The organism is Ferrovibrio sp. (assembly GCF_002796975.1).
In the GTDB taxonomy this organism is placed as follows: domain Bacteria; phylum Pseudomonadota; class Alphaproteobacteria; order Ferrovibrionales; family Ferrovibrionaceae; genus Ferrovibrio.
This window is the reverse complement of the sequence record NZ_PEKV01000014.1, coordinates 55446-111545: the sequence shown is the minus strand read 5'-3', so window position 1 is coordinate 111545 and position 56100 is coordinate 55446. Positions and strand designations below refer to the sequence as shown.

The following is a 56100-nucleotide window of genomic DNA, read 5'->3' as shown; positions in this document are numbered from 1 at the left end:
AAGAAGAAACCCTCGCCATAGTTCGGGCTGTAGATCTGGAAATACTCGCCCTCTGAATCGCGGTCGTAGAGGATATTGTGGCTGCGCAGAGCCTCCAGCAGGTCCGGCTCCAGGCCGAACCGCGCCTCGATATCGTCGTAGTAGTTCGGCGAGATATTGAGCGGCCGGAAGCCGTTCTGTTTCATCGCAGCCACCGTCCTGAAGATGTCGTCGCTGGCAAAGGCGAGATGCTGCACGGCCGAGCCGAAACTTTCGGCAATGAAGCGACCCGCCAGCGTCCGGTTGTTCTCGGCGCCGTTAAGCGTCAGCCGCAGTGAGCCCTCCGCATTCTCGATCACCTGGCTGCGCACCAGCCCACCGGGATCGACGATATCTACCATCGGCGTCTTCTGCGTGGCGAAGATGGATGTGTAGAACAGAATCCAGGTCAGCATTTCCTCGTAGTTCATGCTCTGCGCCACATGATCCACGCGGGTGAGGCCGGCGTCTATCGTCGCGCCCTCATCATTCACCGGCTCGAAATCGATCTCCCACAGCCGCGCAAGGTCGCTGCGGCTGTCGATGAAATGCATCACGCCGCCGCCGACACCGCGGATCGCCGGGATTTTCAGCTCGCCGGGCCCGACCGCCTGCTCAAAGGGATCGGCGCCCATGGCACGGGCGCGCGCCACCGTCGCCGCAGCATCTTCGACGCGCAGCCCGATATCGCAGACGCTGGTGCCATGCAGCAGATAGGCGGCATGGGCGAAACCGTCGCGTTCGGTGTTGATCAGCAGGTTGATATCGCCCTGGCGCCAGAGCGTGACATCCTTCGACTTGTGCTTTGCGGTTTTGGCGAAGCCGAAGGCGCGGAACATGGCGCCGAGTTCAACAGCCTCCTGTTCGTTGGCGGCGAATTCGAGGAACTCCACACCACTTGAACGGATGCGGTCCGGGATTTCGGGCACCGCGATCTTCGTGCCGGGTTCCTCGCGCGTCACCCGGTCCATCAGGTTGACCAGCGAACGTTTGCCATCGACTGCGATGGCCTTAGGCGAGCCGCCGCGGAACTGGTCGTTGAAGATTTCCAGCGACAACGGACCGTCATAGCCGGTCGCCGCCACGGCGCGCATGAACGGCACCACCGGCAGATCGCCCTGGCCCGGCATGTTGCGGTAATGCCGGCTCCAGTGCAGCAGGTCCATTTCAATCATCGGTGCATCGGCCAGTTGCACGATGAAGATCTTGTCCTTCGGAATCGCACGGATCGAGGCCGGATCGATCCTGCGCGCCAGCGTGTGGAAGGAATCGAGGATCAACCCGATATTGGGATGATCGGCGCGGCGCACGATCTCCCAGGCGTCGCGATGATCGTGGATATGCTTGCCCCAGGCGAGCGCTTCATAGCCAACGCGCAAACCGCGTTTGGCGGCCCGTTCGCCCAGTTCGCGGAAATCGTCGGCGGCGCGGTCGATGCCGCCGAGCGAGAGCGGCGAGACATTCGAGCAGACCAGCATCAGGTCGGTGCCGAGTTCCTGCATGATGTCGAACTTGCGTTCGGCGCGATCGAAGGTGCGGGCGCGCTGCGGCTCGGGCATGCCCTCGAAGTCGCGGAACGGCTGAAACAGCGTGATCTGCAGCCCGGCGTCGCGCACCATGCGGCCGACCTCGCGCGGGCTGCCATCGAAAGCGAGGAAGTCGTTTTCAAAAATCTCCACGCCGTCGAAACTGGCGGCCGCGATCGCCTGCAGCTTTTCCACCAGCGTGCCGCTCAGGGTGACAGTGGCGATGGAGGTTTTCATGGCGTTTCACCCTCTTCTACGATTTTGGGCGGACTAGTTCGTACAAAACGCGGCAAGGCGAATGCAGTTCGATGGCGGCCGGCGCCGCCTCAGCCCGGGTTTTTCAGGACATTGCGCAACACCATGTCGACCACCTGTGACCGCAATGTGGCGAGCGCCTTTTTCGAGGCGAGATCGACGCGGAAGATCTGCGAAAAGGTGGCGCGGTTCGACACATTGAAGAAGGCCAGCGCGCTGATCTGCCAGTGCAGGTCGATGGCATTCAGACCTTTACGGAAAAGGCCGTCCTGCAGGCCGCGCTGATAGACGCGCTCCAGTTCGCCGATGGCCGAAACGTTGAGATCCTGGATCGTCCTGGAGCGCGCCAGATATTCGCCATGGTGGATATTCTCGATCATCACCAGACGAATGAAAGCCTCGTTGGAATGATGGTGATCGAAGGTGAATTCGACCAGCTTACGCAAGGCATCGGTCGGACGCAGATGTTCGAGATCGAGCTGCGCTTCGGTGGTGCGCACCTTGCGATAGGCTTCTTCCAGCACGGCGAGATAGAGGCCGTCCTTGTCGCCGAAATAATAGTAGATCATCCGCTTGCTGGAGCCGGTCTTAGCGGCGATCTCGTCGACGCGCGCGCCCGACAGGCCATTCTGCGCGAATTCGCGCGTCGCCACGTCGATGATGTCCTGCTTGGTCGCCTCCGGTGCGCGCGCCTTGGCGCCGGCATGGCGCGGCGCGGCAGCCTCTGCCTTTTTCGGCAGCGTCTTCCCGGCGGACTTTTTCTTGGCGATGGTCATGGGCTGGATTTTTCCGGTCGGCGCGGGCTCGCTGCGCCAGGCGGCAGGGGATGGCGTCTGCTGCATACTGCCCTCGCTCGATTGCATTTCAAATAGCTAACGCACCCAGAACTAAAGAGATTCCTGCCGCCCGCGATGCTCCCGGAACAGCCGCGGCAGGTTTCCGGCGTTTCCGGATTTGACTATACTAACTATTTCGTACAAAGTGCTAGCCAGAAAGTGTCGAGGCAAAAAGTCCCGGGGAGGACGCCGAAGGGCCATGGTGCAGGCTGCGCACGAACTCTGCGTCGACAAGCTGCGCGCTATGCTGGCCGCGCGGCCGGATCTGGCGAGCCCGGCCGGCGGCAACCGGCCATTGCTGGTCGGCCTGATCGGCCGCGGCATCCAGCTGTCGCGCACGCCGGCCATGCATGAGCGCGAAGCAGCCCGCTTCGGCCTCGGCTACGCCTATATGCTGGTGGATTTCGACCAGCTCGGCCTTCCTGACGACGCGCTGCCCGGCATGCTTTCGGCCGGCGCCGCGCTGGGCTTCCAGGGCTTCAACGTCACGCATCCCTTCAAACAGCAGGTGATCCCGCTGCTAGACAGCATCGCGCCCGAAGCCGCCGCCATCGGCGCGGTGAATACCGTGGTTTATGGCACCGGCGGCAGCACGACCGGCCACAACACCGACTGCTGGGGCTTTGCCGAGAGCTTCCGACAGGGGCTGGGGATTGGCCCCGGGGGCGTGCCGCTGCGCCAGGTGGTGCAGTTCGGCGCCGGCGGCGCCGGCGCGGCCGTGGCCCATGCGCTGCTGCAGCTGGGCGCCGAGACGTTGTCCATCGTCGATACCGATCCAACCCGCGCCGCGGCACTCGCCGCGCATATGGGCAGGGAATGGGGGAGCGGCGAGCGCGTACAGGCGACCACGAAGATCGCCGACGCACTGGCCTGGACCGACGGCATCGTGAACACGACGCCGGTCGGCATGGCGAAATATCCCGGCATGCCATTCCCGGCCGAGGCTTTGCGGCGCCAGCACTGGGTGGCGGAAATCATCTATTTTCCCGAGGAAACCGAGCTGCTGCGCGTGGCGCGTGCGCTTGGCTGTCGAAATCTGGCCGGCACCGGCATGGCGATCGGCCAGGCGGTGCGCGCCTTCGAACTGTTCACCGGCCGCAAGTCGGATATGGCGGCCATGGCCGGACATTTCGCCGCGGCGGCTTGAGAAGGCCTGCGTAGCGAGAGGATTACAGTAACCGTCAGACGGATTTCAGACGTTCAAAAAACAGGAGGAAATACCATGACCATCAACACCACACGTCGCCGCTTCCTGGCCGGCACCGGCATGGCCGCTGCGGCCACTGCTTTCAGCATGCCGACCTTTGCCCAGGGCAAGCCGAAGCTGCGCTTCTCGGCCGTCTTCTCGGAGCAGGATATCCGCGCCGAGATGATGAAGAAGTTCGCCGAGGGTATCGGCAACGACTTCGCCTTCGAAGGCTATTACGGCGGCAACCTGTTCAAGCAGGGCACCGAACTGGTGGCGATCCAGCGCGGCAACCTCGAAATGGGCAATATCGCGCCGCAGGATATCTCGAAGCAGATTCCGGCCTGGTCGATCCTGACCGCCGCCTACCTGTTCCGCGATGCCGACCATCTGACCAAGTTCTTCGCCAGCCCGGCCGGCGCGGAAATGAAGAAGATGGCCGACGACAAGCTCGGCGTTCATATCCTTGGGCCGACCTATTTCGGCGCGCGCCAGATCGGCCTGAAGCCCAACAAGAAGATCAACACGCCGGCCGACATGGCCGGCATCAAGCTGCGCATGCCGCCGGGCGAGGCCTGGCAGTTCCTGGGCGAGTCGATCGGCGCCAATCCGACCGCGATGGCCTATGCCGAAGTTTACACCGGTCTGCAGACGGGTGCGATCGACGGTCAGGACAATCCGCTGCCCAACGTCGAGAACATGAAGTTCTACGAGGTGATGTCGCAGATCGTGCTGACCTCGCATCTGGTCGGCTTCGACCTGCTCACGGTGTCGAGCAAGACCTGGAAGGCGATGAAGGCCGATCAGCAGAAGCGCTTCCAGGCTGCGGCCGACTCCGCGATTGCCTTCTCGCAGAAGAAGCACCAGGCGCGCGAGAAGGAACTGGTCGACTTCTTCAAGGGCAAGGGCCTAAACATCTACGAACCGGACCAGGCTGCCTTCCGCAAATATGCCCAGGCCAAGTATCTGGCTTCGGATCTGGCCAAGGACTGGCCGAAGGGCATGGTCGAGAAGATCAACGCGCTCTGATCGTTGCCGGCGGGGGCCTGAAAAGCCCCCGCCACAATTCTCCGGATTTGGTGTAGACCGTTTCAGTACAGAGTTGAGGGGGGAGGAAGCCATGCAGCAGGCACTGCGTAACTGGGCCGGGTGGTTTTATCGCCGCGGCGAGAACATCCTGGCCGCCATGCTGGGCGCCATGTTCGCCGTCTTCATCATCCAGATCGTCTTCCGCTATCTGCTGAATTTTCCCATTGGCTGGACCGGCGAGGTCAGCACCATCCTCTGGGTTTGGCTGGTGCTGTGGGGCGCCGCCTTCGTGATCCGCGAAGAGGAAGAGATCCGCTTCGACCTGATCTATGGCGCGGTCAGGCCCAGGGTGCGGCGCCGGATGATGGCGGTCGCCTGCGTCTCCACCGTGGTCCTCTATGCCGTGTCGTTTCCCGCCACCATCGACTATGTGACCTTCATGAAGGTGGAGAAAGCCGCCTATCTGAAGATCCGCATGGACTGGCTCTATTCCATCTACATCCTTTTCGTCGCGGCCGTGCTGGTCCGCTATCTCTGGCTCTCCTGGCAGGCGCTGCGCGGCAAGACCGCCGGAGACATCGATCCGACCAAAGCGGCGTCCGGCGTATGAATCTTGCAAGCCCATTTTCCATCGCCATCGTCGTCATGACGGCACTGGCCTTCCTCGGCCTGCCGATCGGCCACGCCATGATCGCCGGCAGTGTGCTCTATCTGTGGATCGCCGGCCTCGATCTCGGTACTGCAGCGGAGCAGTTGCTGAACGGCATGTACACCAACTACGTGATCCTCGCCGTGCCGCTGTTCATCCTCGCTGCCGAGCTGATGAATATCGGTTCGATGACCGAACGCCTGCTGAATTTCTGCAATGCCATCGTCGGCCGTTTCCGCGGCGGCCTGGCGCAGGTCAACGTCGCGCAGAGCATCATCTTCGCCGGCATGTCGGGTTCGGCCATCGCCGATGCCGCCGGTACCGGCAAGATGATGCAGAATATGATGACCGCCGACGGCAAATACCGCGCGAGTTACGCCGCAGCCCTCACCGCCGTCACCAGCGTGATCGGCCCGATCATCCCCCCGTCCATCCCGATGATTCTCTACGCGCTCGTTTCGGATGCGTCGATCGGCTATCTGTTTCTCGGCGGCGTGATCCCCGGCCTGCTGATGGCCGGTGCGCAGATGCTGATCGTCGCCTGGGGTGCGCGACGCGAGAATTTCCCGGTCGAGAAGCCGACGCCACTGCGCGATCTGCCACGCATCACCTGGCAGGCTTTCCCCAGCCTGATGATGCCGGTGGTGCTGCTGGGCGGCATCTATAGCGGTGTCACGACGCCGACCGAGGCGGCGGCTGTCGCCGCTGCCTATGCCCTGATCATCTCGGTGGGGCTGTATCGCAGCGTCAGCTTCCGCGACTTCTACCGCTCGGTGCTGGCCAGCGCGCGCACCTCGGCCTCGATTGGCATGCTGATCGCCGGTGCGCTGGTCTTCAACTATGTCGTCACCGTGGAGAATATCCCCGAGGGCATCAAGCTGCTGCTCGCCGGCTGGGAGCTGTCGCCGATCGGCTTCCTGATCCTGGTCAATATCCTGCTGCTGCTGCTCGGCTGCCTGCTGGAAGGCACCACCATCCTGCTGGTGATCGTGCCGGTGCTGATCCCGACCGCGCAGGCGCTCGGCATCGACATGGTGCATTTCGGCGTCATGGTGGTGGTCAACATCATGCTCGGCCTGATCACGCCGCCCTATGGTTTGCTGCTGTTCGTGATGACCCGCATCGCCGAAGTGCCGGTCCGCGACATCGTCAGGGACACCCTGCCGTTCCTGTGGGCGATGATCGCCTCGCTGGCGCTGATCACCTTCTTCCCGGAAATCGTGCTGTGGCTGCCCCGGCAGCTCGGCTACGGAGGATAACGACATGACGAGCCAGAAGAAGCCGATCCTGATCCTCAACGGGCCCAACCTGAACATGCTGGGCATCCGCGAACCGCATATCTACGGCTCGACCACGCTGGACGAAATCCGGCAGAGCTGCGAGGCCTTCGCCGCCGGGAATGGCGCGACCGTCGACTTCCGCCAGTCCAACCATGAGGGTGTGCTGGTCGACGCGATCCAGCAGGCGCGCGAAACGGCCGCTGCGATTATCTTCAATCCGGCCGGCTACTCGTTTACCTCCGTCGCGCTCTACGATGCGCTGAAGACCTTCGAGGGACCGATCCTCGAGGTGCATATCTCGAATATCCATGCCCGCGACGAGATGCACCGGCACTCAAAACTGTCGGCCGCCGTCACCGGCGTGATCTGCGGCCTCGGCCCGCATGGCTATATCCTGGCCATCCAGGCGGTGCTGCAGAAACTCGGGCGCGGCTAGACGGCGCGATACAGATCGTCAAGATCGAAGCGCATCATCGAACCGGGCAGATCGAGCGCTTTCTCGACCGCTTCACCGTCGATCCATTCAAAACCCGCAACCAGCGCCGCCAGTGCCTGCGCGCGGCTGCTCAGGCCATGGACATAGCAGCGCAGCCGTACTTTCGCCGCTTCGGCGGCAAAGGCATTCAGCGTTGCAATCCGCCGCGTGTCATCGGCAGGACTGCCAGCCAGATTGAGCCCGACCCCATCGGTACCCATACCGGCCAACGCGCCGAAATTCCTGAATTCGGGGGCCACCCGGAACACGAAACGGCGGCAGACCGGGCGGATCGCCGTGGTCACATCCAGCAGCCGGCTCTGCGGTACGCCTTCGGGCAATCCCTCCAGTTCGAGGATCAGAAGCTGCCGCATGGCATCCGGCACCGTGCGGTAGACCTCGAGATATTCCTGCCGGCTCTTCCGCGTCGCCAGGGTTTCGAAATGCACCGGCCATGACATCAGCACACGCTGGCCCTGCGCAATCGCTGGGCCGAAGGCGGCCAGCGCACTGCGAGCGACATGACTGTCGAATTCCACCGGTGTCAGGATCGAATCATACTCGATCCGCAACATCCCGTCGGACTGTACCCGGCCGTAGATTGAAGCTTCGGGCAGAGCCAGGTAGTTGGCGATCGCCTTGTGCCGCGCGTTCCACATCGGGCGGTAACGGATGCTGATCGAGGCCAGCGCCTCGGCTGCATCCATGGTGGGAAAGACAAGCTCTGCCTCGTCCGCCTTGTCCGGTTCCGCCGCAGGCGCATCGTCTGCCTCGCCCTGCTGCAGCAGGCGGTCCAGAAGATCGGCCTTGCTCGACGCGCTGAACAGCAGTGAGCCATCGGATTCGACCACTGCCGTGCTGACTTCGCAGGCGTCGGCCGAGAATCTATCGCCCAGCAGCTTGCGGCCAATCTCTTCCGAAATCTCGTGGCAGCGCAACTGCGCCTGTTCGGGGGTGAGACTGCCGAACACGATGATGAAGGCCAGCTCGTCGTAGCGCGAATAGATATCGTCGGACCCGCAGGATCGCTGGATGGCGCGCAGGGCGATATCCTGCGCGCGAGCGGCGACGCGCGGCCAGTCGTCGCCGATCATCGCGCGGATTCTCTGCAGGCCGACCATGTTGAGCCGGCCGGACAAGATGGTGCGCTTTTCTGCCGACAGCCGTGTGAGACTGTCAAGCAGGCGCTCAATCTCCGGGATCATGTCGCGCGCAGCCTGTTGCGGTGCGGCCTCTTTCTTCCGTCTGGCCCGGCGCGGCGCGGCTTCGGCGCCGAGCAGCTGCTTAATCTTTTCCCGGATCGCCATGGACGGGCTCCCCAAGAGCAGGCTCACCAAGAACCTTGCGGACTAGCCCGAGCAGTTCGGCGATACGAAAGGGTTTTGCAATGGCTTCGTCGGCACCGAACTGTCTGGCGTAATCCAGCACGTCGAACTGGCGGGTGCGCCCGCCGCCAGACATGGCGATGATTCTCACGTGTTCGCTGGTTTTCCTGAAACGCTTGATCGCTTCGAGCCCATCGACATTGGGCATGATCAGATCGGTGATCACAACCTCGAAGGGCAACTTCTCGGCAGCCTCCAGCGCAGCCTGCCCGTCGCCCACCGACGTCACGCCATGTCCGGCCTTGTGCAGCGCAACTACCAAACTCTCCCGGAGAGCTGGCTCGTCGTCCACGATCAGTATCCGCGCCATACCGCCTCAAACGTGACTTGAGGGCGAGGGTAACAAGAATCTCTGGATGTGCAACCCAGAATCGTTATGCTCCCGATGAACTAAACCCTGCATGCGGGGCGACAATATCGGCGATGACTGCTGCCTACACTTCTGAAGCGTCCATCCATGCCATCAATCAGCGTGTTTTCGAGACTTCGCTTGATTTGATCCTTGTCGTCGAACGCGACGGGACGATGCGCCGCGTCAGCCCCAGCGTGCAACATCTCCTCGGCTACCGACCCGAAGAGCTCGTCGGCCTCAACGCCACCGATTTCATACATCCTGACGATCTGGACAGGACACGCGACGAAATGCGCCGGGCGCGGCACACGGGCGTCATGCGCCATTTCGACTGCCGCTACCTGCATAGGGACGGGCGCGTCGTGCATCTGTCCTGGGCCGGCGTATGGTCGGAACTGGAGGGCCAGCATTTCTTCATCGGCCGCGATATGAGCGAACGTATCGCCGCCGAGCAGCAGTTGCGGCACCTTCAGAGGATGGAAGCGATTGGCCAGCTCACCGGCGGCCTGGCACACGATTTCAACAACCTGCTGGCCGTCATCATCGCACGCATCGATCTGGTGATCGACGAGCCGGCGCTGCCGCCCGAAGTGAAGGAGCATATCGAAGCAGCGCTGCATGCCGCCCAGCGCGGCGGCGAACTGACACGTCAGCTCCTGGCATTCTCGCGACAGCAGCCGCAGAATCCCCAGCTGGTCGATGTCAACCCGCTGGTGTCCAGGGCAGTGTCGCTGCTGGAGCATACCATGGATCAACACGTTCAGGTGCAGTTCACGCCTGCCGACCGGCTGTGGCGCACCATGGTGGACCCGGCAAACCTGGAATCGGCGGTCATGAACCTCGCCGTCAATGCCAGGGATGCGATGCCGGCCGGAGGCCGGCTACTCATCGAAACCGCGAATGCGACGCTGGACCAGGTCTATGCCCGCAACAACCCCGGCGCTGCGGCTGGTGATTATGTCTCGATCACCGTGACGGATACCGGGACCGGCATGTCGCAGGATGTGGTCAACCGTGTCTTCGAGCCTTTCTTCACCACCAAGGGAGTCGGCAAGGGCACCGGGCTCGGACTCAGCATGGTGTTCGGCTTCGTGAAACAGTCAGAGGGCCATATCAAGATTTACAGCGAGATGGGACACGGAACCAGCATACGCCTCTACTTCCCCCGCAACCGGTACGAAGAAAGCGAAGACGCCGAACCGGGCACGGTTCCGGCGGTGACCGGCCCGGCTGAGAGCCGTGATTTGGTCCTCCTTGTGGTGGAGGACAACGATATGATCCGGCAAGGCGTGCTGCTGCAACTCACCAAGCTGGGGTATCGCACGCTGGAAGCCAGCAATGCCGCAGACGCCCTCGATATTCTTCGCTCGGATCACGCCATCAGCTTGATGTTCAGCGATGTGGTGATGCCGGGCGGCATGAACGGCTATGAACTCGCCGAACAGGCGCTGGGTCTACGGCCTGACCTGAAGGTACTGCTCACCTCCGGCTTTCCTGGAGCGATTTTGCCGCGGAATGAGGCATCGCGTACAAGTGTTCCCCTGCTCAGCAAGCCTTATCGCATGGTCGATCTCGCAGCGAAGCTGAAGGAGACCTTGGCCATAGGCGACCCGCCATAATTTGACCGCACTCGACTGGCTGATTACGCTGCAATCCAGCCGTTTTCGCCGCCCGAGTCGAGTGCCGCCATGACGGAAGCCGCAGCGCCGCCCATCGACCGCACCACCGTCTGCATCAGCGGCGGCGGGCCGGCCGGCATGATGCTGGGCCTGCTGCTGGCGCGCGCCGGCATCCATGTCACCGTGCTGGAGAAGCACAAGGATTTCTTCCGCGACTTCCGCGGCGACACCATCCATACCTCGACGCTGGAACTGATGCGCGAGCTGGGTCTGCTGGATGAGTTCCTCGAACTGCCGCATCACAAGGTCACCAGCATCGGCGGCAGCTTCGGCGGCGAAAGCATTGCCTTCGGCGATTTCCGCACCCTGCCGACGCAGTGCAAGTTCGTGGCTTTCATGCCGCAATGGGACTTCCTCGATTTCCTCAAAAGGCAGGCCGGGCGCTATCCCGAATTCAATCTTTTAATGGAAGCCGAGGCCATCACGCTTTTACGTGATCTCGGTCGGGTCAGCGGCGTGCGCTGGCGCGGGCCTGACGACGCCGAACACGAGATCGAGGCGCATCTGGTGGTAGCCTGCGATGGCCGCGATTCAACGTTGCGGCACCAGAGCGGCCTGCCGGTGATCGATATCGGCGCACCCATCGATGTGCTGTGGTTCCGGCTGGAGCGTGTCGCCGAGGATCCACAGGATCTGCTCGGCCGTATCGAGACCGGCCAGGCGCTGGTGATGATCGACCGCGGCGATTACTGGCAATGCGCCTATCTGATCCGCAAGGACGGTTTCGATGCCCTGAAAGAGCGCGGCCTGCCGGCATTGCGCGCCGATCTGGCGCGTGTGGCACCGTTTGCCGCCGGCAGGCTCGCGACCGCCATCGACAGCTGGGACAGGCTGAAACTGCTGTCGGTGCAGATCAACCGGCTGCATCGCTGGCATGCGCCGGGGCTGCTGTGTATCGGCGATGCGGCGCATGCGATGTCGCCGGTCGGCGGCGTCGGCATCAACCTCGCCATCCAGGATGCGGTGGCGGCGGCGAATATCTTGTATTCCTGCCTGCGCGAGGCGCAGGAAGAAGGCTCGGCCGTCAATGACAGCCTGCTGGCGGACGTGCAGAGACGGCGCGACTGGCCGACGAAGTTCATCCAGGCCTTCCAGGTGCGGGTGCAGGATTTCCTTGAGCGACGCGTCTTCAACGCGATCGGCCCGGTGAAACCGCCGCTGCTGCTGCGCCTCATCAACCGCATCCCGGTTCTGCGCAGCCTGGGGCCACGGCTGGTGGCGCTGGGGCCGCGGCGCGAACATATCGAGACGCCGGACGTGCATGGCCGCCTGTCCTAGGGCCACGGAACAGGTATACTGCCTCTGCGTTTTCCCATGATGGTTTTCCGCCTGAAATATCTCGCAGCGCTGCTCGCCGTTCTGCTGGTGCTGGCCACGGGTGCGATGGTTGCGCTGCTGGCCTGGCCGCGCGCCGCCGTGCAGACGCTGGCCAGCCACCTGCTGGATCGCCGCGTCCAGATCGCCGAACTGTCGGTCGGTCTGGGCGATCCGGTCACCTTGACCCTGCGCGGACTGCAGATTGCCAATATGCCGGGCGGCAGCAGTGCCGACATGATCGCCATCGAAGCGATCGATGCCACGCTGGATCGCCCGTCGCTGCTGCGCGGCAGGCTGGTCTATGAAAGCCTGCAGGTGACGCGGCCCCGCATCGCACTGGAACGCGACCAGGCCGGCCGCGGCAACTGGGAATTCGGCAGCAGCGACGTCAGTGCTGCACCATCCTCCAGCCGCCTGGTGCTGGTGCCGAAAACCCGCGAGCAGTTTCCCAGCCTGCTGAATGTCCGCCTGACTGGCGGCGAATTGCGTTTCCGCACCTCGTCCGGCAAATGGCTGCGCCTGCCGCTGGACGATCTAACCATCCAGGCCACCGATGAGGATGCGCCGGTCAGCCTGGTGCTGGACGGCGGCTATAACGACACTGATGCACAGCTGACCGCCAGAACGGCCTCCTTCAATGCCTTCCGCGATGCCTCGAAACCTTTCAATGCCGGTTTCAGCATCGCCACGCCGGGCGCGAAGCTGGATTTCAAGGGCCTGCTGCACCGACCGCTCGATTTCGACGGCGTCGAAGGCCGGCTGGCGCTGGAGGCGCGACGGCTGGACGACCTGATCGGCATTTTCGATTCACCTGCCGGCATCGTCGCACCGCTGAAACTGGCCGGCGGCCTCACCCGCAACGGCGATGCCTGGCGGCTGGAGGATGCGCGCGGCGATCTCGGCGGCAATGCCTTTACCGGGCGGATCGCGCTCGATGAAGGCAATCGCGGCGAGGCCGACGACCTGCAGTTCCGCCTCGACTTCGACCGGCTGGACCTGCCGACCGTTTTACCGCAAGGCAGCAGCGACTGGCGCAAGGCCAACCTGCGACCCAGTACGGCGAAGGATGCGGCGCATCTCGATCTGCAGATCAGTGCCGATGCGCTGCTCTATGGCGATCGCAGCCTGAAGCAGGTGGCGGTGGCCGTTGAAGTGGCCAGCGGGCTGATCCGCCTGCACGGCGCCACCGCCAATCTGGGCACGCCGCAACAGGCCGGCCATCTGCGCCTGAACGGCGAGCTGCGCGCTACCGACAATGACAGCGCCAGCCTGAACGCAAACCTGCAGCTGGATCGCGCCGAGGCCGGCACGCTGCTGCAGGCGCTGGGCCTGCGCAACGGCGCAGCACAGATTGCCGGCGCGGTGGAAGCACGCGCTGCACTCCGCATGAATGGCGCGCAGCTGGGCGACGCGCTCAAGACCCTGCAGGGCCATGGCGTGATCGCCATGCAGCAGGGTCGCATCGCGCGCAGCCTGGTGGAGGCAGCCTCGGCTGATCTGCGCGCATTGTTCCGCGACCGCGGCGACAGCACCGCGCTGCGCTGCCTGCTGGCCGCGGCGGAGATCAGCAACGGCATGATGGTGTTGGGACCGCTGATCCTGCGCAGCGACGGCGGCACCATCCGCGGCGGCGGCGGCATCGACCTGACGCGACAGCATCTCGATCTGGTGCTGCGCTCCGATCCGAAAACCACCGGTTTCCTGGCGCTCGACATCCCGCTGCATCTGCAGGGACCGCTCGGCGATATTTCGGCCAAGCCGGATCGTCAGGCCATGCTGCCGCGCCAGACACTGCCCGACCTGCCGCCGGCGCAGGCCGTGCTGGTCCGCGCAAATCCCTGCGCCCAATAGCGAAAAGCCGCGGAAAACCGCAGACAGGAACCGGCGCTTTCGTGGCGACGTTTAGACGGGCAACATTTTGAGGCCCCCGTTATGCCGAGTTCACCGACACAGAACCAACCGAAACCGAAGCCCGGCCTGACTCTCTGGTTCAACCGTTTCGCCAGCCGCGCCGCGCATTTCACCGGCACGCCCTGGGTCTTTGTCACCGCCGTGCTCAGCATTGTGCTCTGGGCAGCAACAGGCCCGCTGCTCGGTTTTTCCGAAGTCTGGCAGCTGACCGTGAATACCGGCACGACGATCATCACCTTCCTGATGGTGTTCCTGATCCAGAACACGCAGAACCGCGATGCCGTCGCCATGCATATCAAGCTGGACGAGCTGATCCGCGCCACGCGCAATGCCGAGAATTCGCTGCTCGACCTGGAGGAACTGACTGAGGACGAGCTGGATCAGTTCCGCAACACCTACGAGAAGCTGGCCGAGAAGGCGCGCCAGACCCAGCAGAAGAAGAAAACGGCGGCCTGACGCATGCTGCAGCCTCTCACCCCTGAAGCCGCCGCGCGCGAAGCCGGCCTGCGGTATGTCAGCGATTCCGGCCCCGGCATCTGCCGCCAGCGCAGCGGCACGGGCTTCAGCTATCGCGATGCAGACGGCACGCTGCTGCGCGATGCAACCACCCTGCAGCGCCTGCGCAGTCTGGCGATTCCGCCGGCCTGGCAGCAGGTCTGGATCTGCCCGCGCAACGACGGCCACATCCAGGCGACGGGGCGCGATGCGCGCGGTCGCAAGCAATATATCTATCACCCGGAATTCCGCGCTTTGCGCGAAAATGGCAAATACGCGGCCCTGCCGGGCTTTGCGCGGCTGCTGCCCGCCATCCGCGCACAGGTGGCGGCAGACATGGCGCGTAGCGGTCTGCCGCGCGAAAAGGTGCTGGGCGCCATCGTCTATCTGCTGGAACGCACGCTGATCCGCATCGGCAATGCCGATTATGCCGAGCAGAATGGCAGCCATGGCCTGACCACGCTGACACGCAAACATGTGAAGGTGGAAAGCGGCCGGCTGCGGTTTCGTTTCACCGGCAAGAGCGGCAAGAGCTGGGATCTGCAGCTGCATGACCGGCGCGTGTTGAAAGTGATCCGCGCCTGCCAAGAATTGCCGGGGCAGGAGCTGTTCCGCTATCGCGCCGAAGACGGCGCGGTGCTGGCGGTCAGTTCGGCTGATGTGAACGAGTATCTGCGCGGCGTCAGCGGCGCTGAGGTGACGGCGAAGGATTTTCGCACCTGGGCCGGCACAGTGATGGCGGCGCTGGCGCTGCAGGCCTTTGGCCCGCCGCAGAGCCAGCGCGAGGCCAAGCGCAATCTGAAAGCTGCGATCACGCAAGTGAGCGGCAAGCTCGGCAACACCGTGACGATCTGTCGCAAATGTTACATCCATCCGGTGGTGATCGACCGCTACATGGCTGGCGATCACCGCCTGCGCATGCCGACCGAAGTCGATATCGCCGGACTACAACCGGAGGAAATCGCGGTTCTACNNNNCCAAAAACCAAATCAATCGCGAAGAAAAATCCGCGACCGAAAAAGATTCTGCATGAAAGACGCGAAACTGTGATGGAGAGCGGAACGCAACCGTAGTTGCGGCGTTATGTCAACGGCCGAGACCTGTCCTGACTTATTCCTGCCGCAGTATAGGTTCGCTATATTGAAAAACGAATCGGTGCCGTCGGATCAGGAAGAAACTAAGGAGTGCCCCCCATGCAGACCAATCTCCAGATCTTCGACTGGACTGTCGATGCCGCCGCCAAGATCGTTGAGAACGATGATTACGTCGTGTCCTTCTACGATGGCGAAGACGGCGATTACGATATTGCCTATATGCGTGCCAAGCAGTCGCAGCGGATGACGCCGGCAGACGAGCGCGTGGCAATGCGCGATGCGCGTGTCGCCTTCAACCTGGCCATGCGGCAGCAGCGGGTCTGACGGCTAGAGGTTAAATTCGGCCGCCAGCAATTCGTAAGAACGCCGCTTCACCTCGCGGCTATGCGTCCAGGTCAGGATGACGATCTCATCCAGCGCCTGCTCCTGCGCCAGCCTGCGCAGTTTCTCCGCCACCTGCGCGGCTGAGCCTGCATAGGATTGCGCCCAGAGATTCTCGACTTCGACTTCCTCGTCACGGCTGAACGGCGGCAGATCATCGGGCGCCAGCAACGGGCCAAGTTTCCCGCGGTTGCGGTCGATGCGCCAGCGCGCGCGGCTGCGGAACCAGTGGCGCGCTTCCGCTTCGGTTTCGGCCGCCAGCGCCCAGACGCAGAGATTGGCTTTCGGCTCGGACAAAAACGGCGAGGGCTTGAAGTTGCGGCGATAGAGATCGAGCGCCTGGCCGGCGCCGCGTCCGTCGGTGATGAAATGCGCGAAGGAATACGGCAGGCCGAAATGCGCTGCCAGCTGCGCGCCATAATCCGAACTGCCCAGCATCCAGACATCCGGCGCGGAAGCCTCGCTCATCGGATGCGCCGTCACGGTGCGGAAGTTGTGGCCTTCCGGCATCTCCAACCCGTTGACCCAATGCAGCAGGTCGCGCACCTGCGCGGGGAAATTGTCGGCGTGGTCGTTGTGCGGATTGAGCGCGAAAGCCGTGCGGCCGTCTGATCCGGGCGCGCGGCCGACACCGAGATCGATGCGGCCGGGCGCCAGCGCATCCAGCACGCGGAACTGCTCGGCCACATGCAGCGCGGAATAATGCGGCAGCATCACGCCGGCTGAGCCGAGCCGAATGCGCTCGGTCTTCATCGCCAATGCTGCCAGCAGCACTTCGGGCGAGGAGCCGGCGATCGAGGCGTGATTGTGATGCTCGGCGATCCAGAAGCGGCTGTAGCCGAGCGCCTCGGTATGCTGCGCGAGGCTGACGGTGTCGCGGATCGCCTGGTCTTCCGGCGTGCCATGCGAGACGGTGGATTGGTCGAGGACGGAAAGGTGGAGCGCGGGCTGGGTCATGGCAGCGATTTAGGACAGCCCCGCACCCCTGACAACTCTTTCTCGTCATCCCCGCGAAAGCGGGGATCCAGGCGGCCGACAAACTGGGTTCCCGCCTTCGCGGGAACGACGAAGATAGGTGTCATCACCCGTTCAGCGCCGCCCACATCTGCTGGTCGCGTTCCGCCGTCCAGATGCGCGGATGGTCGAGGCCCAGCGCCTCGTCATAGGCGCGCGCCACATTGAACGGCTGGCAGTGATCGAAGATGGCGAAGTTGCCGAAACGCGGGCGCATCGCGTCGTTGCAGCGATCGAAGGCTTCCTTCAGCGGCAGGGCTTTCGCGGCCGATTCCGATACCGAGCCATACAAGGTGGTGAGGAAATCGCGGGTCAGCTGCAACCCGTCGCTGACCTCCTTCGGATTGCCCAGCGCATCGCCACGACCGGGCACCAGGGCACGCGGATTGAACTCGCCGATCCTGTCGAGCGTCTTCGGCCAGTCCTTGAAATGCGCATCGCCGCAATAGCAGGCGGAGTGGTATTCGACCAGGTCGCCCGAGAACAGCACACCGGCATCGGGCACCCAGGCGACCGTGTCGCCGGCCGTATGGCCACGACCGAGATGCATGATCTCGACGCGGCGCTTGCCCATATACAATGTGAATTTCTGCGGGAAGGTCATGGTCGGCCAGGTCAGGCCGGGTATGCTTTCGGCCGAACGGAACAGCCGCGGGAAACGGCCGTATTCGGAATCCCAGTCTTCCTTGCCGCGCTCCACGATCAGGCTGCGCGTGGCGTCCGAGGCCAGCACCTGTTCCGGCCGGTAGGCCGAGGCGCCGAGCACGCGCACGGCGTGGTAATGCGTCAGCAGCACATACTTGATCGGCTTATCGGTGACTTTGCGGATATATTCGATCACCTGGTTCGCCATCTTCGGCGTCGCCTGGGTATCGATCACCATCACGCCATCGTCGCCGACAATCACGCCGGTATTGGGATCGCCCTGTGCGGTAAACGCATACAGCCCTTCGCCAAGCTGGGTGAAGCTGACAACTTTTTCTTCCAGATCGGCGGTCGAGGCAAACTGGGGCGCGGCGGACATGCTGGTTTCCTTCCCGGCGGGCTTTTTATCCCGGCAGGATAGGGGATGCGCCAATCCCGCTGCAATGCCTTATCAATGCCGCGACTGCATGTCGCCGAAGGTATCGCCGCGGCTGCTGACCGAGTCATAGCCCATCATGCGCGCCACGGCCTGGCGCGCCCGCGCCAGCCGGCTTTTCACCGTGCCGATATTCACGCGCTGCAGCCGCGCCACCTGTTTGTAGGACATGCCCTGCGCGCCGATCAGGATCATCGCCTCGCGCTGTGCCGGCGACAGATCCTGCATGGCTTCCGTCACCTCGCGCAGCTCGATCTTGCCGGTCTGCGCCGCCGGCACGCGCAACATGGCCGTCAGCGCGCCATCGGGATCGGGCACTTCGCGGCGACGCTGGCGCAGATGATTGAAATAGGTGTTGCGCAGGATGCGATAGAGCCAGGCCCGCATGTTGGTGCCGCGCGCGAAGCTGCTGCGATTGGCCCAGGCCTTGACCAGGGTTTCCTGCATCATGTCCTCGGCCAGACTGGGATTGCGGCACAGGACATAAGACCAACGCCGCACCACAGGCATCTCACGCACCAGATGCGACCGGAAATAACGCTCGAAATTCATAACGCCTCATCGCTTGGATGCACTGCACTGACATCCAACCGAACGGGCCCTTTCGCAGCGGGGTTCCGGTTGCGGGCCGCTTGTCACAGCGCTGCTGCGTGTTTCACACAGCAGAACGGCAAACCGCGGTTTCCCACGATTTGCCGTCGCTGCGTCTCATGAGGCGATGAGAGTTTAGTGCTGGCCGCCCTTGCGACCGGCGGCTGCGGCACGTTCGCGGTCATGCGCGAAGTTGCCGCCGCTCTCCTGGCCGCCCTTGCGGCCGGCGGCTGCCGCCAGTTCCCGGTTCTGCGAAAAACTGCGTTTCTCGTCCGGTACCGAACGGCCGCCCTTGCGCGCAATCTCGCGCTGGCGCTCCGGATCCATCGCGGCGAAACCACGGCCCGACCGTTTGGGCGCGTCCTGTGGACGCGTCTCGGTTTGTGGCATCCCTTCCCCGTTGGTCTGGGCACCATAGGGCTGACCCGTCTGGGACGGGCCGTGCTGATACGGCGGGGAATTCGGGTTCTCAGCCATGTCGGTCCTCCTTTTCCATCTCTCTTGACCCAGTCCAAACACCTCAGAGGCCCGCCTGTTCCGCTTCGGCAGGGTCAAAAGCCGCCCGAAGATAAAATTCGGGCAAAAAAATTGGCGGATGTCGAAACATCCGCCGAGTTGGGGGGAAGGACCTACAGAGGAAAAGATACGCGCACTGGTAAACTGGGGGCCGCTAGACCGTCGGGGGCCGGCGTCCGGTGATCAGATGCGCGATCAGGCTGACCACGAAGACCACCAGGAAGATGAAGAAGAGAACCTGGGCGATGCTGGCCGAGGCCGCGGCAATACCGCCAAACCCGAACAGACCGGCAATCAGCGCCAGAACGAAGAAAATCAGGGCCCAATAGAGCATGTCGGCTCTCCTTTCTGATTGGCCGGTGCAGGCCCCGATCACGTGGGGGAAGGGCGCTGGGAGCCTGCACCGGCCGTGCAGTCGGGAATGAAACGGGCTGGCGCGGGTTCGGTTCAGCGGCGAACCGCTAGAAAACCGCGAGAAAGCTGTGACAGGGAATGTCACAGGGCAGCCGTGGCGCAACATAAAATTGCGCGGTTTTCCGCCTGAAACAGAGCGAAACGAGGCTGTGATCAGCCGCGGGATCAGCCCTTGAGGATGGTTTCGACCATGCGCTGCACTTCGGCGGCTTCCGAAAGCTTTGCCAGATCCTGGCCAGACTCCTCTCCGGCACCGCGGGTCAGTGCCGCCACCTTGTCGAGCTGGCGTTTCAGCACCAGGGGACGCATTTTCTCGTTCGGCAGGGCATCCGGCGCCTCGCGCCAGCTGCCGTCCTTCTCCTGCTTTTCCGCAATCGACCAGTCGCGCAGGCGGATCGCGCCGTTCGGGCCGCTGATGCGGAAGATATTGTGATCCGGCTTGTCGGTTTCGCCGACCACGCCACTGAGACTGACCGGCAGGCTGCCGGCGGTGAGCGCGGCGGCGATGCTGCGCTCCGATTTGCCGGCCTCCGGATATGCAACGCTGTGCGATTGCAGACTCAGCGGCCCGAACAAGCGCCGCGCCAGGAACAGGAAATGCGATCCCACTTCGCGCGTGAAACCGCCCTGCGCGCGCGCATCCAGCCAGTTCACCGCATCGACCTGCCAGGGCCGCGGCCAGGCAGCGAAACCGATCTCGATATCGATACGCTGCACATCGCCCGTCACGCCCTCAGCCATCCATTCGCGCAGCTGATCGACCGCGAAGGAGGAGGCGAAGGGGAAATTGATCCCGCCGCGCGCCTTGCTCTTCTGCGCTTCCGCCACGAAGGCGTCGGCATCCGCGACGTCGACGGCGAGCGGCTTCTCGCAGAAGACCGCAAGCCCTTTGGCAAAGGCGGCGCGTGCATAGGTCAGATGCGAGGCCGGCGGCGAGGCGATGTAGAGACAGTCGCTGGCCGCGGTCACCGCATCGGATGAAGCGTGCTGCATCACCTGCGGCAAGTCCGACTTCAATCGTGCCATTGCCGGCGCGGACGGATCCCACACGCCGGCCACGGTCAGCACCGCCGGATCGTGGTTCAGCGCGGCGCGCAGCAGGCGCTCGCCCATGATGCCGTAACCGATGAAGCCGAGACGGACGGAAGCGGACGACATGCAGAGACTTTCTGATGAACTGTTTGACGCACGCCCATAGGGGCGGCGCATTATATGCGGCATCCCAGTGGTCCATGCGAATTGGTTCGAGCGCCAGAAGTGCCGTTATCTACCCTCACCCGGGCGAACGACCGTGCTGAGACGCCGGAGGATCTTCAACCTCTACGCACATTCAGGCCGGACACGCCACTTAAAAATTACTAGATATCCGCGAAATATTTTCCTCGCATAACCTGCTTACAAAGCCATGTGGTATTCGCATACCCGCAAGACGTTCTTTGCAAGTGCAACAAATAGCCGTATGCGGCATAACCACCTCGCCGCAGCGTTGAGTTTCGCGGCGCTTTCCCGCGGGAAGGGGAAGTCTCCACGACCGTTGCCGCGCCGATGCAGTGCTACCGGCATCGCCATGAGCGCAGCGGTCCCTGTTCCAGAAACGGACTCGAACGCCGCCCGGGCCATGCCGCCCGCGCGCATAGGAGACTTTTGCCATGCGTCGCCGCCTGTTCTCTTGGCTGAAAATCGGCCCCCGGATTTATCTCGTCATCGCCATCATGGCGCTGCTCACCGCCGGCATCGGCTGGATGGGCGTCTTCTCCATGGATCGCTACGAAACCCAGAGCAACCAGATGTCCTCGCTGTCCGACCGCGCGCTGACCAGCCAGCGCGTGCTCGGCCATATCATCAATACCCGCGCCATCACGCTCGACATCTATGCCGCCACCAGCGGTGCCGAACTGAGCAAGCATGTCGCGACGATGGAAGTCGAGATCCGCACGATCGAGGAAATTCTGACACACTGGGAAGCCGTGATCCCGGCGGAAACCCGGCAATCCTTCAACGATGGCGTGAAGACGCCGCTGCAGTCCTATTTCGCCAATCGCCGCGCGCTCGCCGTGGCCGCGGCGGAAGGCGGCTCGGAGGCCGCCAAGGCGATTGGCCGCGCGCCGGGCGTGCAGAAGCAGCGCGACGACGTTGTCGCCACCCTGCGCGGTGCCGCGGACCGCAACTCCAAGGCCGTCGACGGCATGAATGCCACGCTGACCGAATTCTATAACACCCAGCGCCCGGCGATGATCTGGGCCACCGCCATCGGTCTGCTGGCCGCCATCGTGCTCGCCGGGCTGATCGTCGTGCTGACCATCACTCGCCCGATCACGCGCATCACCGGCACCATGGGCAAGCTGGCCGATGGCGACCTGAAAGTGGCCGTCGACGGCGCGCAGCGCAGCGACGAGATTGGCGCGATGGCCAGGACCGTGCAGGTGTTCAAGGACAACATGGTGGCCCGCGCCGAAGCCGAGGCCCAGATCGAGGCCGACCGCCAGAGGCAGACCGCCGAACGCGAGGCCCGCGAAGCCCGCGAGCGCGCCGCCATCGCAGAAATCTCCGATCTCTGCGACACCATGGCCGCCGGCAATCTGGAGAAGCGCCTGAACGAGGGCGACAAGGACGGCTTCCTGCTGACCATGAGCCAGAAGCTGAACGGCCTGGCCGGCATGCTGCAGGCCATGACCAACGAACTGGCCACCATCACCTCGGCGCTGGCCGATGGCGATGTGACCAAGCATGTGGAGGGCGACTATGCCGGCGTGTTCGGTTCGCTGAAGGACAGCGTCAACCGCATGGCCGGAACCCTGAAGGACTTCGCCGGCCGGCTGCGCAACGCCTCTTCGGCAGTGCGCGATGCCTCGGGCGAAATCTCTGCGGGCAGCCAGGATCTGGCCCAGCGCACGGAATCGCAGGCCGCTTCGATTGAAGAAACCGCCGCCTCGATGCACGAGATCACCGCCACCGTGAAGCAGAATGCCGACAATGCGCAGGCTGCCAACCAGCTGGCCGGTGCGGCGCGGATCACCGCCGAGAAGGGTGGGCGGATCGTCACCGATGCCGTCACCGCCATGAACGGCATTGAGCAGAGCGCGCAGAAGATCAGCGATATCGTCGGGCTGATCGACGAGATCGCCTTCCAGACCAATCTGCTTGCCCTTAACGCCAGCGTTGAGGCCGCGCGGGCAGGCGAAGCCGGCAAGGGCTTCGCCGTGGTGGCGCAGGAAGTGCGCGCACTCGCCCAGCGCTCGGCCTCGGCCTCGAAGGACATCAAGGGCCTGATCCAGGAGTCGAATACGCAGGTGCGCAGCGGCGCCGGCCTGGTGCAGCAGACCGGTTCAAGCCTGGACGAGATCGTCAATGCCGTGAAGAAGGTGGCCGATATCGTCGCCGAGATCGCGGCGGCCTCGCGCGAGCAGGCCACCGGTCTCGACCAGATCAACACCGCGGTCGCCAGCATGGACGAGACCACGCAGCGCAACGGCGCACTGGTGGAGGAAACCTCAGCAGCGGCGCAGGCCCTGTCGGGCCAGGCGCATGAGCTGAACGGGCTGGTCGGCTTCTTCCGCACCGGTGAACCGGTCTCGGCGAACAGCAACACCGCCGCCCGGACGGCGCCGGTGGCCGTGAAGCCGGCTGCAAAGCCGGTGGTCGCGAAACCCGCTGCCCGCCAGCGGCCGCAGGTCGCCGGCAACACCGCGCTGAAAGCCGACGACGACACCTGGGAGGAATTCTGAGATGCAGCGCGAATATCTCACCTTCGCCATCGCCGCCCAGGATTACGGCGTCGATATCCTGAGCGTGCGCGAAATCCGCGGCTGGACGAAGGAAACGCCGCTGCCCAATACGGCGGGCGGCGTGCGCGGCGTGATCAACCTGCGCGGCCAGGTGATCCCGATCTTCGACCTGCGCATCCGGCTCCATGCCGAAGCGACGCCGCCGACCGCCAACCATGTGGTGATCATCGTGGAGGCGCGCGCCGGCATCTACGGCCTGCTGGTCGACGCGGTCTCCGACATCGTGTCGCTGGACGAGACCGACCTGCAGCCGGTGCCCGATACGGTGGCGGATGCCGAACACGGCTTCCTCACCGCGCTGGCGACACGCGGCGAACACATGGTGTCGCTGCTTGATCTCGACCGTCTGGTGGAAGGGCGCACTGTTGCGGCGCTCAATGCCCCAGGCAGCGATATTGAAACCCCATTGCTGGATGCCGCCTGAGTAGAGTGCGTCAGTACACGAGTAGCGTAAGATTAGAGTTGCAGAGTACAGTTCAGTTTGAGTACGGCATCCAGTGGGCGGGCGTCAGGTTACGGCGCCCGCCCTTTTTTATTCTTCTATTGTATTGTCATGCCCGAACTTGATCCGGGCATCCCATTTCCAGACACCCACAATAAAATGGGATCCTCGGGTCAAGCCCGAGGATGACGCGCTTTGCGCGTCACTTCACCCGGAACGGCAGGTTCGCCGTCGCGGCCGCGCCCTTGCCGTCGCGCGCGGTGACGAACAGGCGGTAGTTGCCGGGCTGCAACCCCGCGATGGTGACGCCCTTCGGGCCCGGCTCGCGGATCGCCTGCGGAAAGACCGGCGGCGCCTGTTCGGCATCGCCATAGGTTTTCAGGTCGGTGCTTTCCGCCATCACCTGCCAGACCACGCCGAAGGGATCGCCATCGGGGTCGTCGACGGCGATTTCGGCGCGCATCGTCTGGTCGCGGTTCCATTCATTGCCCTGCGGCAGCCGGAACAGTGCGATGCGCGGCGAACGATTGCCCTGCGGTGTGTTGCCGCCCCAGGCCGCCGCCATCGCCTCGGCCGTTCTGGTATATTCACCGCCCTGCAATAACAGGCTGTGCCAGGTCGGCGTCACTTCCTGCTTCTGGCCCCAGTAGAAAACGATATAGCCCTGCACCTTGGGCTGCAGCGCGCTGAACCAGCGCGACAGCATCGCCGCCTTCTCATCGCTGCTCGGTTCGATCGCGGCGCCCCAGGGCGTGCGCGGCGCCTGCCACTGGCCGAGCGGCCCCATCTCGGTGACGATCAGCGGACCCTTCCAGCCCTGCGCGCGCACGCGGTCGGGCAGCGAGGGCAGCGCCTCGCCGTAGGAGTTGATGCCGAGCACCTGCACGCTGGGCGCATGGCGGCGGAAGCGCGTCACCTTGTCGGTGCCGGTCTCGGCCAGCACCGCCAGTGTCGGATGCTGCGGATCGAGCCGGCGCACCAGTTTCGCTGCTTCCTCGATGCCGGTCCAGACATGCGCGTCGTCGGCGACATCGGCCTCGACCTCGTTGCCCAGACCCCACATCAGCAGCGCGGGATGGGTCTTGTACCGGTTGACGAATTCGGTGAGGCGCTGCAGCTGCGGCCCGACCTGGGCGAGATCGCGATAGTTGAAGCCACGGCGCGGATGTTCGAGCCAGAAGCCGGCGATCACCTTCAGACCGGCCTTCTGCGCCTCATCCAGCACGAACCCCGTCTCATCGCCGTAGGTCCGGACTGTCGTGGCGCCGAGCTGCTTGAGCAGGCCGAAACGCGTCTGCCCGGCCGCGCCGACCACGGCAAAGGGTTTGCCGTCGACCAGGATGGCATCGCCATGCACCTCCACCGTGGCGGCCACGGCAGATGGCGCGGCGGCCAGCAGCGCGGCGGCGAGGGACAGCATGAACAGGGAAGCGGCAAAGGCGGTGCGGAGCATGGCGAGACTCATGCCGGGAAGCCCCGGCCCATGCAAGCGCTTTGAAGCCGCAGGGTGATCTCCGGTGTGGATAAGCCTCGTCGCGCACCGTAATCCCCCCAGATGATCACAGCGAGGTTAGTCCGCGGGCGCAGCGACGCTGGTGCCGGGACTGGTTTTCTCCACCGTGGCAACCGCCCGTTCCGCTTCTGAAAGATTGGCGGCCGGCGAGACGCCGGACGCGGCCGCGCCGGTGCGCAGCGGAATCTCGCGCAGGAAAACGACGATCACCATCGCCAGCGCCGCGATGCCGGCGGCGAGCCAGAACACGACCTGGAAAGCATCGGTCATGGCGAGCGCGACGCCGTCGCGCAGGGCGGCCGGCGTGGACGCCAGCGCATCCGGACCGTCGCGCAGCAGCTGCGCGGCCGGATGCGGACCCAGCACGGCGGTGCCCGGCAGCGCCGCGATCAGCCGGTCGAGCATGGCGATCAGCACCGCGCTGAACAGCGCCACGCCGAACGAGCCGCCCATCGAGCGGAAGAAGGAGACCGAGGCCGTGCCGACGCCGAGGTCGCGCATCTCGACCGAGTTCTGCACCGAGATCAGCATCACCGGCATGAACAGGCCAATGCCGTAGCCGGACAGGCCCATATAGAGGGCGCTGAGCCAGTGCGGCGTCGCGGCGTTGACCGTGCCGAGCAGCAGCATGGCAGCCACCTGCAGGGCGAGACCGATCAGCGGGAAATGCTTGTAGCGGCCGGTGCGCATAACCAGCTGGCCGGCGGTCAGCGCACCGCCCACAGCCGTAAGGGTCAGCGGGATCATCAGCAGTCCGGCCTGGTCGGCCGGCAGGCGGTAGACCAGCTGCAGGAACAGCGGCATGAAGACCAGGCCGCCGATCATGATCATGGCGAGCAGCACGCTGGCCGCCATCGCGATCACGTAATTGCGGTTATGGAACAGCCGCGGCGGCAGGATCGGCTCGGGTGCGCGGCGTTCCTGCCAGATGCTGAGGGCGAACAGCAGCACCGCGGCAAGGCCAAGGCCGAGGATGACCGGCGAATTCCAGGCGACGTCGTTACCGCCCATCGTGGTGATCAGCAGGATGCAGCAGACCGCCGAGACGATCAGCACCGCGCCGGCATAGTCGATTTTGTGACGCAGGCGTTTGACCTGCAGGCGCTTGAGCGTGCGTTCCGCCGCGATCAGCGCGGCCAGCCCGAACGGCAGGTTGATCCAGAAGATCCATTGCCAGCCGAGATGCGCGGTGAACACGCCGCCCAGCACCGGGCCGGCGACACTGGCGACGGCGAAGACGGCGGCGATATAGCCTTGATAACGGCCGCGTTCGCGCGGGCTGACCACATCGGCGACGGTGGCATGCGCCATCGCCAGCAGACCGCCGCCGCCCAGGCCCTGCAGGGCGCGATAGACGATCAGCTCGGTCATCGTCTGGGCCAGGCCGCAGAGCAGCGAGGTGATCAGGAAAATCCCGATCGCCGTCTGCAGCATCAGCTTGCGGCCGTAGAGATCGGACAGCTTGCCGTAGATCGGCGTCGCCGCGGTCGAGGTCAGCAGATAGGCCGACACCACCCAGGACATATGTTCGGCGGTCTTCAGTTCGGCGGCGATGCCCGGCAGCGCGGTGGTGACGATGGTCTGCTCCAGCGCGGCCAGGAACATGCCGAGTGTCAGCCCGGCAATGATGACGATCTTTTCCTGGTGGCTGAAAACAGGCGGGCCAGCCTCGGGGGAGACTGCAGCAGATGACGGTGTCATGACGCTCAACGGGCAGGGCGGCGCGCCAGAGGCAGGGTGCGGGAGGCTGCGGCGCCGGAAACGGTCGTGCGACGTCTACCTAGCCCCGTGCCACGGGGCTGACAAGGCGGAATGCGCTGGCCGGCGCAGAAACCAAGTTCGGTAATTGGTTCAGCACACGCTGGTTCCCGCGCCCGGCTTCGGTTAGCGTCTGCGGCACCGTTCCGACCGGAGTCTGCCATGCTGCTGTTCCTTGAACGCGTGACCGAGCGCGCCCTGTTTGCCAGCCGCTGGATCATGGCGCCGTTTTATCTCGGCCGGGCCGTGGCGCTGATCCTGCTGCTGGTCAAGTTCATGCAGGAACTCTTCCACGCCGTGCCCAATGTCTTCGCCATGAGCGAGGCGGAACTGGTGCTCTCGATCCTGTCGCTGATCGACCTGTCGCTGGCCGGCAACCTGCTGCTGCTGGTGATCTTCTCCGGCTATGAGAATTTCGTCTCCAAGATCGATCATGCCAATGACAAGGACCGTCCCGAATGGATGGGCAAGATCGACTATTCCGGCATGAAGCTGAAACTGGTGGCCAGCATCGTCGCCATTTCGGCCATCCAGCTGCTGCGCGCCTTCATGAATATCGAAAATCGCGACAATACCGAACTGGCCTGGCTGGTCGGCATCCATCTCACCTTCGTGGTCTCCGGCGTACTGCTCGCGCTGATGGACCGCCTGACGGAATCCGCCGAAGGCCACGGCAAGGATCCGCATATCCCGCAGGATACCGATGTGAAGGACGGCACGGTGATCGAGCATGACGACAGGCCGCATGACGACAGGCCGGGCCGCAGGGACAGCGGCAGGACGTCATAACATCATGCAGCCGCGCAGCATGATGGCTGTGCTGCTCGGCGTCCTGGCTTTTGCACTCGCCGGCTGTGCCAGCGATCGCTTTGCCGATTACGCACCGCTGGATGGTGCGGTGCAGAGCCCGCATCCCGAGACAGTGCCGCAGGCCTCGCGCGAGGGCGACATCCTGCCGGGCTACGATGTCGCGCGCTCGTTCTTTCCGCTGGCTTTGAGCGGCGCGCTGGTCGACTACAGCCGCGGTTCCGGACGCGGCTTCAACACCGTGCTGATGGCCGACTTCAATTCCGTCACCGCCGATCCCGAGCAGCCGCTGGAAGCCCAGCTGGCCGCGGCCGACGGTTCCAGATTGCAGCTGCTGCGCGCGACACCGGACAACTGGGGCAGGCTGCAGCATGCGGCTTTGCTGGATGCCAGCGACATCGCAGTGGTGGCGATGCCACGTGGCCCCAACGGCTCTACGGCGGAAGGCCGCGAAGCTTTTGCGCGCAGTGTGCGACGGCACCACGGCCGTCCAGTCTGGGCCCTGCTGCCGGCCAGCGCACACACCGGCAATGGCGAAACGCTGCCCGATCCGGATGAAGCACAGGTGATGGCCTTCGCTGCGCTGATGNNGGCATCGCGCCGGCGCCGCAATCGGATTACGGCATCCAGACCGGCGCCGGCCTGCCGGCACTGAAGGCCACGCCCGGCGATGTCGCCGCCGCGCGCCGGCTGTGGAGCGCGGTGACCCAGCTCAACCGCCGCATCGCGCGACTGGTGCCGGCGCTGCTGCAGCCCGATGCGCCGGATCGCTACACGGTCGCGACGCGGATCGAACGCCATGCCCGCGAGACACCGCCGCGGTTGCGCAGCCTGCTGAAGCCGGCCGGGGATGACGGCCTGCTGCTGATCCTGCTGAATGAAGGCGCGCAGGCCGAAGAGTTCCGCATCGGCTTTGCGCGCGCGATCCGCAGCCTGAACCGCGTCGACGATGCCGCGCCTGTCACGGCCGATCCGGAGCGCGGCCTGTTCCGCGACAGCATTCCGGCGCGCGGTCTGCGGCTTTACCGTATTACCCTGGCGCGTTAACGCCGAAGATTCTACTTGGGCAAGATAGTGTCGCAGAGCGCTGCGACCGCGTCGCTGTCCCTGCCCTGCACCACATAACTGCAGGCCCCGCGCTCTGCAGCGGTCACCGTGACGGCCACGCCGCGCTTCGGGCAGATGCCAAGGCAGCGCACGCGCGCCACCCGCACATCTTTCTTGTGGCCCGCCGCCTTCACGCTGTCCTTCAGCTTCTGTGTCAGCTCCACGCCATGGCCGCCGTCGCATTCCGAACACACCAGCACCAGCGCGGTCGACCACGGCTGCTCTGCAGGTTCGAGGATGTATTTTTTCGACGACATGAAGGAGGACCGGAAAAGAACGGACGATCAGGGGCTTCTGACTTAGGACACTGCCACGCTTCGCTCAAGCGACTGTTGCGAAAATACCATGGCCAAGCTTGTCGTGACGGATCGGCGTCAGTTGCCATGTTTCTGCCCTGAAGCAGGTTCCATTTATCCAGCGCCCGCCCGGCTGCACCAGACAGCACAACAGGGCGGCACCCCGCCTCGTCAAACTTGGTACAGGAGTCGATACCCATGATCCGCCTCGCCCCGACCATCCTCGCCGCATCTGCGGCTGCACTGCTCGCTACCACCGCACTGGCCCCTGCATCGCAGGCCCAGGAGAACAAGCTGAATTACGGCTCTTACGCCGGCATCACCGGCGGCTATCTGATGCCGCGGGATACCGACCGCTCCGGCGGCGGCACGCTGGAACGCGACCAGGGCTATGGCATCTCGGCCCAGTATGGCCATCGCTTCCGCAACAACCTGCGCCTCGAAGGCGAACTCGGCTATGGCAATATCGACAATGAACGCTACAGCGCCAATGGCGGCAGTGCCGGCGTCGGCGGCGACACCGACCAGTATTCGCTGACCGGTGCGGCCTATTACGACATCGCCACCGGCACGCCGCTGACGCCGTATTTCGGCGGCGGCGCCGGCATCGTGCACCAGCGCCAGGATCGCGCCGCGGTCACTGCGAACGGTTCGACACTCGGCGGCAACGACGGCAACGCCACCGACTTCACGGCCTTCGGCGAAGCCGGCGTTGCCTACAAGGTGTCCGATGGCCTGGAGATCGTGCCGAGCTATCGCTACCAGTGGATCAACGACGGCGCGCAGGGGCTGGACGACAGCACCCAGCATGTCGCCCGCATCGGCTTCCGCAGCTGGTTCTGAACCACCACGGGCGGAGGATGGCCGTGTAAAGCGGGGGGCCAGCCCACGGCCGCTTTGCCGGAACGGCGGAGAGCAATCTCCGCCGTTTTTTATGGTTCAGTGACAGCGATCTTCGTCGCCCCGCGAACCGGGACTGCCTAAGTCATCAAGAATGGGGCAATCGGGCCGGTCGTCGCCGTGACAGGCTTCGGCGAGATGCTGCAGGCTGCGTTTCATCGCCTGCAGTTCGGCGATCTTGCGCGTCAACTCGTCGATATGCTTGAGCGCGATCTCCTTCACGGCAGCGGACGGCCGTGCATCGTCCTGCCACAGGCCGAGCAGCATGCGGATATCTTCCAGCGCGAAGCCGAGATCGCGCGCACGGCGCACGAAGCGCAGCAGATGCACGTCGCGTTCGCTGTAGACGCGATAGCCCGCCTGCGTGCGGCCAGCTTCGGGCATCAGGCCGATGCTTTCGTAATAGCGGATCATCTTGGCGCTGACGCCGGAATGGCTGCTCGCCTGCCCGATATTCACGGCCGTACCTCCTGACGAATAGCTGTGGGCCGCCAGCGCCGCAGCAGCAGCGCATTGGTCAGCACCGACACCGAACTCAGCGCCATCGCCGCACCGGCCAGCACCGGATCGAGCAGGCCGAAGGCGGCGAGCGGAATGCCGACCACATTGTAGCCAAAGGCCCAGGCGAGATTCTGGCGGATGCGGGTATCGGTCGCGCGCGCAATCTGGATCGCATCGGCGACCAGCAGCGGATCGCCGCGCATCAGCGTGACCCCGGCGGTCTGCATCGCAGCATCCGTGCCGCCCCCCATCGCAATGCCGAGATCGGCCGCCGCCAGCGCCGGCGCATCGTTGACGCCGTCGCCGACCATGGCGACATCGCCGCCGGCGGCCTGCCGCAATTCCGCCAGCACCTTCGACTTGTCTTCCGGCAGCAGGCTGGCGCGCACCTCGTCGATCCCGAGCCGGGCCGCCACTGCGCTGGCCGCAGCAGGACTGTCGCCCGACAGCATGGCGACGCGCAGGCCCATCCGTTTCAGCCGTGCGATCGCCGCGGCTGCCGTCGCCTTGGGCTCGTCGCCGAAGGCGAAAAGCCCGAGCAGCTGCTTGCTGTCGTCATCCGCGAGCCAGGACACCGTACGGCCAAGGGCTGCCTGGTCATCGGCAAAGGCGCGCAACGACGCACTATCGACGCCGTGTTCGACCAGCAGCCGCGCATTGCCAAGCAGAAGATGACGGCCGTCTACCGTGCCGCAGATGCCGCGGCCGGCGAAATCGCGGAAGTCCTGCACCGGCGGCAGGTCGATATCACTGGCGCGGTTCTCGAACTTGGCGCGGATGGCCGCCGCCAGCGGATGCTGCGAACCCGCCTGCAGGGCAGCGGCAAGACGCAGCAGCGCGGCATCATCGCCCTCCATGGCATGCAGGGCCGCCACCACCGGTTTGCCTTCGGTCAGCGTGCCGGTCTTGTCGAAAGCGACCAGCCGCAGATCGCGCGCCTGCTCCAGCGCGGCTGAGTCACGGATCAGGATGCCGTGACGCGCCGCGACGCCGGTGCCGACCATCAATGCGGCCGGCGTGGCGAGGCCGAGCGCGCAGGGGCAGGCGATCACCAGCACGGCAATCGCATGCAGCAGTGCCGTCTCGACATTGCCGCCGCCGCTGCCAATCCCGCCCAGCGTGAGCGTCAGCGTGAAGGTGACCAGTGCGACGAACAGCACGACGGGCACGAAGATGCTGCTGATACGGTCGACCAGCTGCTGCACCGGCGGCTTGCTGGCCTGGGCGCTTTCCACCAGGCGCAGGATGCGCGCCAGCATGGTTTCACCGGCGGTGGCTTCGATCCGCACCGCCAGTAATCCATCGCGGTTGATCGTGCCGGCGCGCACGACATCATTCGGTTGCTTCTCGACCGGCAGGGATTCGCCCGTCAGCATCGCTTCATCGACGCTGCCATGGCCTTCGATCACGATCCCATCGGCGGCAAAAGCCTCGCCGGCGCGCAGCAGCAGGATGTCGCCCGGCTGCAACACTGCAGTCTCGACGGTTTCCTCACTGCCATCAGCCTTGCGGCGCCGCGCAGTTGCCGGCCGCAGCTGCAGCAATGCCTTCAGCGCCGCGGCGGTCTGGCCGCGGGCGCGTGCCTCCAGCCATTTGCCGAGCCGCACGAAAGCGATGATGGCGACCGAGCCTTCATAATAGAGATGCGGTACCACTCCGTGTTCGATATGCGGCAGCGCCGCGATCCACAGCCAGGTGCTGAGGCCCCAGGCCGCCGTGGTGCCGAGCGCCACCAGCAGATCCATATTGCCGGTGCCGGCACGCAACGCGCCCCAGCCGGCGCGGTAGAAGCGCCAGCCGAGCAGGAACTGCACCGGCGTCGCGATCAGGAACTGCGCCAGCGGCGAGAGCATCAGCTGGTGATGCCCCAGCAGGCTGGCGATCATGCCGCCAATGAAAGGCGTGGCGAGCGCGAGCGTCAGCAATGCGAGATTGCGTTCGCGCGCCAGATGCCGTGCTGCCTCGGCGCTGCGCTGCGCCATCGCCGGCGCGGCATCCGTCGCGCCATCGTCAAAAGGGCGCGCCTCGTAACCTGCCTTGCGCACGGCGGCGATCAGAGATGCTGCATCGAGGCTGCCGCGCGGCGCGATCACCTCGGCACTTTCGCCGGCGAGATTGACGCTGGCCTGTGCAACGCCCGGCAGTGCAGCGAGCGCCTTCTCGACACGGCCAACGCAGGAGGCGCAGCTCATGCCCTCGATGGCGAGATGAAAGCGCTCCTGTGGCACGGCATAGCCGGCTTTTTCCACCGCCTGCACGACACCAGCAGGTGTGGCAGGTCCTTCGAAAATCACATGCGCGGATTCAGAGGCGAGGTTGACGCTGGCGCTGGCGACGCCGGGCAGGGCGCGCAGCGCCTTTTCCACCCGGCCGGCGCAGGAGGCGCAGCTCATTCCGGCGACCGGGAGATCGAGACTTTGGGAGATCGACATGACCTGAACTTTCATAAGACGGCAGAGCCGTCTGAACAGATAAGGCTTCCCATCATGGGAAGGTCAAGGCCATGATGCGGGGTCGCACTACAGGCGGAGATTATTGTCAACCGTACGGTTGACTGCCTGCGGTTGCATTAAACCTGATCAATTCTGATTTTCGCAACAATTTCCAACGATTACCGAATCATAACGGGGCGCGGCGACGGCGCTCTGGTATGATCCGTACATGGATTTTGTCGCATCCCTGCCCAGCGCGCTGACCGAGCCAAGCCGGCGTTTCTTCGCCGAATGGCATCGCTGGCGCGGCATGGGACTGGTGCCGCAGCACAGTGTCCTGAATACCGACAGGCTGGGCGAACTGCTGATGCGCTGCCTGCTGCTGGAAATTCGCAGCCCCACTCTCATCCCGATCCGTTTCGCCGGCACCATGGTCGGCGAGCTGCTGGGCGCAAATCTGATCGGCTGCAATTATCTCGATCTGGCCGAACCCGAGAAACGCGCGCGCCGCGCCGCGCTGCTGCTGGCCGAAGTGACGCAGCCCTGCGCTGCCGTCATCTATTACTGGCTGCGCACGCCCGACGGCGCCGTGTTGCCGGTCGAACTGGTCTCGGCGCCGCTCTGCGCCGATGGCCAGACCGCACCGTCGCTGGTGCTGGTCTGTGCCACGCCGCTGATCAGGAACAGCGACCAGATCAGCAGCATCGATCCGGAGTCCTATACGGAAGGCGAAGGTCTGCGTTACATCGATATCGGCGCCGGCCTGCCGCCGGTCGGGCCCGACATTCATGCCGACAGCGCGTCCAGTAGCCGATGACCTTGCCGCATCGCTCTTCTCTGCATCCGCAGCCGCCGCAGAATCTGGAAGCGGCATTCGGCGGCGCGCGCCGCGAAGGCGGTGTCGAGGCCCTGCTGTCGGACGACAGCCGCCAGCTTCTCGCGGCATGGAAAAGCTGGCGCAGCAAGCGTCTGCTGCCGCACCGGCGCGACATGGACCTGGTGTCGATCGCCCGACTGATGCCGCGGCTGGTGCTGCTGGAAGCTTTCAGCCCGCAGCGCATGATCTTCCGCCTCGCCGGCACCGAGATCGAAACCGTGGCCGGCCTGCGCCTGATGGGCCGCGACCATATCGCGATGGCGCAGCCCGACCAGCGCGCCGCGCGCAGCCGCCTGCTGTGGGGCGCGGCGACGCAGCCCTGCGGCGCGCTTGCCTTCCATCCGATTTCGCATCCCGACAGCGGCCGGCCGCACCAGATCGAGACTTTCGTGCTGCCGGTCCTGCCCGACGACAGCACTGCGCCGATGCAGCTGATCGGCCTGGCCGCGCATCTGCCGGTGCTGGAAGCCGGCTCGCATGTGACCCGGCCGCTGGAATATGCCGGCGCGAGGCCGCATTTCCTCGATATCGGCGGCGGCATTCCGGCCTGAATACACCGGCAATCGCAATCTGGGCCCAAAGCCCGGAAAACCGCAATTAAACCCGCCAATCGGCATAAAAGCCGCAGCGCCCTCCGCTGCCTGCGCTAAACCGCTGGCATCTCTCAGGAAAATTGCGCTAGTGTTTTGCACGGCCACCAAATGGCCACAGGATCGTTATTCGTGGTCCGAAGTTTTTGAGCCCGACCCCGGGCGTAGTGAATTGCAGGGAGGCGCACCCTGACGTCGAACCAGAATGCCGAACGGCACCGCGTATTGCTGATCGAAGATTCCATGCCTGTGCGGCAGGCGCTGCGCGCCGCGCTGGAAGCTGCCGCCTACCAGGTGACCGAAGCGCCCAACGGCGAGGATGGCCTGAAGCAGGCCGGCCAGGCCGACCTGATCGTGCTNNNNGCCGACGATTATGTCACCAAGCCTTTCGATGCCGGCGAACTGCTGGCGCGCGTGCGCGCTGCGCTCCGCCGCGCACAGGAGAATGCGGCCAAGAACGGCACCACCATCGTCACCGTCGGACCTTTCGCGATCGATCCGCTGACCGGCGACACGCGCAAGGAAGACCGTCCGGTGCGGCTGTCGCCGATGGAAGCGCGCTTCGTGAAGATGCTGGCGCAGAAAAGCGGACAGCCGGTCGGGACCAGGCAGCTCACCGTCACGCTCTGGGGCAATGACAATGCCGAGATGCGCCAGGCGCTGCGCGTGCTGGCGCGCAAGGTGCGCTGCAAGCTGGAGAAGGATCCGGATGCACCGCGTTTCCTGCTCACCGAGCCGCGGCTGGGCTATCGCCTGATCAATCCGGAGCCTGCGGCCACCGCACAATAACTGCGGATTTCGCGGCCCAGATTTGCATGTGCTGCATGGCTGAACGCGGCGCGCGGAATTTTTCGTTGCAGTCCAGCGGTTTGTAAAATACGCGACCGAATGCCGCGCTCCGCTTCACGGAATCGTGGTCGGCCGAATGCGGTCTGCCCCTTGGCAAATCGCGCGTCGATACCCATATCCCTGTCATGGCGACGGCGCCCTATGCCGTTGCCGGCACCGGAAGATCCCCCCCTTCCGGCTGCCACAATGGCGCAGAGTCTATTGCGCAAAACGCCCGGCTCGCCCCCCGACCGGGCGTTTTCTTTTTCCCGCCAATGCGCCGGTTCGCCAGCGATCTGTCCGGCTTGCAGGATTGGGTTTCCTCCGCCGTCTGATAATATGCGCGGCAAGACGAGGAACGCCCAGATGACCCAGCATCCCGCCATCGACCCTGCTGTGCTGCAGCAGCGCAAGGCCTATTACGACAAGATCGGCAGCCGCAAGCTGGCGCCGCTGTGGGAAGTGCTGCATGCGCTGGTGATCCCGCAGCCGAAAAGCGCCTGCCAGCCCGCCCTGTGGCGTTACGACGAACTGCGCGACGACATCATGGAAGCCGGCCGGCTGATCACCGCTAGGGAAGCCGAGCGGCGGGTGCTGATTCTGGAGAACCCCGGCATGCCGGGCCAGTCGCGCATCACCACCTCGCTTTACGCGGGCCTGCAGCTGATCCTGCCCGGCGAAGTGGCGCCGGCGCATCGCCACACGCAGTCGGCGCTCCGCTTCATCGTCGAAGGCAACGGCGCCTATACGGCGGTCGACGGCGAGAAGACCATCATGCGCGAAGGCGATTTCGTCATCACGCCGAGCTGGACCTGGCACGATCACGGCAACGACAGCGACCATCCGATGGTGTGGATGGATGGGCTCGACATTCCGCTGGTGCAGGCGCTCGACTGTTCCTTCATGGAACGTCTGCCCGAAGACACACAGCCGCTGGCGCGACCCACCGGCGACAGCCTCGCACGCTACGGCTCCGGGCTTCTTCCCGTTGATCACGAGGTGCGCACGCCGACCTCGCCGGTGTTCAACTACCCCTACAGCCGCACGCGCGACGCGCTCGAGACCATGCGCCGCACGGAGGAGTGGGATCCGTGCCACGGACTGAAGCTGCAATATGTCAATCCGGCCACCGGGCAGAGCGCGATGCCGACCATCGGCACCTATATGCAGCTGCTGCCGAAAGGCTTTGCCGGCGAGAGCTATCGCAGTTCGGATGCCACGGTGTTCAGCGTGGTGGAGGGCAAGGGCTACACGACCGTCGGCGAAGATTCGGACGCAAAGCGCTTCGACTGGGGCCGGCGCGATACCTTTGTGATTCCGAGCTGGGTGCCGCATCGCCACCATGCGGATCCTGCGTCGGATGCCGTGCTGTTCAGCTTCTCGGATCGTCCGGTGCAGAAGGTGCTGGGCCTGTGGCGCGAAAGCCGCGGTAACCGCTAACGTCTTTTTCAGTAAGAGTAGAGAGTGAGCCATGGCGAAAGTGACCAAGATCGTCGAGATCGCCAATGACGATGAAGATGACGACGACATCTTTGGCGACGAGAGCATCGATGCGCTGACCGGCATGGCGCTCGACGAGGATGACGACCACAGCAGCCTGCGCGCCGTGGCGCGGCTGGCCAAGCTGGTCGGCAGCCTGCCGTGGTTCTCCGCCGTCGGCCGCAAGCTGACCGCGGCCGAGGTCAACGATGCCGAAGCCTATATCGCCGGCATCGGCTTTGCCGAGATGCAGGTGGCCGGCATCGAGAACTGGCTGGCAGCCAGCGGCGCGGCGCAGGCGCCCGACTGGGACGACGACTGGTGGCAGGCCGAACAGCAGATGCAGAACGCGCTGCTGGAGCAGGCGCTGACCCAGATCGACGAACACGATCTGGAAGTGGCGCTGACGCATGTCTCGACGCGCGCCGGCGAAGTGGCGCATGAACACGCCGCCAAGATGGCGCAGCGCCAGGGCGTGAGCGATCCGGCTTTGTTGAAAGTGGCAGCGGGGGCTGCGGCGCAGGCGGCCTATCAGGCAGCTTTAGTACTGGCGGCGCGCAGTGCGGATGACGAAGATGAGAGCGAAGATGAACATCCCTTCGCCATCAAGTTCCGCCTCTTCGAAGCCGGCCGCCTGCCGCTCGGGATCACCGGCAGTACGTTTAATTTGTTCTGAACATCACAGCTGAAACAGCATTGTCATGCCCGGCCTTGTGCCGGGCATCCACGCCTTCCTTACCGAGTCACCCAAGACGTGGATGGCCGGGACAAGCCCGGCCATGACAGTTGAGGGGAAGGGACGGTGCGCGCCTCACTCCTCGTCCTTGATTTCCTTGCGGCGGCCGTAGAGAAACACGCCCACGACAATCCCGCCGAGCACCAGACTGAGACTGACGCCGAGGATCAGCGGCCAGGTGGCGGCCGGATCGAAATCGACACCCATGCCATGCCAGAAATTGAACGCCTTGAAGACCGCGCCCACCAGCGCGCCGACCAGCGCCACAGTGATGACGATGGCGAAAATCTTGTCCGAACGACTGTGTTTCTGCGGCGTGGTCATGGCGGGCATGAGTATGCTCCTTTTATGTAGTCACGAAACACCAGATTGCGCCGTCTCGACAATTGGCAAGAGATGTGACGAATGGCCGCGCCTCGCCTGCGGCATTCTGTCCCTAGCCTACGGCAATCTGTCATAGTCGCATTGCCAAAAAACGAGAGGACCAGACGCCATGCCCAGCCGCGAGACCGTGGAAGCCTTTGTCGCCATGGTGGAATCCAACCAGCATGACCGCGCCATTGCCGAATTCTATGCCGAAGATGCCACCATGCAGGAAAACCTGAACAGCCCGCCGCGCCAGGGCCGCGACACCCTGGTGGCGCACGAACGCGCCGTGCTGGCGCGGGCGAAGACGGTGGAGACCGAATGCGTGCGCCCGGTGCTGATCGACGGCGACACGGTGGTGATCCACTGGATCTTCCGCTTCGAGTTCAAGGACGGCAGCAAACGCCGCATCGAGGAACTGGCGCACCAGACCTGGAAGGGCGACAAGGTGTGGCGCGAGCGCTTCTACTACGATCCGGCGCAGATGAAGGCGGGGGCCTCTTGATCCATCCCTATTGTCACTCGCGGGCTTGACCCGCGAGTCCCATTTTTCTCAGAGCCGCAAAATGGGATGCCCGGGTCAAGCCCGGGCATGACATGTAAGGGGCGAATCGTCACTTCACCCAAACCTGATGCTTCCTGTGCCAGGCCTTGAGCGACAGCTTCGGATATTCGTCATACGTCTCGTCCGATCTGCCGATCTGCGGCTTCACCCAGCTGGCCTTGTAGCGCAGCATCAGATGCACCTTCGCTTTCGGCTGCGGCAGATCGGTGTCGATGACGGATGCAAAGGGATGGATCAGCTCGGGCCAGGTCGGATCGAACAGCCAGAGCGCCGTGCCGCATTTCGTGCAGAAATTGCGCTCGCCGGTACTTAGCTTACAGGGGCTGGTTTCGCAGTTTTCGCTATCGTCGTCACAGATTTCGGCGCGATACACGCCGATACTGCGTTTTCCTTTTTTGATCTTGAGACTTGCAGACACACCGCCGAGGTTGATGGCGAAACCGCCGCCGCCCGCAGTTTTCCGGCAGATCGTGCAATAGCAAAGCTGGTAGGGCACCGGCGTATGACTGTCGAGTTCGAAGGCGACGGCACCGCAGCGACAGGACCCTTCAAGATGCATCGGCATGGACGGCTCTCCCGTGATGTGGCTGAACTGCAACAGAAAAGGACGTAGATTGCATCGTAACAATTCTGCGGTGGCCAGACCGTACGGATCGTTTTACATAACGCCACCCGCCTTACACACGGGTCGGCCGGCCTTCGCCCTCAGCACCAAATCCTGCATTGACGTCCCAGTTCCGGGGCGCATATCTCCTTTTGTCGCTCAAAGGCAGTATTTCCCATGACCACGCACACCCATTCTGGCGCCCATTTCCTGCGCAACGCCCTGATTCTCGGCCTGCTGACCGCCATAGGCCCTTTCGCGATCGACATGTATCTGCCGTCGCTGCCCTTCATCGGCGCCAACCTGAATGCCGACCCCGACAAGGTGCTGATGAGCCTGACCGCCTTCTTCATCACCTTCGCCTTCGGCCAGCTGGTCTTCGGCCCGATCTCGGACATCCTGGGCCGCCGCCTGCCGCTGTATTTCGGCGTGACCCTGTTCATCGGCGCCAGCATCGGCTGTGCGCTGGCGGAGAATGTCGAGATACTGATCGCCTTCCGCCTGCTTCAGGGTCTTGGCGGCGCGGCCGGTATTGTCATTCCGCGCGCCATCGTGCGCGACCTGCATAGCGGCGTCGAGGAAGCGCGCCTGCTCGGCCTGCTGATGCTGGTGTTCAGCGTCTCGCCTTTGCTGGCGCCGCTGTTCGGCAGCCTGATCATCGAGGCGCTGGGCTGGCGTACCGTCTTCTGGTTCGTCGCCGGCATTGCCGTGTTTGCCAGCCTGCTCGGTCTGCTGTTCGTGCCGGAGACGCGCTCGGCAGCGCAGCGCGCCGAGACCAGCGTCGGCGGCATGATCCGCACCTGCGGCCAGCTGTTCACCGACAAGACCTTCATGGGCCTGACCATGGCGGGCAGCTTTGCCATCTGCGGCTTCTTTGTCTTCCTCGCCAACGCGCCCTTCGTGATGATGGGGCAGTATGGCCTGTCGCCGGTCGGCTTCAGCATCACCTTCTCGCTGAATGCCGCCGCCTTCTTCTTCGCCGCGCAGTTCTGCGGCAAGCTGGGCGCCCGCTTCGGCCTGCGCGCGCTGGTGATGCCGTCGATCTACGGCTTTACGGCCGCGATGGTGCTGGTGTTTGCGCTGAATGCCGCCGGGTTCGACAACCTCTATCTCACCATGGCACTGCTGCTGCTCGGCTATGGCTGTCTCGGCTTCCTGCTGCCGACCTCGTCGGTGCTGGCATTGGACTCCTACGGCGAGGCGGCCGGCATGGCCGCGTCGCTGATGGCGACGCTCCAGCTGGCGGTCGGCGCGGTGGTGATCGGGGTCAGCGGCGGCTTCATCAACGGCAACGGCACGGCGATGACCGGCGGCATTGCGCTCTGCGCGGTGGCGACGCTCGCCGTGGCACTGCTGACGCTGCGCGGCAGCAACAAACAGACCGTCGCTGCGGAGTAAGCGACAGCGTCTGGAAGTGTGGACGGGACTGGGCTAAAAAACGACATGGCAAAAGCACCCGCGAAGAAGACCCCAAAGATCGCTTCTGGCCGCCCGATCACGCTGGCGACCTGGAACATCAACTCGGTCCGCGCCCGGCTCGACCTGATGGCCGGTTTCCTGTCGGAACACAATCCAGACATCCTCTGCCTGCAGGAAACCAAGGTGAAGGATGCCGAGTTTCCGCATGAGCTGTTCGAGCAGCGCGGCTATGCGCATCGCCTGATCCATGGCCAGCCCGGCTACAACGGCGTGGCGATCTTTGCCAAGACGGCGATTGCGCTGAAGGAAAAGCTGAACCTGGCCGGCCGCGACGACCGCCGCCATATCGCCGCCGAACTGGCCGATGGCACCATTCTTCATAACTACTACGTCCCTGCCGGTGGCGACGTGCCCGATCCGAAGGTGAACGACAAGTTCCAGCACAAACTCGACGTGCTGGAGGGCATGACCAAATGGTCCGCCGGCCTGAAGAAAAAGGGCGGCCGGGAAATCCTGGTCGGCGATCTCAACATCGCGCCGCTGGAAACCGATGTCTGGGCCCACAAGCCGCTGCTCAAGATCGTCAGCCACACGCCCATCGAAACCGAAGGCATGCTGAAGATGCAGGCGGCGCGCGACTGGGTCGATGCCGTACGCCATTTCGTGCCGCCGACGGAAAAGATCTACAGCTGGTGGAGCTACCGCTCGCCAGACTGGGCCACGGCCGACAAGGGCCGCCGGCTGGACCATGTCTGGGTCAGCCCGCAGCTGAAGGACAGTCTGCAGGCCGTGAAGATCGTCAAGGATATGCGCGGCCGGGAGAAGGCCTCGGACCATGTGCCGATCATTGTGACCTTGAAGCTCAGCTAGACGCCGTCTCTTCAGTCATCCTCGGGCTTGACCCGAGGATCCCATTTTCTTTCCGCACAAAAATAATGAGATGCCCGGGTCAAGCTCGGGCATGACAACGCTTTCAAATTCCTCCGTCCAGGTCCGGAGCGCCTTGCAAAAGCCCTCACCCCGACCCTCTCCCGCAAGCGGGAGAGGGAGGGCCCCGCCGCGAAGCGGTGGGAGGGTGAGGGTCTTGTCGCCGTTCACACGCCCCAGTCGGGATCCGGGATCGTCTGAAAGACCTTGCGCAGGCCTTCGCCCCACAGGCCGCGGATGCTGGCGAAGTAGGGCTCCTGGTCGGTGATCCGCTTCTTCAGCGCAAACTTCAGCGCGTCCTTGGGCAGGATCGCCAGATCGAGCGGCAGCCCGACCGAGATATTCGAGCGCAAGGTGCTGTCCATCGAGACCAGCGCGCATTTCGCCGCCTGCACCAGCGGCGTCGCCGGCGTGATTACGCGGTCGAGAATGGGCTTGCCGTATTTGATCTCGCCGATCTGCAGAAACGGCGTGTCTTCCGTCGCCTTGATGAAATTGCCGGCATAATACAGCAGATACAGCTCATGTGGCCGGTCGCCGATCTGGCCGCCCAGCAGCATGGACAGATTGGGCTCGACGCCCTGTTCCTTCAGCGCCTCGCCGTCGCGCCGCGCCACTTCGCGAATGGCGGCTCCGACCATGCCGGCGGCTTCGAACATGCTGCCCGCCTGCATCAGGTCGCAGGGCTTGCCGGCCTCGTCGGTGAAGCCGTCCTTCAGCAGCGTGACGACCGACTGGCTGAGCGACAGGTTGCCCGCCGTGGTCAGCACCAGCGCGCGGTCGCCGTCCTGCTGCCAGCTATGCATCTTGCCGAAGGTGGAGATGGAATCGACACCGGCATTGGTACGGCTGTCGGACAGCATGACGATGCCGTCATGCAGCAGAAGGCCAACGCAGTAGGTCATGACAGACGCCCCGGAAAGAAATCCCGCGCGCATCAAAGCAAGCGGATAACAACAGGGTCAAGGTATTTGAAAATTATTCGTCGTCCCCGCGAAAGCGGGGACCCAGTCGGACTGCTGTTCTGGATCCCCGCTTTCGCGGGGATGACGAAATAGGGTGTTCACCAGGCGCCGAACCAGGTGCCCCAGCCATGGATCACGCCGATCGGGAAGAAGATCGCACCGGCAATGAGGAAGCCCCATTCGCCCTGGGTGAAGCAGACATACAGATGCGTGATCCAGCCGGCAAAGCTGAGGCCGATCACAAGGGTGGCGGCAATGGCGAAACGGCGGATGAAATCGAGCATGGCAGTCTCCTGCCAGACCTAACGAACCTGCCAGGAAACAGTTCTTGGGTTCAGTTCGGCTGCATGAAGTCGCGGGCGATGGCCGCGCCCAGCTCGATATTGCTGTCGATGATATTGGTCAGGTATTCGTGCAGACCGCCGGTGAAGATGGTGTCGATCTGGTCGTAGCGCAGCTTCAGCAGCATGCTCTCCGCCAGCCGCACCGAGGGGTAGTCGCGGCGATAGCTCTCGCGCAGGTATTGCAGGATCGACACGATTTCGGCGAAGCAGGCATGTAAGGAGCGCGGGAAATCCTCGCGCAGCACCAGCAGTTCGGCCACTTTCAGCGGCCGGATGCTGTCGCGGTAAATCTGGCGGTAGATGCGGAAGGCCGAGACCGAGCGCAGCAGCGCGCCCCATTGGTAGTAATCCACCGCACCGCCGATATCGGCCGCCGAGGGCAGCAGCACGTGGTATTTCACATCCAGGATACGCGCGGTCGAGTCCGCGCGCTCAAGGAGCGTGCCGAGCCGCATGAAGCGATAGGCGTCGTCGCGCTGCATGGTGCCTTCGGCGACGCCGCGGAACAGCTGGCTGCGTTCGCGCACCCAGTCGAAGAAGGTGTTGAAGCCGTCGGCCTCGACCTTGGCGATCGAGAAAGTGCGCATCTCCAGCCAGGCGGCATTGATGCTTTCCCAGGCCTCGGAGGTGATCTGCGCCCGCATCGCGCGCGCATTCTCGCGGCCGGCTTTCAGGCAGGCATGGATCGACGACGGATTGTCGGGCGCAAAGGCCAGGAAGTCGATCACCGCGCGCCGCGTCGCCGGACCGCCATGCAGCGCGAACGATTTGTCGCAGCCGGCAATGATCAGGGCGGCTTCCCATTCGTCGTTGCGCGTGCCGCCATGGGTCGACTGCATGCTCATGCGATGCGCCACGCCGAGGATGCGCGCCATCGATTCCGCGCGTTCGACATAGCGGTTGAGCCAGTAGAGATTGTCGGCGGCGCGGCTCAGCATGCTGTGCAGCTCCACATCGTCCAATAGTTCCTGTCATGCCCGGCCTTGTGCCGGGCATCCACGTCTTGCGGCTGCCGGCAATCAGGCGTGGATGGCCGGGACAAGCCCGGCCATGACAATTCTTTTCTGTCGGCACTGCGACCCGGCATCAGTCGTCCCCGCCGGCCGCGATGTTGTCGGGCGTCTCGTCGTCTTCCAGCACCCAGGTATCCTTGGTGCCGCCGCCCTGGCTGGAATTCACCACCAGCGAGCCCTCGCGCAAGGCCACACGCGTCAGCCCGCCGGGCACCACGCGCATGGTTTCGCCCGACAGCACGAAGGGCCGCAGGTCGACATGGCGCGGCGCGATGCCGCTCTCCACGAAGGTCGGGCAGGTGCTGAGCGCGAGCGTGGGCTGCGCGATATAGGCCTCGGGCTTGGCGACGATCTTGGCGCGGAAGGCCTCGATCTCGGCGGTGCTGGATTTCGGTCCGACCAGCATGCCGTAGCCGCCCGAGCCATGCACTTCCTTGACCACCAGTTCCGGCAGATGCTCCAGCGTGTATTTCAGGTCGTCCGGCCGGCGCAGCACGTAAGTGGGTACATTAGCGAGGATCGGCTCCTCGCCGAGATAGAAACGCACCATGTCGGGCACGTAAGGATAGATCGACTTGTCGTCGGCCACGCCGGTGCCGACCGCATTCGACAGTGTGATGTTGCCGGCCTTGTAGGCTGCGAAAATCCCGGGCACGCCGATCATCGAATCCTTGCGGAAAACACGCGGATCGAGGAAGTCGTCATCGAGCCGGCGATACAGCACGTCGACGCGCTTCAGCCCGCCGACCGTACGCATGTAGACGATGTCGTCCTTGACGGTGAGATCGCCGCCCTCGACCAGCTCGATACCCATCTGCTCGGCGAGGAAGACATGCTCGAAATAGGCCGAGTTATAGACACCCGGCGTCAGCAGCGCGACGGTCGGCTCGTCCTCACAGTTCGGCGGTGCGGACTCGCGCAAGGTCTGCAGCAGCGCATCGGGATAATGGCCGACCGGCGCGACGCGCACCTGCGCAAAGAGATCCGGGAACAGGCGCATCATCGCCTCGCGGTTCTCCAGCATGTAGGAGACGCCCGACGGCGTGCGGCAGTTGTCTTCCAGCACGTAGAATTCGTTTTCCGCCGTGCGCACCAGGTCGATGCCAGCGATATGGGTATAGGTCTGGCGCGCGATGGTGACATCGCGCATGTGGTTCACGTAAGCGGCATTCCTGAGGATCAGGTCTTCCGGGATGGTGCCGGCGCGCAGGATCTCGCGCTTGTGGTAGATGTCATCCAGAAAGGCGTTCAGCGCTTTTACGCGCTGCTTCAGGCCGCGCCGCAGGCGCTTCCATTCCTTGGCGGCGATAATGCGCGGCACGATGTCGAAGGGGATCAGCCGTTCGGTGTCGCCGCCCTCGCCATAGACGGCAAAGGTGATCCCCAAGCGCCGGAACAGCAGGTCGGCTTCCTGGCGGCGGCGCGCCAGCATGTCGCCCGGAGCGGCATCGAGCCAGCGCTTGTAGTCGCGGTAGGGGGCGCGGACACCCTGGCCCTGGGATTGCGTCTGGCTCTGCGACTGGCTTTGGGTCGCGGGTCCGAGGTCCATCTCGTCGAAAGCGGTCAAGGGCAGAATCTCCGCGACGAGAACGTGCGAGGGCGGGTTCCGTTCGATTTAATCGGAAAACGGGCGGAGATAAAAGCGGATTGCGCAGAACAGGCCCGGTCTGGACGCGGACGCGACCGGCAAACGTCGGAGGAGAAGCAACCCGGGCCGGCGGGTGGGACTGCCGGCCCGGATGCCTTCGCGTACCCCCGTTACTGCACCGTCTCGCCGTGCAGGTTCAGGTCGAGGCCATCGCGTTCGGTGGCCTCATCGACGCGCAGACCGATGGTCCAGTCGATGATCTTCAGGATGATCAGGCTGACCACCGCCGTGAAGATGATGGTGATGACCACGCCGTAGATCTGGGTCAGCACCTGGCCGGCATTGCCGTCGATCAGGCCGAGCGGGGCATCCTTGCCGGCAATCGCCGCCTTGGCGAAGACACCGGTGAGGATGGCGCCGACTACGCCGCCGACACCGTGCACGCCCCAGACATCGAGGCTGTCGTCGTAGCCCAGCGCGTTCTTCACCGTGGTGGAGGCCACGAAGCAGACAATGCCGGCGACGAGGCCGATGATCAGCGCGCCCATCGGATCGACGAAGCCGGCCGCCGGCGTGATGGCGACGAGGCCGCCGACCGCGCCGGAGACAATGCCGAGCACGCTGGGTTTGCCGCGGGCGAGCCATTCGGCGAACATCCAGGCCATCGCGGCCGCCGCCGTGGCGATCTGGGTGACCAGCATGGCCATGCCGGCATTGGCGGTGGCACCGGCAGCCGAGCCGGCGTTGAAGCCGAACCAGCCGACCCACAGCAGCGAGGCGCCGATGATCGACAGCGTCAGGTTATGCGGCGCATGCGCGACCTTGCCGTAGCCATGGCGCTTGCCGAGCACGAGGCAGGCGACNNTAGACGAAGATCAGCCACAGGCCCATGAACCACAGCAGCGCCGAGAATTTCATGCGGTCGGCGAAGGCGCCGGTGATCAGCGCCGGCGTGATGATGGCGAAGGTCATCTGGAAGGTGACGAAGACGGTTTCCGGAATCGTCTTGGCCAGGTCGTTGACGCTGTCGATGGCGACGCTGGCGAGGAAGAGATTGGAGAAGCCGCCGATGATCGCGTTGCCTTCCGAGAAGACCAGGCTGTAGCCGATCACCATCCACAGGATCGACACCAGGCAGGTGATGGCAAAGCTCTGCATCATGATGGCGAGCACATTCTGCTTGCGCACCATGCCGCCGTAGAAGAGGGCGAGGCCGGGGATGGTCATGAGCAGGACCAGCGCGGTCGAGGTCAGCATCCAGGCGGTGTCGCCGGTGTCGAGTTTCGGTGCTTCGGCTGCCGCAGCCTGGGCGAAGCCGAGCGAGGGAATCATGGCGAACAGCGCCGCCAGCAGCGCGCCGAACATCACATAGCCGAGCCAGCCGGGACCGGCCGCTTTGGCCGACGAGACGGTGGAGAGTTGCATGACGAATAAATCCTCCTGTCAGGGGAGGCCGCGCCAGTTTCCGGTCCGGGTCCGGGATCGCTCCCAACTTGGGATCGCTCCCGGCTGCCGGCAGACCAGACCCGGTTCCCCCCATTGAGAATCCCGGACAGGCCCACCCCTGGCGCATACCTCTGACTACGGAGTTACAAGAAGCGTGCCAGCGGGTTGCACTGCAGTATTGACGGTGGAATCGGCGAATCCGCCCAACAGCTTGGCCATTCCGGCCGCAGTTCTGGCAGGCTGTGGTCAAATTTTAGGCGAATACTGGCCGTCTGGTGCTTTTTTGAGCCGCGAGCCGGCCCCAGATTCTGTCCAGGGTCAACCCTGCGGCTTGAAATCGAGCGCCACGCCGTTGATGCAGTAGCGCAGGCCGGTCGGCTCCGGCCCGTCCTCGAAGACATGGCCGAGATGGCCCTGGCATTTGGCGCAATGCACTTCCACGCGGCGCATGCCGTGGCTGGTGTCGACGCTGGCGGCGACATTCTCGGCCACCGGCGCGTAGAAGCTCGGCCAGCCGCTGCCGCTGTCGTATTTGGTGGCGGAGGAAAACACCTCGGCGCCGCAGCCGGCGCAGAAATATTGCCCCGCGCGCTTTTCCTTGTTGAGCGCGCTGGAGCCGGGCCGCTCGGTGCCATGATCGCGCAGCACGCGTTCGGCTTCGGGGGAGAGGGATTTGGTGTCGGTCATGGCGGTCACTCCTTCGCGGGCGACAAGATAGTGCGCGGCGCACCATCATCAACCGGGGCTGCATCAACCTCGGCCGCCACCACGCGATTGCGGCCCCGCTGCTTGGCGCGATAGAGCGCAGCATCGGCCTCGTGCATCCAGGCATCCATCCGCTGGCCGGTCTGCAGCACGGCCACGCCGATGCTGACGGTGACGGGCGCGGCCCCAGACTCCACACCGGACATGGCCGCCGCCTCGATTCGCGCGCGCAGGTCTTCCGCCACCGTCAATGCAGCATTCAGATCCGTATCCGGCAGCAGCAGCAGGAATTCGTCGCCGCCGATGCGGAAGACACGGTCGAGCCGGCGCACGCGGTCGCCGATCAGCGCCACCACGGTCCGCAGCACGCTGTCGCCGGCGGCATGACCCAGCCGGTCGTTGATCTCCTTGAAGCGATCGATATCCACCACCAGCAAGGCGGCGCTGGCTTTGGTGCGGCGCTGGCGTTCGATCACGTCGTCGAGGCAGGATTCCATATGGCGGCGGTTATACGCGCCGGTCAGTGGATCGGTGATGGTCTGCGCCACCAGCCGGTCGTGCAGGTCGTTGATCACGCCGAGGATGATGTTGACGATCACGATGGTGAGCAGCATCGAGGCGAAGACGCGGATCGCCGTGGCGGTGTCGACATTGAGCGCGACCAGCAGAGCCGTGCCGACCAGCAGGCCGAGGCTGACCAGCACGGCAAGGCCGCGCGTCAGCACGAAATAGCAGAACAGCAGCACCGGATAGGTCCACAGCACGCCATAGGCCGGCTGCAGCAACAGCAGAATCGCCACGGCCGCGGCGGTCGGCACCAGCAGCAGCGCAAACGGCACCGGCGGCCGGCGGCCGCGATGGATCGCACGGGCATCGACGGCCAGGACGCCGACGGTGGCGAGGATGGCGAGGCCGAGCGACAGGCGGTCGATGAACAGGTTGAAGATGCCGAACGGCGTGAGCAGCACCGCGCTGGCGATGGCGATACGGTAGAGGATTTTCTCGCGATGGCCTTCCAGCGCATCGCCGCTGCCGAACAGCCGGGTCAGGAGGGTGCGGGGCTGTTTGGGCCGCGGCTGCATTCCGCACCGGTCAGCGCTTGCTCAGCTTCTTGGCCAGCTCGTCGAGCTGTTCGAGCTTCTGGTAATGCACGATCAGACGGCCGGCTTCCGCATTGCCGGCTTCGCTCTCGATCTCGACCTTCATGCCGAGCGCTGCCGCCAGGCCGCGCTCAAACGCCAGCGTGTCGGCATCCTTGCGCACCGGCGCGGCGTCCTTCGCCGGCTTGGCCGTGCTGCCGGCCGGGCGACCGCCTTTTTTCGCGGCCGCCGGCGTGCCTACGGCGCGGCCGACCGCCACCAGCTTTTCCACTTCGCGCGCCGTCAGCCGGCCCTCGATGATGCGCTGCGCGAGCTGCTCGGCCAGCGGATGGCCTATCAGCGGCCGGGCCTGGCCCGCCGTCAGCTTGCCGGTGATGACCAGCGCGATGACCGGTTTGGGCAGCTGCAGCAGGCGCAGGATATTGGTGACATGGCTGCGGCTCTTGCCGATCACCTGGGCGATCTGGTCCTGGCTGTAGCCGAATTCCTCCGACAGCTGCAGGAAGGCGCCGGCCTCTTCCACCGCGTTGAGATCCTCGCGCTGCAGGTTTTCGATCAGGCCGATCTCGACGGCGTCGCGGTCGGTGATCTCCTTGATCACCACCGGCACGGCATGGATCTTGGCCAGCTGCGCGGCGCGCCAGCGGCGCTCGCCGGCGATGATCTCATACCCCTGCCCGTCCTTGGCGCGACGCACCAACAAAGGCTGCAGCACGCCCTTCGACTTGATCGACTGCGCCAGTTCCTCCAGCGCCTCCTTGTTGAAGACCTTGCGCGGCTGATACGGATTCGGCTTGAGCTGCTCGATGGGAATTTCGCGCACGCCGCCGGCAGCGGTGCGCGCAGCCGCGGCGTCGGAGCCCGGCGCCGGTTCGCCCATCAATGCGGCCAAGCCGCGGCCGAGGCCGCGGCGTTTCGGATCGTCGATCATACTCTGTCCTCTGTACCCTACTTAAGTACCCTCACCCTCCCGCGCTTCGCTGCGGGGCCCTCCCTCTCCCGCTTGCGGGAGAGGGTTGGGGTGAGGGCCTTGTTTTTACTCCGCCGCGTCGCGCAACGCCTGCTCGCGTTTGATCACCTCGCGCGCCAGCGCCATATACGCCGTGCTGCCCGGTGCGCGGTGGTCATAGATCAGCGCCGGCACGCCATGGCTCGGCGCTTCCGAGATGCGCACATTGCGCGGGATCACCGTCTCGTAAACCTTCTCGCCGAGAAAGCCGCGCACGTCGGCCGCCACCTGGTCGGACAGGTTGTTGCGCTTGTCGAACATGGTCAGCACCACGCCCTGCACATCCAGCGTCGGATTGAGCGTGGTGCGCACGCGCTCGACCGTGCGCAGCAGCTGGCTCAGGCCTTCGAGCGCAAAGAACTCGCATTGCAGCGGCACCAGCACTGCGTCCGACGCCACCATCGCATTGACGGTCAGCAGCGTGAGCGACGGCGGGCAGTCGATCAGGATATGGTCGAAATCGGCGAGCCGCCCTTCGATCGCATGTTTCAGGCGATGGGTGCGATGTTCGAGATCCATCATCTCGAGTTCGGCGCCGGCGAGTTCGACATTGGCCGGCACGATGGACAGATTCGGCACTTTGGTTGAACGAATGGTCTCGTGCAGCTCGGCCGCGCCCATCAGCAGCTCATATGTGCCGAAGTCGCGCTCCTCATGCGTCAGGCCGAGACCGGTCGAGGCATTGCCCTGCGGATCGCTGTCGATCAGCAGCACGCGCTCACCGACCGCGGCCAGCGCGGTGGCGAGATTGATCGCTGTCGTGGTCTTGCCGACGCCGCCCTTCTGGTTGGCAATCGCCAGCACGCGGCCCTGACGGACCGGCGCGACTTTCGCCTGCGGGCTGCCGGCATCCAGTTCGGCATTCAGGGTGCTGTCGTCACCCCAGGCGCCGCTCTGGCTGCCCTCGCCGCCATGTTCCTGTTCTGTACCGGTCACTTAGGCCCCAATCCCTTTAGGCGCAGGATGCTGGCCGCCGGATCGGTCCGGCTCGGCAGCCTGTCTGCGGTGGGAAGTGTCCAATATCGCCGCGCCTCGGTCAATTCATCCTCGGCGTTCCGCCCCTTGGGAAACAGATAGACTGTGTCGGCCCCGGCGAGCGGTTGGGCCAGGCCGATGAGATCACTCAGCGGCGCCAGCGCACGCGCCGAGATCACCTGCGGCGCACCGCCCATCGCGGCATGTAATACAGCCGCGTCCACTGCCTCGATACGTTTCACGTGAACAGTGGCCGTCACACCCATCGCGCGCGCCGCCTCGCGCAGGAAGGCTGACTTGCGCTGGTCGCTTTCGACCATGTGAACCTGAGCCTCCGAAACTGCAGCAATGACAAGCCCCGGAAAGCCGCCACCCGAGCCGAGGTCGAGCCAGCGCATGGTGTCGCGCGGTGCGTGCTCCAGCAGCTGCGCGGAATCGAGGAAATGCCGCGACCAGAGTTCAGGCAGCGTTTTTGGCGCCACCAGGTTGATCGCCTTCTGCCACTTGGCGATCAGCGCGGCGTAAGCCTCCAGCCGCGAGATCGCGGCAGCGCTGCAGTGGGTCGCTTGCTGGAACTGGGCGGGCGTCATGATGGCGGGTTATCGCCGACCCTCTCTCCTTTGTCACCCGCGGACTTGATCCGCGGGTCCCATTTAATGGGATGCCCGGGTCAAGCCCGGGCATGACAATCAAAAAAAGCTGCCATGGCCGGGCCTGTCCCGGCCATCCACGCCTTGTTTCCCGTGAAACCCTGCGTATTTTCCGCCGTTCCCCGCCCTATTTCCACGGATCGTAGGTGCCGAAGGACCAGATATGGCCTTCCGGGTCGCGGCAGGTGAAGCCGCGGCCGCCATATTCCTCGTCCTTGATGTCGATCAGCATCTCGGCGCCGCCGGTGCGGGCGCGGGCGTAGATCAGGTCGGCATCGGGTACCACGACATAGATGGTCTGGGTTGCCTTGCCGCCGATGGCATCCGGCACGGTGACATGCCTGCCGTAGTCATTCTCGATGGCGAGCGAGCCCAGCATGATCATGCCGGTGCCGTAGCAGAGCTGGGCATGGCCGACCGTGCCATCCCCGCCCGGTACGACGAGCTGCTTCTGGAAGCCGAAATGCCGGCAGAGCCATTCGATCATGGCCGGGGCATCGCGATAGCGCAGGCAGGGAATGATATTGCCCGGATAGTCGGTCTCGGGGGGCTGGGTGGCTGGCGGGACAGTCATCGGCGGCTCCTCGGGGGTTTTTCCAAGATTACCGGAGAACCGGGCGAAACGGCGGCGACATTTATGGGATTTCTGGGCAAATAGCGCCGGCCCGGACTGCTAAAGAAAAAGGGTATGTTTCACGTGAAACATACCCTTTTGCCACCTAACCCATTGATGTTGCTTTATTCGGCTGCTTCGGCACCGTCCCGTTTGGCCTTTTTGACATAGCCGAGCAAAGCCGACAGCGCCGCCGGGGTGACGCCGGAAATCCGCGCCGCCTGGCCGAGCGTGCCGGGCCGGTGCTGCTTCAGCTTGGCGCGCACCTCGTTGGAGAGCCCGCCAACCGCGTCGTAATCCAGCGCTTCGGGCAGGATCAGGCCCTCATCCTTGCGGAAGGCGACGATATCCGCCTCCTGGCGCTCCATATAGCCGGCATACAGTCCGTCGATCTCGACCTGCTCGACGATCTCGGGCGCCATCCCGGCCAGGTCTGGCCAGAGTGCGGCCAGTTTCGCCACGGTCATGTCGGGATAGCCGAGCAGCATGGCGGCCGAACGTGGCTGACCGTCCTGATTGACCGGAAAACCGCGCTTGACCAGCTCCGGCGGGGTCATTTTCAACTCGCGCACCCGCCGGCGCGCTTCGGTGAGCGCGAGATCCTTGGCGGTCCAGGCGGTTTCACGTGAAACCCCGATACAGCCCAGCTGCAGCCCCAGCGGAGTCAGGCGCTGGTCGGCATTGTCGGCGCGGAGCGACAGGCGGTATTCCGCCCGGCTGGTGAACATGCGGTAGGGCTCGCGGGTGCCGAGCGTCACCAGATCGTCGATCAGCACGCCGATATAGGCATCAGCGCGACCGAGAATAAACGGATTTTCCGCAGAATTTGGCTCTTTTCCGGCAGAAATAGCGGCATTCAGCCCGGCGATCAGGCCTTGGGCCGCGGCTTCTTCATAGCCGGTCGTGCCGTTGATCTGGCCGGCCAGATAAAGCCCCGGCAGGCGTTTGGTCTCCAGCGTCGGCTTCAATTCACGTGGATCGACGAAGTCGTATTCGATGGCATAGCCCGGCCGCAGCATCACGGCCTGCTCCAGGCCGGGGATGGTCTTCAGCAAAGCCGCCTGCACATCGCGCGGCAGCGAGGTCGAAATACCATTCGGATAGACGGTGTCGTCGTCCAGCCCTTCCGGCTCCAGGAAGATCTGGTGGCGGTCGCGCTGGGCGAAGCGCACCACCTTGTCTTCGATGGAGGGGCAATAGCGCGGCCCGGTGCCTTCGATCTGGCCGCTATACATCGGCGCGCGATGCAGGTTGTCGCGGATCAGCGCATGCCCTGCTTCGCTGGTGTAAGTGACGCCGCACTGGATCTGCGGTGTGGTGATGTGCTGCGTCAGGAAGCTGAACGGCACCGGCGGATCGTCGGCGCTCTGCATCTCCAATGCTGCCCAGTCAATCGTGCGGCCATCGAGACGCGGCGGCGTGCCGGTTTTCAGGCGACCCAGCGAAAAGCCGCATGTTTCAAGGGTTTTCGAGAGGCCGAGCGATGGCGCTTCGCCGACGCGGCCGGCCGGAATCTTCTCTTCGCCGATATGGATCAGACCGCGCAGAAAAGTCCCGGTCGTCAGAATGACTTTGGGCGCAGCGATGAAACGTCCGTCGCCGCAGACCACGCCCCTGATCTCGCCGTTGTCGATGCGGATATCTTCGACGGCCGCGCCGATGATCGTCAGGTTCGCCTGCTCAGCAAGGATCGCCTGCATCGCCTGGCGATAGAGCTTGCGGTCGGCCTGCGTGCGCGGCCCGCGCACCGCCGGGCCCTTCGATTTGTTGAGCATGCGGAACTGGATGCCGGCGGCATCGGCGACGCGGCCCATCACGCCATCCAGCGCATCGATCTCGCGCACCAGATGGCCTTTCGCCAGGCCGCCGATGGCCGGGTTGCACGACATCTCGCCGATGGTCTCGGGCTTGTGCGTCACCAGCGCAGTACGCGCACCCATGCGGGCCGCGGCCGCTGCGGCCTCGCAGCCGGCATGGCCGCCGCCGATCACGATGACATCGAACTTGTCCTGCATGGGCGCGGGTTTTAGGCCGTCATCCACAGGCCGTCAAAGGGAATCGCGGTTACACGTGAGACCCTCACAAATGTTCGCCATGCCCGGACTTGATCCGGGCATCCCATTATCTTTGCTGTTGTAAAAATGGGATCCTCGGGTCAAGCCCGAGGATGACAAAGGGCGAGAGGTGGTTTCACGTGAAACCCCCTGATCCGGCCTTATATTCCCTGTTTGTTCTTTAAGAAAAAGGTCCACGGTCCGTTTCTACCCAGCCTACCGAACAAAGGTGGACAATACCGCCGCCGCAGCCGCGATCTGCGCCAGGTTGACCGCCATGCTCAGCCCGTGCAGCCGCTTGAACTGCCGCACCGCCGCCGCCTCACCGGCGGTTTTCGCGTCGCGCAGCGTATCGAGCCGCGGAATCACGACCTGCCGCACCAGCACGGCGAAGCCCGCGACCAGCGCCAGCAGCGCGGCCGGCACCGCATGCTCCTCCAGCGCCAGCGTCAGCGCGCCGACCGCGCCGCAAATGATGATGACGAGATAGTAGACCGGAAACAGCGCGCACCGTGCGCGAAGCCTGCTCCGGCTCCAGCCTGGCGAAGATCACCGGCGTCAGTGCGAAGGAGAAGAACAGCATCGCGCCAAACAGGAGCGCAGTGGCGTAGAGCGCGATGGCATGCAGCAGCATCGGTATTTCTTTCTGTGTGGTGCCGCAGTCTTGCAGGAGTGACAATAGCGATGCAATTCCGGCGTTGACCGCCTGCGCCGCCTTGGCCATAGAGAAGCCATGACCATGGATCTCGACGCCTCGCTTCTCTCCATCACGCGCTTCCCGGTGAAGGGCCTGACGCCACAGCCGCTCGATGCCGCGCAGCTCACGCCCGACCAGCCGATTGCCAATGACCGCCGCTTCGCGCTGGCGCATGGCGGTTCGGCGTTCGATGCAGCGGCGCCGGCCTTCCAGAAGAAGGCGCATTTCCTCACCTGGATCCGCAATCCGCCGCTGGCCGCACTGGACTGCAGCTTCGATGCGGACGGCACAAAGATCACGATCCGTAAGGACGGCAAGGTGCTGGTGCAGGATGCCGACCTGACCTCGCCGCTGAGCCGTCCCGCAGTCGAGAAAGTGGTGCTGGAGCATATCGGCGCAGAAGGCACGCGCGGCAGCGTCAAGGTGGCCGAGGCGCCGAACGCCTGGTTCGCCGATGTGCCCGCGCCTTACCTGTCGATCCAGAACACCGCCACGCTGGCCGAACTCGGTCGCAAACTGGGGCAGACCGAACCGCTCGACTCTCGCCGCCTGCGCGCCAACCTGGTGATCGGCGGCTTCCCGGCCTGGGAAGAGATGCAGTGGGTCGGCTCGCAGATCGAAATCGGCGAGACCGTGCTGGCAGTGGAAGCCGTGATCGGCCGCTGCCTCGCCACGCATGTGAATCCCGACAGCGGCGTGCAGGACACCGACGTGGTCGGCACGCTGAACGGCGTCTATGGGCATAACAAATGCGGCGTCTATGCCCGCGTGGTCAAAGGCGGCCGCATCAGGCCGGGCGACCGCGTCGGCCGCATCCTTTAAAGACATGACGGGCCAGCGCGGCTATCTCACACGCCAAGAGCAACAGGGGCGCGTGAAGCTGTCCTGGGTCGATTTCGGCGGGCCGGTTGAACGCACACTGGTAGCGCTGCATGGCCGCGCCGGCTGCGGTCGCAACTATGCGCCGCTGGCGCAGGCCATGAGAGATGACTGGCGCATCGTCGGCATGGACCAGCGCGGCCATGGCTGGAGCGACCACGCGCAGGACCGCACGCGCGCCGCCTTCATCGAGGATGCCGCCGCGATGATCGAGCATCTGAAATGCGGCCCCGTCGTGCTGATGGGACATTCGTTCGGCGGCGTGAATGCCTATCAGCTGGCAGCAAAACGTCCCGAGCTGGTGCGCGCGCTGGTCATCGAGGATGTCGGCTGCCGTTTCGGCCCGACCAAACCCGGCGTGTCCTGGCCGCTGCGCTGGGAGACGCTCGACCAGTTCCTCGCCTTCATGCGCACCACCGAGACCGGCATGGACCGCTACCTGCTCGACAGCCTGGTGGAATACGAGGATGGCTGGGGCTTCCGCTTTTCCGGTGCCTGGCATGACGAGGCGCGCGCCCATCTCGTCGGCGACTGGAGCGACGACTGGGCCGCGATAGTCTGTCCGATTTTATTGATACATGGCACGAACAGCTGGCTGGTCAGACGCGACGAGATGGACCGCATGGCGGCGCTCAATCCGCGTTGC

Annotated in this window: 54 protein-coding genes and 2 pseudogenes (2 of these 56 running past the window's edge); 26 read left to right on the top strand and 30 right to left on the bottom strand. The window is 64.4% G+C overall.

Annotation, left to right across the window (positions count from 1 at the left end; genetic code table 11):
- Both CTR53_RS16935 and CTR53_RS16930 read right to left on the bottom strand, forming a co-directional pair.
- Window positions 1–1781, bottom strand: the 5' portion of a protein-coding gene (locus CTR53_RS16935) for a sugar phosphate isomerase/epimerase and 4-hydroxyphenylpyruvate domain-containing protein (protein ID WP_290816110.1). 109 nt of this gene lie to the left of the window's left edge; only the first 1781 of its 1890 coding nucleotides appear in the window; its start codon is at window positions 1779–1781; the stop codon falls past the left edge of the window.
- Window positions 1782–1870: 89 nt separating this feature from the next.
- On the bottom strand, window positions 1871–2575 hold the full coding sequence (locus CTR53_RS16930; protein ID WP_290816107.1) for a TetR family transcriptional regulator: 705 nt from the start codon (window positions 2573–2575) through the stop codon (window positions 1871–1873).
- Between the two features lie 259 nt (window positions 2576–2834).
- Between CTR53_RS16930 and CTR53_RS16925 the strand changes: the two genes are divergently transcribed.
- The 5 genes from CTR53_RS16925 (at window position 2835) to aroQ (ending at window position 7215) form a co-directional block, all read left to right on the top strand.
- Window positions 2835–3782, top strand: a complete 948-nt coding sequence (locus CTR53_RS16925) for a shikimate dehydrogenase (protein WP_290816105.1) — start codon at window positions 2835–2837, stop codon at window positions 3780–3782.
- 75 nt (window positions 3783–3857) lie between these two features.
- Window positions 3858–4850, top strand: a complete 993-nt coding sequence (gene dctP, locus CTR53_RS16920; RefSeq protein ID WP_290816101.1) for a TRAP transporter substrate-binding protein DctP — start codon at window positions 3858–3860, stop codon at window positions 4848–4850.
- Between the two features lie 91 nt (window positions 4851–4941).
- Window positions 4942–5460, top strand: a complete 519-nt coding sequence (locus tag CTR53_RS16915; RefSeq protein WP_290816098.1) for a TRAP transporter small permease — start codon at window positions 4942–4944, stop codon at window positions 5458–5460.
- Window positions 5457–6758, top strand: coding sequence for a TRAP transporter large permease (locus tag CTR53_RS16910; protein ID WP_290816093.1), 1302 nt, complete (start codon window positions 5457–5459; stop codon window positions 6756–6758). The genes CTR53_RS16915 and CTR53_RS16910 overlap by 4 nt, the downstream gene beginning before the upstream one ends.
- A 4-nt stretch (window positions 6759–6762) precedes the next feature.
- A complete protein-coding gene (aroQ, locus tag CTR53_RS16905; RefSeq protein ID WP_290816090.1) occupies window positions 6763–7215 on the top strand; it encodes a type II 3-dehydroquinate dehydratase in 453 nt (150 codons plus the stop codon).
- On the opposite strand, the gene CTR53_RS16900 is transcribed toward aroQ, so the two are convergent.
- Window positions 7212–8561 (bottom strand): hypothetical protein, encoded by a 1350-nt coding sequence (locus tag CTR53_RS16900; RefSeq protein WP_290816087.1) that lies wholly within the window; start codon window positions 8559–8561, stop codon window positions 7212–7214. The genes aroQ and CTR53_RS16900 overlap by 4 nt on opposite strands.
- Entirely contained in the window at window positions 8539–8949 is a 411-nt protein-coding gene (locus CTR53_RS16895) for a response regulator (protein ID WP_290816084.1), read from the bottom strand. The genes CTR53_RS16900 and CTR53_RS16895 overlap by 23 nt, the downstream gene beginning before the upstream one ends.
- Before the next feature lie 113 nt (window positions 8950–9062).
- Here CTR53_RS16895 and CTR53_RS16890 point away from each other — a divergent pair, with 113 nt between their 5' ends.
- The 6 genes from CTR53_RS16890 to CTR53_RS16865 all read left to right on the top strand — a co-directional run bounded on the left by CTR53_RS16890 (window position 9063) and on the right by CTR53_RS16865 (window position 15811).
- The gene (locus tag CTR53_RS16890; protein WP_290816081.1) at window positions 9063–10610 is read left to right on the top strand and encodes an ATP-binding protein; all 1548 of its coding nucleotides are present in this window, start codon (window positions 9063–9065) and stop codon (window positions 10608–10610) included.
- Between the two features lie 69 nt (window positions 10611–10679).
- Window positions 10680–11948: an FAD-dependent oxidoreductase gene (locus CTR53_RS16885; RefSeq protein WP_290816078.1), complete on the top strand. Its 1269-nt coding sequence runs from the start codon at window positions 10680–10682 to the stop codon at window positions 11946–11948.
- A 36-nt stretch (window positions 11949–11984) separates the two neighbouring features.
- On the top strand, window positions 11985–13838 hold the full coding sequence (locus CTR53_RS16880) for an AsmA-like C-terminal region-containing protein (protein ID WP_290816074.1): 1854 nt from the start codon (window positions 11985–11987) through the stop codon (window positions 13836–13838).
- A gap of 81 nt (window positions 13839–13919) precedes the next feature.
- A complete protein-coding gene (locus CTR53_RS16875) occupies window positions 13920–14354 on the top strand; it encodes a low affinity iron permease family protein (RefSeq protein WP_290816071.1) in 435 nt (144 codons plus the stop codon).
- A 3-nt stretch (window positions 14355–14357) separates the two neighbouring features.
- Window positions 14358–15443 (top strand): DNA topoisomerase IB, encoded by a 1086-nt coding sequence (locus tag CTR53_RS16870; protein ID WP_290816068.1) that lies wholly within the window; start codon window positions 14358–14360, stop codon window positions 15441–15443.
- A 143-nt stretch (window positions 15444–15586) separates the two neighbouring features.
- Window positions 15587–15811: a hypothetical protein gene (locus CTR53_RS16865; protein WP_290816065.1), complete on the top strand. Its 225-nt coding sequence runs from the start codon at window positions 15587–15589 to the stop codon at window positions 15809–15811.
- A gap of 3 nt (window positions 15812–15814) precedes the next feature.
- On the opposite strand, the gene CTR53_RS16860 is transcribed toward CTR53_RS16865, so the two are convergent.
- The 6 genes from CTR53_RS16860 to CTR53_RS16835 all read right to left on the bottom strand — a co-directional run bounded on the left by CTR53_RS16860 (window position 15815) and on the right by CTR53_RS16835 (window position 20642).
- Window positions 15815–16825, bottom strand: a complete 1011-nt coding sequence (locus CTR53_RS16860; RefSeq protein ID WP_290816062.1) for an LLM class flavin-dependent oxidoreductase — start codon at window positions 16823–16825, stop codon at window positions 15815–15817.
- A 124-nt stretch (window positions 16826–16949) separates the two neighbouring features.
- Window positions 16950–17906 (bottom strand): MBL fold metallo-hydrolase, encoded by a 957-nt coding sequence (locus CTR53_RS16855; RefSeq protein ID WP_290816059.1) that lies wholly within the window; start codon window positions 17904–17906, stop codon window positions 16950–16952.
- A 72-nt stretch (window positions 17907–17978) separates the two neighbouring features.
- Complete coding sequence (locus CTR53_RS16850; protein ID WP_290816057.1) at window positions 17979–18515, bottom strand: sigma-70 family RNA polymerase sigma factor; 537 nt, start codon at window positions 18513–18515, stop codon at window positions 17979–17981.
- 174 nt (window positions 18516–18689) lie between these two features.
- Window positions 18690–18944, bottom strand: a complete 255-nt coding sequence (locus CTR53_RS16845) for a general stress protein (protein WP_290816170.1) — start codon at window positions 18942–18944, stop codon at window positions 18690–18692.
- Between the two features lie 280 nt (window positions 18945–19224).
- Window positions 19225–19404, bottom strand: coding sequence for a DUF1328 family protein (locus CTR53_RS16840; protein WP_290816054.1), 180 nt, complete (start codon window positions 19402–19404; stop codon window positions 19225–19227).
- Window positions 19405–19649: 245 nt separating this feature from the next.
- Window positions 19650–20642: a Gfo/Idh/MocA family oxidoreductase gene (locus CTR53_RS16835; RefSeq protein ID WP_290816051.1), complete on the bottom strand. Its 993-nt coding sequence runs from the start codon at window positions 20640–20642 to the stop codon at window positions 19650–19652.
- A gap of 491 nt (window positions 20643–21133) precedes the next feature.
- On the opposite strand from CTR53_RS16835, the gene CTR53_RS16830 reads away from it, so the two are divergent.
- Window positions 21134–23209: a methyl-accepting chemotaxis protein gene (locus CTR53_RS16830; protein ID WP_290816048.1), complete on the top strand. Its 2076-nt coding sequence runs from the start codon at window positions 21134–21136 to the stop codon at window positions 23207–23209.
- A 1-nt stretch (window position 23210) separates the two neighbouring features.
- A complete protein-coding gene (locus tag CTR53_RS16825) occupies window positions 23211–23693 on the top strand; it encodes a chemotaxis protein CheW (RefSeq protein ID WP_290816046.1) in 483 nt (160 codons plus the stop codon).
- 220 nt (window positions 23694–23913) lie between these two features.
- Here the strand turns inward: CTR53_RS16825 and CTR53_RS16820 are convergent, their stop codons facing one another.
- The gene (locus CTR53_RS16820; RefSeq protein ID WP_290816043.1) at window positions 23914–25164 is read right to left on the bottom strand and encodes a glycoside hydrolase family 2 TIM barrel-domain containing protein; all 1251 of its coding nucleotides are present in this window, start codon (window positions 25162–25164) and stop codon (window positions 23914–23916) included.
- Window positions 25165–25281: 117 nt separating this feature from the next.
- Window positions 25282–26925, bottom strand: coding sequence for an MDR family MFS transporter (locus tag CTR53_RS16815; protein ID WP_290816040.1), 1644 nt, complete (start codon window positions 26923–26925; stop codon window positions 25282–25284).
- A gap of 219 nt (window positions 26926–27144) precedes the next feature.
- Here CTR53_RS16815 and CTR53_RS16810 point away from each other — a divergent pair.
- Both CTR53_RS16810 and CTR53_RS16805 read left to right on the top strand, forming a co-directional pair.
- A pseudogene (locus CTR53_RS16810) lies at window positions 27145–27639 on the top strand (TIGR00645 family protein); the annotation flags it as partial.
- 852 nt (window positions 27640–28491) lie between these two features.
- Window positions 28492–28836 carry a hypothetical protein gene (locus CTR53_RS16805; protein ID WP_290816034.1) on the top strand — a complete coding sequence of 115 codons (345 nt, stop codon included), beginning with the start codon at window positions 28492–28494 and terminating at the stop codon, window positions 28834–28836.
- Between the two features lie 11 nt (window positions 28837–28847).
- Here CTR53_RS16805 and CTR53_RS16800 read toward each other — a convergent pair whose 3' ends face one another.
- Window positions 28848–29153: a (2Fe-2S) ferredoxin domain-containing protein gene (locus CTR53_RS16800; protein WP_290816032.1), complete on the bottom strand. Its 306-nt coding sequence runs from the start codon at window positions 29151–29153 to the stop codon at window positions 28848–28850.
- A 237-nt stretch (window positions 29154–29390) separates the two neighbouring features.
- Between CTR53_RS16800 and CTR53_RS16795 the strand changes: the two genes are divergently transcribed.
- Window positions 29391–30035, top strand: coding sequence for an outer membrane beta-barrel protein (locus tag CTR53_RS16795; RefSeq protein WP_290816029.1), 645 nt, complete (start codon window positions 29391–29393; stop codon window positions 30033–30035).
- Window positions 30036–30131: 96 nt separating this feature from the next.
- Here CTR53_RS16795 and cueR read toward each other — a convergent pair whose 3' ends face one another.
- Complete coding sequence (gene cueR, locus CTR53_RS16790; RefSeq protein ID WP_290816026.1) at window positions 30132–30551, bottom strand: Cu(I)-responsive transcriptional regulator; 420 nt, start codon at window positions 30549–30551, stop codon at window positions 30132–30134.
- Entirely contained in the window at window positions 30548–33025 is a 2478-nt protein-coding gene (locus CTR53_RS16785) for a heavy metal translocating P-type ATPase (protein WP_290816023.1), read from the bottom strand. The genes cueR and CTR53_RS16785 overlap by 4 nt, the downstream gene beginning before the upstream one ends.
- A gap of 229 nt (window positions 33026–33254) precedes the next feature.
- On the opposite strand from CTR53_RS16785, the gene CTR53_RS16780 reads away from it, so the two are divergent.
- From CTR53_RS16780 to CTR53_RS16760, 5 genes are all read left to right on the top strand, one after another.
- Window positions 33255–33842, top strand: a complete 588-nt coding sequence (locus CTR53_RS16780) for a PAS domain-containing protein (RefSeq protein ID WP_290816020.1) — start codon at window positions 33255–33257, stop codon at window positions 33840–33842.
- Window positions 33839–34453 carry a PAS domain-containing protein gene (locus CTR53_RS16775; RefSeq protein WP_290816017.1) on the top strand — a complete coding sequence of 205 codons (615 nt, stop codon included), beginning with the start codon at window positions 33839–33841 and terminating at the stop codon, window positions 34451–34453. Before CTR53_RS16780 ends, CTR53_RS16775 begins: the two co-directional genes overlap by 4 nt.
- A 282-nt stretch (window positions 34454–34735) precedes the next feature.
- A complete protein-coding gene (locus CTR53_RS16770; protein ID WP_290816013.1) occupies window positions 34736–35281 on the top strand; it encodes a winged helix-turn-helix domain-containing protein in 546 nt (181 codons plus the stop codon).
- A gap of 405 nt (window positions 35282–35686) precedes the next feature.
- Window positions 35687–36760, top strand: a complete 1074-nt coding sequence (gene gtdA / locus CTR53_RS16765) for a gentisate 1,2-dioxygenase (protein ID WP_290816010.1) — start codon at window positions 35687–35689, stop codon at window positions 36758–36760.
- Between the two features lie 31 nt (window positions 36761–36791).
- The gene (locus CTR53_RS16760; RefSeq protein WP_290816006.1) at window positions 36792–37475 is read left to right on the top strand and encodes a hypothetical protein; all 684 of its coding nucleotides are present in this window, start codon (window positions 36792–36794) and stop codon (window positions 37473–37475) included.
- A 135-nt stretch (window positions 37476–37610) separates the two neighbouring features.
- On the opposite strand, the gene CTR53_RS16755 is transcribed toward CTR53_RS16760, so the two are convergent.
- A complete protein-coding gene (locus CTR53_RS16755; protein ID WP_290816001.1) occupies window positions 37611–37868 on the bottom strand; it encodes a hypothetical protein in 258 nt (85 codons plus the stop codon).
- Window positions 37869–38028: 160 nt separating this feature from the next.
- Between CTR53_RS16755 and CTR53_RS16750 the strand changes: the two genes are divergently transcribed.
- Window positions 38029–38406 carry a nuclear transport factor 2 family protein gene (locus tag CTR53_RS16750; RefSeq protein WP_290815996.1) on the top strand — a complete coding sequence of 126 codons (378 nt, stop codon included), beginning with the start codon at window positions 38029–38031 and terminating at the stop codon, window positions 38404–38406.
- Between the two features lie 109 nt (window positions 38407–38515).
- Here the strand turns inward: CTR53_RS16750 and CTR53_RS16745 are convergent, their stop codons facing one another.
- Complete coding sequence (locus tag CTR53_RS16745) at window positions 38516–39031, bottom strand: GFA family protein (protein WP_290815993.1); 516 nt, start codon at window positions 39029–39031, stop codon at window positions 38516–38518.
- A gap of 216 nt (window positions 39032–39247) precedes the next feature.
- Between CTR53_RS16745 and CTR53_RS16740 the strand changes: the two genes are divergently transcribed.
- Both CTR53_RS16740 and xth read left to right on the top strand, forming a co-directional pair.
- A complete protein-coding gene (locus CTR53_RS16740; protein WP_290815990.1) occupies window positions 39248–40468 on the top strand; it encodes a multidrug effflux MFS transporter in 1221 nt (406 codons plus the stop codon).
- Between the two features lie 45 nt (window positions 40469–40513).
- Window positions 40514–41359 (top strand): exodeoxyribonuclease III, encoded by an 846-nt coding sequence (gene xth / locus CTR53_RS16735; RefSeq protein ID WP_290815988.1) that lies wholly within the window; start codon window positions 40514–40516, stop codon window positions 41357–41359.
- Between the two features lie 224 nt (window positions 41360–41583).
- Here the strand turns inward: xth and CTR53_RS16730 are convergent, their stop codons facing one another.
- From CTR53_RS16730 to CTR53_RS16670, 13 genes and pseudogenes are all read right to left on the bottom strand, one after another.
- Window positions 41584–42321, bottom strand: coding sequence for a peptidase (locus CTR53_RS16730; RefSeq protein WP_290815985.1), 738 nt, complete (start codon window positions 42319–42321; stop codon window positions 41584–41586).
- Between the two features lie 158 nt (window positions 42322–42479).
- Complete coding sequence (locus tag CTR53_RS16725) at window positions 42480–42665, bottom strand: hypothetical protein (RefSeq protein ID WP_290815982.1); 186 nt, start codon at window positions 42663–42665, stop codon at window positions 42480–42482.
- Window positions 42666–42715: 50 nt separating this feature from the next.
- Window positions 42716–43663 carry an alpha-E domain-containing protein gene (locus tag CTR53_RS16720; protein ID WP_290815979.1) on the bottom strand — a complete coding sequence of 316 codons (948 nt, stop codon included), beginning with the start codon at window positions 43661–43663 and terminating at the stop codon, window positions 42716–42718.
- 148 nt (window positions 43664–43811) lie between these two features.
- On the bottom strand, window positions 43812–45287 hold the full coding sequence (locus CTR53_RS16715) for a circularly permuted type 2 ATP-grasp protein (protein ID WP_290816167.1): 1476 nt from the start codon (window positions 45285–45287) through the stop codon (window positions 43812–43814).
- A gap of 209 nt (window positions 45288–45496) precedes the next feature.
- A pseudogene (locus tag CTR53_RS16710) lies at window positions 45497–46658 on the bottom strand (ammonium transporter).
- 432 nt (window positions 46659–47090) lie between these two features.
- Window positions 47091–47459: a peptide-methionine (R)-S-oxide reductase MsrB gene (gene msrB, locus CTR53_RS16705; RefSeq protein ID WP_290815976.1), complete on the bottom strand. Its 369-nt coding sequence runs from the start codon at window positions 47457–47459 to the stop codon at window positions 47091–47093.
- Between the two features lie 5 nt (window positions 47460–47464).
- On the bottom strand, window positions 47465–48559 hold the full coding sequence (locus CTR53_RS16700) for a diguanylate cyclase (protein ID WP_290815972.1): 1095 nt from the start codon (window positions 48557–48559) through the stop codon (window positions 47465–47467).
- Between the two features lie 10 nt (window positions 48560–48569).
- Complete coding sequence (locus tag CTR53_RS16695; protein ID WP_290815970.1) at window positions 48570–49508, bottom strand: ParB/RepB/Spo0J family partition protein; 939 nt, start codon at window positions 49506–49508, stop codon at window positions 48570–48572.
- Between the two features lie 105 nt (window positions 49509–49613).
- Window positions 49614–50441 (bottom strand): ParA family protein, encoded by an 828-nt coding sequence (locus CTR53_RS16690; RefSeq protein ID WP_290816165.1) that lies wholly within the window; start codon window positions 50439–50441, stop codon window positions 49614–49616.
- Window positions 50442–50518: 77 nt separating this feature from the next.
- Complete coding sequence (gene rsmG, locus CTR53_RS16685; protein ID WP_290815968.1) at window positions 50519–51151, bottom strand: 16S rRNA (guanine(527)-N(7))-methyltransferase RsmG; 633 nt, start codon at window positions 51149–51151, stop codon at window positions 50519–50521.
- A gap of 187 nt (window positions 51152–51338) precedes the next feature.
- Window positions 51339–51785 carry a VOC family protein gene (locus CTR53_RS16680; RefSeq protein WP_290815965.1) on the bottom strand — a complete coding sequence of 149 codons (447 nt, stop codon included), beginning with the start codon at window positions 51783–51785 and terminating at the stop codon, window positions 51339–51341.
- Window positions 51786–51949: 164 nt separating this feature from the next.
- Window positions 51950–53839 carry a tRNA uridine-5-carboxymethylaminomethyl(34) synthesis enzyme MnmG gene (gene mnmG / locus CTR53_RS16675; protein WP_290815962.1) on the bottom strand — a complete coding sequence of 630 codons (1890 nt, stop codon included), beginning with the start codon at window positions 53837–53839 and terminating at the stop codon, window positions 51950–51952.
- Between the two features lie 255 nt (window positions 53840–54094).
- The gene (locus CTR53_RS16670) at window positions 54095–54304 is read right to left on the bottom strand and encodes a hypothetical protein (RefSeq protein WP_290815959.1); all 210 of its coding nucleotides are present in this window, start codon (window positions 54302–54304) and stop codon (window positions 54095–54097) included.
- A gap of 307 nt (window positions 54305–54611) precedes the next feature.
- Between CTR53_RS16670 and CTR53_RS16665 the strand changes: the two genes are divergently transcribed.
- Both CTR53_RS16665 and CTR53_RS16660 read left to right on the top strand, forming a co-directional pair.
- Window positions 54612–55397 carry an MOSC domain-containing protein gene (locus CTR53_RS16665; RefSeq protein WP_290815956.1) on the top strand — a complete coding sequence of 262 codons (786 nt, stop codon included), beginning with the start codon at window positions 54612–54614 and terminating at the stop codon, window positions 55395–55397.
- Between the two features lie 4 nt (window positions 55398–55401).
- A protein-coding gene (locus CTR53_RS16660; protein ID WP_290815953.1) for an alpha/beta hydrolase crosses the window boundary here: on the top strand, window positions 55402–56100 show its 5' portion. Its footprint extends 102 nt past the window's final position; only the first 699 of its 801 coding nucleotides appear in the window; its start codon is at window positions 55402–55404; the stop codon falls past the right edge of the window.

Excerpts from the sequence above, each read along its gene's own strand:
- dctP (WP_290816101.1), top strand. The coding sequence starts at position 3,858 with ATGACCATCAACACCACACGTCGCCGCTTCCTGGCCGGCACCGGCATG.
- CTR53_RS16815 (WP_290816040.1), bottom strand. The coding sequence starts at position 26,925 with ATGACACCGTCATCTGCTGCAGTCTCCCCCGAGGCTGGCCCGCCTGTT.
- CTR53_RS16880 (WP_290816074.1), top strand. The coding sequence starts at position 11,985 with ATGATGGTTTTCCGCCTGAAATATCTCGCAGCGCTGCTCGCCGTTCTG.
- CTR53_RS16795 (WP_290816029.1), top strand. The coding sequence starts at position 29,391 with ATGATCCGCCTCGCCCCGACCATCCTCGCCGCATCTGCGGCTGCACTG.
- CTR53_RS16700 (WP_290815972.1), bottom strand. The coding sequence starts at position 48,559 with ATGCAGCCGCGGCCCAAACAGCCCCGCACCCTCCTGACCCGGCTGTTC.
- CTR53_RS16755 (WP_290816001.1), bottom strand. The coding sequence starts at position 37,868 with ATGCCCGCCATGACCACGCCGCAGAAACACAGTCGTTCGGACAAGATT.
- msrB (WP_290815976.1), bottom strand. The coding sequence starts at position 47,459 with ATGACCGACACCAAATCCCTCTCCCCCGAAGCCGAACGCGTGCTGCGC.
- CTR53_RS16895 (WP_290816084.1), bottom strand. The coding sequence starts at position 8,949 with ATGGCGCGGATACTGATCGTGGACGACGAGCCAGCTCTCCGGGAGAGT.
- CTR53_RS16745 (WP_290815993.1), bottom strand. The coding sequence starts at position 39,031 with ATGCCGATGCATCTTGAAGGGTCCTGTCGCTGCGGTGCCGTCGCCTTC.
- CTR53_RS16695 (WP_290815970.1), bottom strand. The coding sequence starts at position 49,508 with ATGATCGACGATCCGAAACGCCGCGGCCTCGGCCGCGGCTTGGCCGCA.
- CTR53_RS16890 (WP_290816081.1), top strand. The coding sequence starts at position 9,063 with ATGACTGCTGCCTACACTTCTGAAGCGTCCATCCATGCCATCAATCAG.
- CTR53_RS16840 (WP_290816054.1), bottom strand. The coding sequence starts at position 19,404 with ATGCTCTATTGGGCCCTGATTTTCTTCGTTCTGGCGCTGATTGCCGGT.
- gtdA (WP_290816010.1), top strand. The coding sequence starts at position 35,687 with ATGACCCAGCATCCCGCCATCGACCCTGCTGTGCTGCAGCAGCGCAAG.
- CTR53_RS16830 (WP_290816048.1), top strand. The coding sequence starts at position 21,134 with ATGCGTCGCCGCCTGTTCTCTTGGCTGAAAATCGGCCCCCGGATTTAT.
- CTR53_RS16865 (WP_290816065.1), top strand. The coding sequence starts at position 15,587 with ATGCAGACCAATCTCCAGATCTTCGACTGGACTGTCGATGCCGCCGCC.
- CTR53_RS16855 (WP_290816059.1), bottom strand. The coding sequence starts at position 17,906 with ATGTCCGCCGCGCCCCAGTTTGCCTCGACCGCCGATCTGGAAGAAAAA.
- CTR53_RS16665 (WP_290815956.1), top strand. The coding sequence starts at position 54,612 with ATGACCATGGATCTCGACGCCTCGCTTCTCTCCATCACGCGCTTCCCG.
- CTR53_RS16925 (WP_290816105.1), top strand. The coding sequence starts at position 2,835 with ATGGTGCAGGCTGCGCACGAACTCTGCGTCGACAAGCTGCGCGCTATG.
- aroQ (WP_290816090.1), top strand. The coding sequence starts at position 6,763 with ATGACGAGCCAGAAGAAGCCGATCCTGATCCTCAACGGGCCCAACCTG.
- CTR53_RS16820 (WP_290816043.1), bottom strand. The coding sequence starts at position 25,164 with ATGCTCCGCACCGCCTTTGCCGCTTCCCTGTTCATGCTGTCCCTCGCC.
- CTR53_RS16860 (WP_290816062.1), bottom strand. The coding sequence starts at position 16,825 with ATGACCCAGCCCGCGCTCCACCTTTCCGTCCTCGACCAATCCACCGTC.
- rsmG (WP_290815968.1), bottom strand. The coding sequence starts at position 51,151 with ATGACGCCCGCCCAGTTCCAGCAAGCGACCCACTGCAGCGCTGCCGCG.
- CTR53_RS16845 (WP_290816170.1), bottom strand. The coding sequence starts at position 18,944 with ATGCCACAAACCGAGACGCGTCCACAGGACGCGCCCAAACGGTCGGGC.
- CTR53_RS16785 (WP_290816023.1), bottom strand. The coding sequence starts at position 33,025 with ATGTCGATCTCCCAAAGTCTCGATCTCCCGGTCGCCGGAATGAGCTGC.
- CTR53_RS16825 (WP_290816046.1), top strand. The coding sequence starts at position 23,211 with ATGCAGCGCGAATATCTCACCTTCGCCATCGCCGCCCAGGATTACGGC.
- CTR53_RS16680 (WP_290815965.1), bottom strand. The coding sequence starts at position 51,785 with ATGACTGTCCCGCCAGCCACCCAGCCCCCCGAGACCGACTATCCGGGC.
- CTR53_RS16760 (WP_290816006.1), top strand. The coding sequence starts at position 36,792 with ATGGCGAAAGTGACCAAGATCGTCGAGATCGCCAATGACGATGAAGAT.
- CTR53_RS16930 (WP_290816107.1), bottom strand. The coding sequence starts at position 2,575 with ATGACCATCGCCAAGAAAAAGTCCGCCGGGAAGACGCTGCCGAAAAAG.
- CTR53_RS16740 (WP_290815990.1), top strand. The coding sequence starts at position 39,248 with ATGACCACGCACACCCATTCTGGCGCCCATTTCCTGCGCAACGCCCTG.
- CTR53_RS16725 (WP_290815982.1), bottom strand. The coding sequence starts at position 42,665 with ATGCTCGATTTCATCCGCCGTTTCGCCATTGCCGCCACCCTTGTGATC.
- CTR53_RS16780 (WP_290816020.1), top strand. The coding sequence starts at position 33,255 with ATGGATTTTGTCGCATCCCTGCCCAGCGCGCTGACCGAGCCAAGCCGG.
- CTR53_RS16900 (WP_290816087.1), bottom strand. The coding sequence starts at position 8,561 with ATGGCGATCCGGGAAAAGATTAAGCAGCTGCTCGGCGCCGAAGCCGCG.
- CTR53_RS16910 (WP_290816093.1), top strand. The coding sequence starts at position 5,457 with ATGAATCTTGCAAGCCCATTTTCCATCGCCATCGTCGTCATGACGGCA.
- CTR53_RS16800 (WP_290816032.1), bottom strand. The coding sequence starts at position 29,153 with ATGTCGTCGAAAAAATACATCCTCGAACCTGCAGAGCAGCCGTGGTCG.
- CTR53_RS16885 (WP_290816078.1), top strand. The coding sequence starts at position 10,680 with ATGACGGAAGCCGCAGCGCCGCCCATCGACCGCACCACCGTCTGCATC.
- CTR53_RS16850 (WP_290816057.1), bottom strand. The coding sequence starts at position 18,515 with ATGAATTTCGAGCGTTATTTCCGGTCGCATCTGGTGCGTGAGATGCCT.
- CTR53_RS16915 (WP_290816098.1), top strand. The coding sequence starts at position 4,942 with ATGCAGCAGGCACTGCGTAACTGGGCCGGGTGGTTTTATCGCCGCGGC.
- CTR53_RS16835 (WP_290816051.1), bottom strand. The coding sequence starts at position 20,642 with ATGTCGTCCGCTTCCGTCCGTCTCGGCTTCATCGGTTACGGCATCATG.
- CTR53_RS16750 (WP_290815996.1), top strand. The coding sequence starts at position 38,029 with ATGCCCAGCCGCGAGACCGTGGAAGCCTTTGTCGCCATGGTGGAATCC.
- CTR53_RS16720 (WP_290815979.1), bottom strand. The coding sequence starts at position 43,663 with ATGCTGAGCCGCGCCGCCGACAATCTCTACTGGCTCAACCGCTATGTC.
- CTR53_RS16715 (WP_290816167.1), bottom strand. The coding sequence starts at position 45,287 with ATGGACCTCGGACCCGCGACCCAAAGCCAGTCGCAGAGCCAGACGCAA.
- CTR53_RS16730 (WP_290815985.1), bottom strand. The coding sequence starts at position 42,321 with ATGACCTACTGCGTTGGCCTTCTGCTGCATGACGGCATCGTCATGCTG.
- mnmG (WP_290815962.1), bottom strand. The coding sequence starts at position 53,839 with ATGCAGGACAAGTTCGATGTCATCGTGATCGGCGGCGGCCATGCCGGC.
- CTR53_RS16775 (WP_290816017.1), top strand. The coding sequence starts at position 33,839 with ATGACCTTGCCGCATCGCTCTTCTCTGCATCCGCAGCCGCCGCAGAAT.
- xth (WP_290815988.1), top strand. The coding sequence starts at position 40,514 with ATGGCAAAAGCACCCGCGAAGAAGACCCCAAAGATCGCTTCTGGCCGC.
- CTR53_RS16875 (WP_290816071.1), top strand. The coding sequence starts at position 13,920 with ATGCCGAGTTCACCGACACAGAACCAACCGAAACCGAAGCCCGGCCTG.